Origin of the sequence: Mycobacterium sp. PO1, assembly GCF_017312405.1 — a bacterium.
In the GTDB taxonomy this organism is placed as follows: Bacteria; Actinomycetota; Actinomycetes; order Mycobacteriales; family Mycobacteriaceae; genus Mycobacterium.
The window spans coordinates 1-48,980 of record NZ_BLTG01000075.1; the positions used below are offsets into that span (position 1 = coordinate 1).

At 68.2% G+C, this 48,980-nt stretch carries 43 protein-coding genes; 24 read left to right on the forward strand and 19 right to left on the reverse strand.

Annotated elements, in window-relative coordinates; all coding sequences use genetic code 11:
- On the reverse strand, window positions 1-653 hold a 653-nt coding region (locus J3476_RS22015; RefSeq protein ID WP_207068478.1), incomplete at its 3' end, for a DUF222 domain-containing protein.
- A gap of 330 nt (window positions 654-983) precedes the next feature.
- On the opposite strand from J3476_RS22015, the gene J3476_RS22020 reads away from it, so the two are divergent.
- The 3 genes from J3476_RS22020 (at window position 984) to groL (ending at window position 3,667) form a co-directional block, all read left to right on the forward strand.
- Window positions 984-1,286, forward strand: a complete 303-nt coding sequence (locus tag J3476_RS22020) for a hypothetical protein (protein WP_207068479.1) — start codon at window positions 984-986, stop codon at window positions 1,284-1,286.
- 360 nt (window positions 1,287-1,646) lie between these two features.
- Entirely contained in the window at window positions 1,647-1,949 is a 303-nt protein-coding gene (groES, locus tag J3476_RS22025) for a co-chaperone GroES (protein WP_152515832.1), read from the forward strand.
- Between the two features lie 89 nt (window positions 1,950-2,038).
- Window positions 2,039-3,667: a chaperonin GroEL gene (groL, locus tag J3476_RS22030; protein ID WP_207068480.1), complete on the forward strand. Its 1,629-nt coding sequence runs from the start codon at window positions 2,039-2,041 to the stop codon at window positions 3,665-3,667.
- A gap of 62 nt (window positions 3,668-3,729) precedes the next feature.
- Here the strand turns inward: groL and J3476_RS22035 are convergent, their stop codons facing one another.
- Window positions 3,730-4,227, reverse strand: a complete 498-nt coding sequence (locus J3476_RS22035) for a MarR family winged helix-turn-helix transcriptional regulator (protein ID WP_207068481.1) — start codon at window positions 4,225-4,227, stop codon at window positions 3,730-3,732.
- A 133-nt stretch (window positions 4,228-4,360) separates the two neighbouring features.
- Between J3476_RS22035 and J3476_RS22040 the strand changes: the two genes are divergently transcribed.
- Both J3476_RS22040 and J3476_RS22045 read left to right on the forward strand, forming a co-directional pair.
- Entirely contained in the window at window positions 4,361-5,305 is a 945-nt protein-coding gene (locus tag J3476_RS22040; RefSeq protein WP_207068482.1) for an NADP-dependent oxidoreductase, read from the forward strand.
- 47 nt (window positions 5,306-5,352) lie between these two features.
- A complete protein-coding gene (locus tag J3476_RS22045) occupies window positions 5,353-5,733 on the forward strand; it encodes a hypothetical protein (RefSeq protein WP_207068483.1) in 381 nt (126 codons plus the stop codon).
- A 5-nt stretch (window positions 5,734-5,738) separates the two neighbouring features.
- Here the strand turns inward: J3476_RS22045 and J3476_RS22050 are convergent, their stop codons facing one another.
- Genes J3476_RS22050 through J3476_RS22060 form a run of 3 tightly spaced genes read right to left on the reverse strand, consistent with a single transcriptional unit; the run spans window position 5,739 to window position 11,471 of the window.
- On the reverse strand, window positions 5,739-8,942 hold the full coding sequence (locus J3476_RS22050; protein ID WP_207068484.1) for a hypothetical protein: 3,204 nt from the start codon (window positions 8,940-8,942) through the stop codon (window positions 5,739-5,741).
- On the reverse strand, window positions 8,939-10,192 hold the full coding sequence (locus J3476_RS22055) for a polysaccharide pyruvyl transferase family protein (RefSeq protein WP_207068485.1): 1,254 nt from the start codon (window positions 10,190-10,192) through the stop codon (window positions 8,939-8,941). The genes J3476_RS22050 and J3476_RS22055 overlap by 4 nt, the downstream gene beginning before the upstream one ends.
- 1 nt (window position 10,193) lies before the next feature.
- Window positions 10,194-11,471, reverse strand: a complete 1,278-nt coding sequence (locus tag J3476_RS22060) for an oligosaccharide flippase family protein (protein WP_207068486.1) — start codon at window positions 11,469-11,471, stop codon at window positions 10,194-10,196.
- Between the two features lie 174 nt (window positions 11,472-11,645).
- Between J3476_RS22060 and J3476_RS22065 the strand changes: the two genes are divergently transcribed.
- The 5 genes from J3476_RS22065 (at window position 11,646) to J3476_RS22085 (ending at window position 15,363) form a co-directional block, all read left to right on the forward strand.
- Window positions 11,646-12,431, forward strand: coding sequence for a dolichyl-phosphate beta-glucosyltransferase (locus tag J3476_RS22065; protein ID WP_207068487.1), 786 nt, complete (start codon window positions 11,646-11,648; stop codon window positions 12,429-12,431).
- A gap of 41 nt (window positions 12,432-12,472) precedes the next feature.
- The gene (locus J3476_RS22070) at window positions 12,473-13,672 is read left to right on the forward strand and encodes a glycosyltransferase (RefSeq protein WP_207068488.1); all 1,200 of its coding nucleotides are present in this window, start codon (window positions 12,473-12,475) and stop codon (window positions 13,670-13,672) included.
- Window positions 13,673-13,779: 107 nt separating this feature from the next.
- Window positions 13,780-14,121, forward strand: coding sequence for an STAS domain-containing protein (locus tag J3476_RS22075; RefSeq protein WP_207068489.1), 342 nt, complete (start codon window positions 13,780-13,782; stop codon window positions 14,119-14,121).
- Complete coding sequence (locus J3476_RS22080; RefSeq protein WP_207068490.1) at window positions 14,118-14,498, forward strand: STAS domain-containing protein; 381 nt, start codon at window positions 14,118-14,120, stop codon at window positions 14,496-14,498. The genes J3476_RS22075 and J3476_RS22080 overlap by 4 nt, the downstream gene beginning before the upstream one ends.
- 184 nt (window positions 14,499-14,682) lie before the next feature.
- Entirely contained in the window at window positions 14,683-15,363 is a 681-nt protein-coding gene (locus tag J3476_RS22085; protein WP_207068491.1) for a response regulator transcription factor, read from the forward strand.
- A 7-nt stretch (window positions 15,364-15,370) separates the two neighbouring features.
- Here J3476_RS22085 and J3476_RS22090 read toward each other — a convergent pair whose 3' ends face one another.
- From J3476_RS22090 to J3476_RS22100, 3 genes are read right to left on the reverse strand one after another with little or no spacing between them, the layout of a single operon-like run.
- Window positions 15,371-16,012, reverse strand: a complete 642-nt coding sequence (locus J3476_RS22090; protein ID WP_207068492.1) for a histidine kinase dimerization/phospho-acceptor domain-containing protein — start codon at window positions 16,010-16,012, stop codon at window positions 15,371-15,373.
- Complete coding sequence (locus tag J3476_RS22095; RefSeq protein WP_207068493.1) at window positions 16,009-16,545, reverse strand: heme NO-binding domain-containing protein; 537 nt, start codon at window positions 16,543-16,545, stop codon at window positions 16,009-16,011. Before J3476_RS22095 ends, J3476_RS22090 begins: the two co-directional genes overlap by 4 nt.
- On the reverse strand, window positions 16,545-19,328 hold the full coding sequence (locus J3476_RS22100; protein WP_207068494.1) for a response regulator: 2,784 nt from the start codon (window positions 19,326-19,328) through the stop codon (window positions 16,545-16,547). Before J3476_RS22100 ends, J3476_RS22095 begins: the two co-directional genes overlap by 1 nt.
- A gap of 103 nt (window positions 19,329-19,431) precedes the next feature.
- Here J3476_RS22100 and J3476_RS22105 point away from each other — a divergent pair, with 103 nt between their 5' ends.
- Both J3476_RS22105 and J3476_RS22110 read left to right on the forward strand, forming a co-directional pair.
- A complete protein-coding gene (locus J3476_RS22105) occupies window positions 19,432-20,007 on the forward strand; it encodes a hypothetical protein (RefSeq protein WP_286183533.1) in 576 nt (191 codons plus the stop codon).
- A gap of 32 nt (window positions 20,008-20,039) precedes the next feature.
- Window positions 20,040-20,531: a hypothetical protein gene (locus J3476_RS22110; protein ID WP_207068496.1), complete on the forward strand. Its 492-nt coding sequence runs from the start codon at window positions 20,040-20,042 to the stop codon at window positions 20,529-20,531.
- Between the two features lie 75 nt (window positions 20,532-20,606).
- Here the strand turns inward: J3476_RS22110 and J3476_RS22115 are convergent, their stop codons facing one another.
- Complete coding sequence (locus J3476_RS22115; RefSeq protein ID WP_152515838.1) at window positions 20,607-20,897, reverse strand: WhiB family transcriptional regulator; 291 nt, start codon at window positions 20,895-20,897, stop codon at window positions 20,607-20,609.
- A gap of 394 nt (window positions 20,898-21,291) precedes the next feature.
- Between J3476_RS22115 and J3476_RS22120 the strand changes: the two genes are divergently transcribed.
- The 3 genes from J3476_RS22120 (at window position 21,292) to J3476_RS22130 (ending at window position 24,020) form a co-directional block, all read left to right on the forward strand.
- Complete coding sequence (locus tag J3476_RS22120; protein WP_207068497.1) at window positions 21,292-22,095, forward strand: hypothetical protein; 804 nt, start codon at window positions 21,292-21,294, stop codon at window positions 22,093-22,095.
- Window positions 22,096-22,225: 130 nt separating this feature from the next.
- Window positions 22,226-22,804, forward strand: coding sequence for a sigma-70 family RNA polymerase sigma factor (locus tag J3476_RS22125; protein WP_152515840.1), 579 nt, complete (start codon window positions 22,226-22,228; stop codon window positions 22,802-22,804).
- On the forward strand, window positions 22,797-24,020 hold the full coding sequence (locus tag J3476_RS22130; protein WP_207068498.1) for an anti-sigma-D factor RsdA: 1,224 nt from the start codon (window positions 22,797-22,799) through the stop codon (window positions 24,018-24,020). Before J3476_RS22125 ends, J3476_RS22130 begins: the two co-directional genes overlap by 8 nt.
- Before the next feature lie 31 nt (window positions 24,021-24,051).
- Here the strand turns inward: J3476_RS22130 and J3476_RS22135 are convergent, their stop codons facing one another.
- Window positions 24,052-24,456 (reverse strand): DUF5319 domain-containing protein, encoded by a 405-nt coding sequence (locus tag J3476_RS22135; RefSeq protein ID WP_152515842.1) that lies wholly within the window; start codon window positions 24,454-24,456, stop codon window positions 24,052-24,054.
- A 164-nt stretch (window positions 24,457-24,620) separates the two neighbouring features.
- On the opposite strand from J3476_RS22135, the gene guaB reads away from it, so the two are divergent.
- The 3 genes from guaB (at window position 24,621) to J3476_RS22150 (ending at window position 29,143) form a co-directional block, all read left to right on the forward strand.
- Window positions 24,621-26,177, forward strand: a complete 1,557-nt coding sequence (gene guaB / locus J3476_RS22140; RefSeq protein ID WP_207068499.1) for an IMP dehydrogenase — start codon at window positions 24,621-24,623, stop codon at window positions 26,175-26,177.
- Window positions 26,178-26,197: 20 nt separating this feature from the next.
- A complete protein-coding gene (locus tag J3476_RS22145; protein WP_207068516.1) occupies window positions 26,198-27,325 on the forward strand; it encodes a GuaB3 family IMP dehydrogenase-related protein in 1,128 nt (375 codons plus the stop codon).
- A gap of 81 nt (window positions 27,326-27,406) precedes the next feature.
- Window positions 27,407-29,143 (forward strand): GMC oxidoreductase, encoded by a 1,737-nt coding sequence (locus J3476_RS22150; protein WP_207068500.1) that lies wholly within the window; start codon window positions 27,407-27,409, stop codon window positions 29,141-29,143.
- A gap of 713 nt (window positions 29,144-29,856) precedes the next feature.
- Here J3476_RS22150 and J3476_RS22160 read toward each other — a convergent pair.
- The gene (locus J3476_RS22160) at window positions 29,857-32,082 is read right to left on the reverse strand and encodes a sensor histidine kinase (RefSeq protein ID WP_286183537.1); all 2,226 of its coding nucleotides are present in this window, start codon (window positions 32,080-32,082) and stop codon (window positions 29,857-29,859) included.
- A gap of 205 nt (window positions 32,083-32,287) precedes the next feature.
- On the opposite strand from J3476_RS22160, the gene J3476_RS22165 reads away from it, so the two are divergent.
- Both J3476_RS22165 and guaA read left to right on the forward strand, forming a co-directional pair.
- Window positions 32,288-32,965 carry a response regulator gene (locus J3476_RS22165; protein ID WP_207068501.1) on the forward strand — a complete coding sequence of 226 codons (678 nt, stop codon included), beginning with the start codon at window positions 32,288-32,290 and terminating at the stop codon, window positions 32,963-32,965.
- A gap of 161 nt (window positions 32,966-33,126) precedes the next feature.
- Entirely contained in the window at window positions 33,127-34,686 is a 1,560-nt protein-coding gene (gene guaA / locus J3476_RS22170) for a glutamine-hydrolyzing GMP synthase (RefSeq protein WP_207068502.1), read from the forward strand.
- A 3-nt stretch (window positions 34,687-34,689) separates the two neighbouring features.
- On the opposite strand, the gene J3476_RS22175 is transcribed toward guaA, so the two are convergent.
- Genes J3476_RS22175 through J3476_RS22195 form a run of 5 tightly spaced genes read right to left on the reverse strand, consistent with a single transcriptional unit; the run spans window position 34,690 to window position 39,846 of the window.
- On the reverse strand, window positions 34,690-35,577 hold the full coding sequence (locus tag J3476_RS22175) for a MerR family transcriptional regulator (RefSeq protein WP_207068504.1): 888 nt from the start codon (window positions 35,575-35,577) through the stop codon (window positions 34,690-34,692).
- 11 nt (window positions 35,578-35,588) lie between these two features.
- On the reverse strand, window positions 35,589-37,085 hold the full coding sequence (locus J3476_RS22180; protein WP_207068505.1) for an NAD(P)/FAD-dependent oxidoreductase: 1,497 nt from the start codon (window positions 37,083-37,085) through the stop codon (window positions 35,589-35,591).
- A 3-nt stretch (window positions 37,086-37,088) separates the two neighbouring features.
- A complete protein-coding gene (locus tag J3476_RS22185) occupies window positions 37,089-38,024 on the reverse strand; it encodes a ferritin-like domain-containing protein (RefSeq protein ID WP_207068507.1) in 936 nt (311 codons plus the stop codon).
- Between the two features lie 14 nt (window positions 38,025-38,038).
- Window positions 38,039-38,869: an SDR family oxidoreductase gene (locus J3476_RS22190; protein WP_207068508.1), complete on the reverse strand. Its 831-nt coding sequence runs from the start codon at window positions 38,867-38,869 to the stop codon at window positions 38,039-38,041.
- Window positions 38,870-38,871: 2 nt separating this feature from the next.
- Window positions 38,872-39,846, reverse strand: coding sequence for an alpha/beta hydrolase (locus J3476_RS22195; RefSeq protein WP_373889106.1), 975 nt, complete (start codon window positions 39,844-39,846; stop codon window positions 38,872-38,874).
- Window positions 39,847-40,022: 176 nt separating this feature from the next.
- On the opposite strand from J3476_RS22195, the gene J3476_RS22200 reads away from it, so the two are divergent.
- Together J3476_RS22200 and J3476_RS22205 are read left to right on the forward strand one after the other, a co-directional pair.
- Window positions 40,023-40,730 carry a hypothetical protein gene (locus J3476_RS22200; RefSeq protein WP_207068510.1) on the forward strand — a complete coding sequence of 236 codons (708 nt, stop codon included), beginning with the start codon at window positions 40,023-40,025 and terminating at the stop codon, window positions 40,728-40,730.
- Window position 40,731: 1 nt separating this feature from the next.
- Entirely contained in the window at window positions 40,732-42,306 is a 1,575-nt protein-coding gene (locus J3476_RS22205; RefSeq protein WP_207068511.1) for a DNA polymerase Y family protein, read from the forward strand.
- Here the strand turns inward: J3476_RS22205 and J3476_RS22210 are convergent.
- Both J3476_RS22210 and J3476_RS22215 read right to left on the reverse strand, forming a co-directional pair.
- Window positions 42,297-43,325, reverse strand: a complete 1,029-nt coding sequence (locus tag J3476_RS22210) for a nucleoside hydrolase (RefSeq protein ID WP_286183542.1) — start codon at window positions 43,323-43,325, stop codon at window positions 42,297-42,299. The genes J3476_RS22205 and J3476_RS22210 overlap by 10 nt on opposite strands.
- On the reverse strand, window positions 43,322-45,337 hold the full coding sequence (locus tag J3476_RS22215; RefSeq protein ID WP_207068512.1) for an SDR family oxidoreductase: 2,016 nt from the start codon (window positions 45,335-45,337) through the stop codon (window positions 43,322-43,324). Before J3476_RS22215 ends, J3476_RS22210 begins: the two co-directional genes overlap by 4 nt.
- Window positions 45,338-45,769: 432 nt before the next feature.
- Here J3476_RS22215 and J3476_RS22220 point away from each other — a divergent pair, with 432 nt between their 5' ends.
- On the forward strand, window positions 45,770-46,246 hold the full coding sequence (locus J3476_RS22220; RefSeq protein WP_207068513.1) for a hypothetical protein: 477 nt from the start codon (window positions 45,770-45,772) through the stop codon (window positions 46,244-46,246).
- A gap of 57 nt (window positions 46,247-46,303) precedes the next feature.
- Here the strand turns inward: J3476_RS22220 and J3476_RS22225 are convergent, their stop codons facing one another.
- A complete protein-coding gene (locus tag J3476_RS22225) occupies window positions 46,304-47,128 on the reverse strand; it encodes a hypothetical protein (protein WP_207068514.1) in 825 nt (274 codons plus the stop codon).
- A 159-nt stretch (window positions 47,129-47,287) separates the two neighbouring features.
- Between J3476_RS22225 and J3476_RS22230 the strand changes: the two genes are divergently transcribed.
- Entirely contained in the window at window positions 47,288-48,811 is a 1,524-nt protein-coding gene (locus J3476_RS22230) for a helix-turn-helix domain-containing protein (protein ID WP_207068515.1), read from the forward strand.
- The last annotated feature ends 169 nt before the right edge of the window (window positions 48,812-48,980 follow it).

The following is a 48,980-nucleotide window of genomic DNA, read 5'->3' on the forward strand; positions in this document are numbered from 1 at the left end:
CTGTTGACCATGGCTTTGAGCCGGGCCGCGGCGATCGCGGCGTCGAGGGAGTTGATGCGGCCCCACACGCTGGTGGTGCCCGCGGCTTGATCGCGGCCGCCGATGCGGACATCGCGGCTGCGGTGGGCGGTGGCCGCGCGCCGGACGGCGTCGGGGTCGAGGGTGTGGATCCACACGGTGATCGCGGTGTCGAGTTTGTCGCCGGACAGCGTCCCCCAGGTGCTGGCCGCGGTGGCGAACTGTTCGTCGAGTTGGGCCCATACCTGTTCGTCGACGACCAGGGCGCACAGCCACACGATGCGCGCGACCACGCGCTCGCTGACGTGGCCGGCCAGGAAGCGGGCGTTGAGGCGGGGCAGGTGGTCACGCAGGGTGACCGCGGTGTCCATCAGCGCCAGGGCGCGGCCGTGGGAGACGGTCAGTGCGCACCCGATCTGGGCGGCGGCCTCATCAACGGGGTCACAGGCCCACCGGGTGCGCGCCGGATCAGTGTCGGCGGTGGTCTCGGCGCGGCGGCGCCGTTCGGCGACCGCGGCCAACAGTCGGGCCTGGGCTGCGGCCGCGGTGCTCGCCCAGCCGGTGATCGCTTCGATCAACTCGCCATCCGAGATGTCGGCCAGAGCGGCCGGACCAGGAAGCGAACCATCGAACATGTGTGCGATTTTATCGACGCAGAGCGACCGCACACCCGCGGATCGACCGTCCGCCGTCCACGCTGGGGATAAAAACGCGATTGGGGATAACCCCAAGCAGGGCTCGACTCGCGACTCGGAACAACCCCAAGGCGGAGCGGGGTCCGTGGATCGGGATAACGCCAAGCAGGGCTCGACTCGCGACTCGGAACAACGCCAAGCAGGGCTCGACTCGCGACTGCGGATAACCGCTTTCTGCCACCCGCCGCTCAATTTCTGCCAACGGAAATCAACCGCCTGACCTGCGGGTTACACCGGGCAGACCTCAAGATCAGAAAAGGGGAAGTCGACATGAACAAGATCACTTTTGCTACCGTCGCCGCCGCCGGCCTGTCCGCCGCCATCCTCGGTCTGGCCGCTCCGGCCGCCGCTGCACCCAGTGGCTCGGACGCCCAGGCGACCATCAGTCAACTGGAAGCCGACGGCAATCGCGTCATCGTCAACCGGCTGTCGAGTGCGCCGTTGTCACAGGCGGAGGTTGTCGCGGTACGGCCCGGACCGGCGCTGCGCGGCACCGTGCCCAACGCGGGCTACAACGACGACAACCGCCAGGGTGTCGTGACCGGCCAGGTCTACTACGTCGACGTCCGCTGAGCGGACGGTCAGGCAGGGGTCCGCTGAGCGGACGGTCAGGCAGGGGTCCGCTGAGCGGACGGTCAGGCAGGGGTTCGCTGAGCGGACGGTCAGGCAGACGTCCGCTTAGCGGACGGTCGGGCAGGGGTCCGCTGAGCGGATTGTCGACGACGAGGGGCGCCCAACCGGGCGCCCCTCGTGCGTCTGTTGCCCCTGGAATCGAGATGTACAGACCCAAGCCTTGAGTGCTAGCACTCGCGTGTATAGAGTGCTAGGTGGCAGTCGGACCGCCACGTGTCGACACCCGCGACGACGGCGCGAGGAGGACCACCGACCGCCACGTACACACACCTACATCAGTAACAGTGAAGGGGCTCCATCGTGGCGAGCGTGAACATCAAGCCACTCGAGGACAAGATCCTCGTACAGGCCAATGAGGCCGAGACCACGACCGCTTCCGGTCTGGTCATCCCCGACACCGCCAAGGAGAAGCCGCAAGAAGGCACCGTCGTCGCAGTTGGCCCCGGCCGCTGGGATGAGGATGGCGAGAAGCGGATCCCTCTGGACGTGTCGGAGGGCGACGTGGTGATCTACAGCAAGTACGGCGGCACCGAGATCAAGTACAACAACGAGGAGTACCTGATCCTCTCGGCCCGCGACATTCTGGCTGTCGTCAACAAGTAAGCGATCGTGTTCCGCCCCGGACGTTCCCGCACGCGCGGGTGATGTCCGGGGCGGCACGCGTTTTACCCCTCGACTAGGGAAAGACATCTATGAGCAAACAGATTGAATTCAACGAAACCGCGCGCCGCGCGATGGAGGCCGGTGTCGACAAGCTGGCCGACGCCGTCAAGGTGACGCTCGGCCCGCGTGGTCGGCACGTGGTGCTGGCCAAGGCTTTCGGTGGACCGACCGTCACCAACGACGGTGTGACCATCGCCCGCGACATCGATCTCGAGGACCCGTTCGAGAATCTCGGCGCGCAGCTGGTCAAGTCGGTCGCCACCAAGACCAACGACGTTGCCGGTGACGGCACCACCACCGCGACCGTGCTCGCACAGGCCATGGTCAAGGCCGGGCTGCGCAACGTTGCCGCGGGCGCCAACCCGATCGCGTTGGGGTCGGGCATCAACAAGGCCGCCGATGCCGTGTCGGAGGCGTTGCTGGCAGCGGCCACCCCGGTCAACGACAGCAAGGCCATCGGCCAGGTCGCCGCCGTGTCCTCGCGCGACCAGCAGGTCGGCGAGTTGGTGGGCGAGGCGATGACCAAGGTCGGCACCGACGGTGTCGTGACGGTCGAGGAGTCCTCGTCGCTGAGCACCGAGCTGGAGATCACCGAGGGCGTGGGCTTCGACAAGGGATTCCTGTCGGCCTACTTCGTCACCGATTTCGACTCACAGGAAGCCGTCCTGGAGGACGCGCTGGTGCTGCTGCACCGCGAGAAGATCAGCTCGCTGCCCGATCTGCTCCCGCTGCTGGAGAAGGTCGCCGAGGCCGGTAAGCCGCTGCTGATCGTGGCCGAAGATGTTGACGGCGAAGCGCTCTCGACTCTGGTGGTCAACTCGATCCGCAAGACGCTCAAGGCCGTCGCGGTCAAGGCACCGTTCTTCGGCGACCGCCGCAAGGCGTTCCTGGACGACCTCGCCGTCGTCACCGGCGGACAGGTGGTCAACCCTGACGTCGGCCTGATCCTGCGCGAGGTGGGCCTGGAGGTGCTGGGCACCGCCCGCCGCGTCGTCGTCGACAAGGACAGCACCGTCATCGTCGACGGTGGCGGCACGCAGGAAGCCATCGACGGCCGAAAGGCGCAGCTGCGCGCGGAGATCGAGAACAGCGACTCCGACTGGGACCGCGAGAAGCTCGAAGAGCGGTTGGCCAAACTGGCCGGCGGCGTCGCCGTCATCCGCGTCGGTGCTGCGACCGAGACCGACCTCAAGAAGCGCAAGGAGGCGGTCGAGGACGCCGTCGCCGCGGCCAAGGCCGCCGTGGAAGAGGGCATCGTCGTCGGCGGCGGTGCGGCCCTGGTGCAGGCCCGGGCCAGCCTCGACGACCTGCGCAAATCGCTGAGCGGTGACGAGGCGCTGGGTGTCGAGCTGTTCGCCGGCGCGCTGGCGTCCCCGCTGTACTGGATCGCCACCAACGCCGGCCTGGACGGTTCGGTCGTCGTCAACAAGGTCGCTGACCTGCCTGCGGGACATGGCTTCAACGCCGCCACGCTGACCTACGGCGACCTGGCCGCCGACGGTGTGGTGGACCCGGTGAAGGTCACCCGCTCGGCGGTGCTGAACGCGGCGTCGGTGGCGCGCATGGTGCTGACCACCGAGACCGCGGTCGTCGAGAAGCCCGAAGAGGCGGAGGACGACGGCCACGGCCACGGCCACGGCCATCACCACCACCACTGAGTGCACAACGAGAAGCGCCCCCGATCCGACAGGGTCGGGGGCGCTTTCGTGTGTCGGGTCTGTCATCGCTGTCCGGAACTTTCGCGCCGCCGTGGAGCGGCGGAACGGGGTGGCAGCGCGCGCATCTGCTGCAGGGCCCGGCTCATGATGTCGCCGAGCGTGGACACGTCCTGGTCGGACAGCGGGTCGAACAGCAGCCGGCGGACCACCTGGATGTGACCGGGAAGCACCCGGGCGACCCGGTCCCGCCCCTCCGTGGTGATCTCGACCAGGGTGGCGCGCTGGTCCTGCGGATCGCTGTGGCGACTGATGAGCCCCGATCTCTGCAGCAGCGCAGCCTGATGGGTCAGCCCGCTGCGGCTGTACACGACGCCGTCGGCGAGTTCAGTCATGCTCAATGCACGCCCGGCGTCGACGAGCTTGGCGAGGATCTCGAACTGGACATAGCTGAGCCCACCTTCGGCCTGCAGCTGTTGCTGCACTGCGTGCTGCAGCAGGCTCACCGCCTCGGTCAATGCGAAGTAGGTGCGCATCTGGGCCGGTTCCAGGGGATCCACCACGGCTCGAGCATAATGCTTCGATATCGAAGTAGTGAGACGCCTATCACTTCTCGTCCGGAAATGCTTCGACATCGAAGCGGGTTACTCCTGAGGTAACCGCTTCGACATCGAAGCAAATAACGGAGGAGAGATCATGAAGGCAGCTCTGTACCGCCGCTACGGCGACGCGGACGTCGTGGAGTACGCAGACATCGCCCGCCCGGCCCCGGGTGCGGGGGAAGTACTGGTGAAAGTGGCCGGGACCTCGTTCAACCCGGTCGACTCGGGTATCCGCGGCGGGTACCTGACCGAGGCGTTCCCCATCAACTTTCCGCACGTGCCGGGTATCGACGTCGCGGGCACGGTCGCCGAGGTCGGCGACGACGCGACCGAGTGGAAGGTCGGAGACGCCGTCGTGGGACTGCTTCCGATGACCGCCCCGGGAGCGGCCGCGGAGTACGTCATCGCTCCAGCCGATGTGCTGGCGCCTGCTCCGACGACAGGCGTGCTGGCCGACGCTGCGGCGTTGCCGACCGTGGGTTTGACCGCGTGGCAGGCGTTGTTCGAGGTGGCGCACCTGCACGACGGACAGGCGGTCTTCATCAACGGGGCCGGGGGCGCGGTCGGAGGCTATGCCGTTCAGTTGGCGAAGGCGGCCGGCGCCGTGGTGACCGCGACCGCGAAACCCACTGACGCCCAACGCCTGCGTGACCGAGGCGCCGACCGGGTCGTCGACTATCTCGACTATCGGACGACGCCATTGGCCGTCGACGGACAGCCGTTCGACGTGGTGCTCAACCTCGTCAGCACCGATCCGGAGCAGACGGCGGCGCTCATCGACATCATCACCGACGGAGGGGTCTTCGCGGGAACCATGACGTCTGGACCTGACGCACCCCCGCGCGGTGTGCGGGCGCAACGAGTCTTCGTGCGCAGCGATGCGGCCCAGTTGCGCGATCTGGTTCAGCGCGTCGAGACGGGACAACTCGTGATCGACGTCGCCGACCGCCGCCCCTTGAGCGCGATCGCGGCCGTGCACGCCGACGCCGACGCGGGACGGCTTCCCGGGAAGACGATCGTCACGCCCGCCACGGACTGACGCGAAACGGGATACGCTGCTCGTGGACTCGGGTCACTGGAGGATTCATGTCCGATACGCGTCGGCGTCGCGCGGCGGCCGGGCTTCTCGCCCCGGCCGCCGCGCTGACCGCGATCACGACGGCGGCGCCACCGGCAGCCGCCCAACCGATGGACCCCATCCCGGGCAACGGTTTCTTTCTCGTCGGGCCCGACATCTCGCCCGGCCTCTACCGCACCGCAGGGACGGCGTCGGTGTTCGGGGTGTGGATCAACGATGTCCCGACACAGGACTCGATGTGCCTGTGGTTCACCTACAGCACCCCCGATGCGAACAAGGACAACGTGGTGTCGACCAACATCTCCATGGGCCCGATGTTCGCCAACATCAACTCCACCGTCATGGCATTCGAGTCGCGCAACTGCCAGCCCTGGACCCGGGTGAGCTGAGCCGGTCACCGCTCGTCATCCGGGTCGCGCCGGATGTGACGGCGGATGAACGCAAGGGCGGCGAGGACGAGCAGGACCGTCGCCGCGAGGTGCAACCACCGCCCGCCGATACCGCCCGGATCGGCCGTCTTGAGGTCGTCCATGCCGCCGAGCAGTTCGAGAAGCTGTTCGAGGGTGGGGCCTTCGTTCACCTCACCACCGACGGCGTCCGACGACTCCAGGATTCCGGAGCGGACATCCGAGCGCTGCGCGCAGTCGAGGTCGTTCACGTTCTGAACCACATTCACCGACGGCGGCAGGGCAACCTGCTGGTATTCCTGCTCCGGGATCATCAGCAGTCCCTCGAGCAGCATCGGGTTGTCGTCGAGTTTGTCGATCACCACGGAGTGCGCGCCGCCCTCCGCGGTCACCACACCGAGATCGAAGTACGCGTAACGAAGGTTCACCGGAATGAGCTCATTGGGAATCAGTTGTGCCAGTTGATCTGCCGAGAGTCCCGAAACCGGCGTGGCGGTGCGGTTGGGGTCGTAGACGACCTGCTTGCCGAAGAACTGGAGCGAATCGGGCGGAGAACGCAGCTCCAGCTGGTTGTCGAGACCGAGGGACTTCGATCTCACGTCGAGATCATTGGCGGTCGCGGCGGCGCGCATCAAGACCCGGTATCGACCTGTCTCCGGAACGCGAACCGGCACTTTCACTTCCGTGGCCCGTGGCAGTCCGGTGAACGACCCCGCGAGGGTGCCGAAGATGCCGGGGGTGACCATCTCGGTGCGATTGAACTTGGTGAACGAGAACATCAGGAACAACCGGAACATCGGTGACAGATAGTAGGCCGAGGTGATGACGTCGGAGTTGAAGGCGTTGCCGGTCGGGGTGGGCGGGAAGAAGCTCGGTGGGTGGTCTACCGACCAGATGTCCAGGGCAGCCTCCCGCGGATCGGCGGCGATGAGGTTGACGGGCTTCCCGTCCTCGGTGCCCTCGAAGTCCGAGATGTAGGCGAAGTCGTAACACCGGCTGAGGTCCAGCCGGTCGAAGACTGTGTTGAGGAAGCCATTCCACGAGGTGTCGAACAATAGGACCGGTCTGTCCGGCGGGGCCGGGTCGTCAAGTCGGTACAGCACGAAGCTGTCGTTCTCGTAGAGCTGCTGCACGTGGTTCGGAACCGATTCGATGCCTTCTCGCAGATAGGTTTCGATGTCCGGCAGATACTCGGCACCGACGCCGCGGTTGTTCTCGATCTGCTTGTTCAGCACCAGGTACTCCAGGCCCATGTCGCGTGCGATGTCGACCCACCAGTCCTGCTTGTAGTACAGCGCGCGCAGCAGCAGGAAGAACTCGAATTTGTTCTTCTTGTCCCCCGTCAAGCCGTAGTAGAAGCTCGGCTGGTCCAGGTAGTAGATGTAGAACTTGTCGATGAATTTGTGCGGCACTCCATCTGGGCCGACGACGAGCTTGGCGGTCTCCGTGGGTGGAAGGACGACGGTCTTGCCCTTGGGCAGTTCGACCAGCTGTTCCTTCAGGGCCCGCAGATCTTCCAACGGATAGGCTGAGAAGAAGTCGTCGAAGTCACCGGTGGTGTAGGCCGACCGGTAGCTCTCGTTGGACAACAGCGGTGTGAAGAGTCCGACGCCCAGTGCGATCGTCAGCGCGACCGGGATCGCGGCGGTGCCCCGCACCCGCGGTCCGGCACGCGCGGACATCCGCCGGCCGAGCACTCCCAACGCCCACGCCACGGCCAAGCCCAGCAGCAGCGGGCCCAGCATGAACAGGATCAGCTGGAATCGATGCGGAAACCGCAGCACCTGAACGACCGTCGAGGCGATTCCGAGTGTGGCGTCGCCTGCGGTCGCGTTGATCTCGGCGACCGACCGGGTGAGCGCGGCGACGGAGCGGTGGAAGGTCGGGAACCAGGTCGGGTCGCCGTATCCGACGGTGGCCCAGATCGCGAAGGCCACGTTGACGTAGATGACCCCGAAGAGCTGGCGTTGCGGTCGTCCGGTCAACAGGGTGCGTCGCACCGCCGGCACCATCACCGGCACCAGGATCAGGATCGTGTAGACGATGTTGGAGACACGGGGAACCTTGGCGAGGTAGTCGCCGAAGTTGACCTTGTCCATGATCCCGGCGAGATCCCAGGACAGGATGTGCACCAGCGACACCGACGCGTCGCGGATGAAGTAGTAGTCGCCGGGCACGGTTTCGGAGAGGTCCGGTACACCACGCAGTGCAACGAATTTCACGAACAACGCATAGGGCACCAGCGCGAAGACTCCCAAGGACGCAAGCGCCCAAACGCATTTCATCGTCGTCGTGGCATTCACCCGCGCGAGTGCTGCCCGCAGCTTCGCCATGCGTCCCGCGGATCGCCGGAAGTTGCGCAGTTGGGCTCGTCGGGTTCGAACCGGAACCCGGACCGCCGCCCAGAATCGGCTGAGCCCACCGGAGCGCACGGCCTTGGCCGTCTCGCCGATGACGAGTGTCATCACCGCCAGTCCGAGGAACAGGGCGAACAGCACCAGGTAATGCACCGCGGGATTCAACAGCGTCACCAGGCACGCGGCGATCATCCGTCGACCCCACCGTTTCGCCCGGAACAGCAACGCGTCCATCATCATGTAGGCGCTGATCGTCATCAGGCACATGCCCAGGACCAGCGTGTAGAAGTGGGTCACCTTCGCATAGATCATGATCATGTAGATCAGGGCCGTCGGCGCGGCGGTCGCGAGGTAGACATTCGTGGCGGGCAGAGCGGGAAAGCTCCGGCGCATGAACCACGAGGTGGTGAGGTAGGCGGCGCTGACGATGGCGGGCAGCACGAGCAACACCGCGAACGGGAGCACCATGTAGTGCCGCAACCAGGTGGTCAGAAACGAATATCGGACCCTGAACTCGTATCCGTTGGTCAGTTCGTTGAATTCACCCGCCGCCTGTTCGAAAAGCTGGCTGTCGGGGTTGAAGAACGGGACCAGTTCGTCGCCGACCAGGACCCGCTTCCCGGACAGGATGTCGGGTATCGCCAGCGCCACGTCGCGGAAGACCACGAAGCTCGCGACGAAATACACTGCGCAGACCACCGCCGCGATGCGGTGGTGCGCGCAATTGTCCGCGGTGAAACGGGATCGGTGTCGACCGGTACCGGCGGCGCCGTCATGCGCAGGCCGCGACCCGCGGGGACGGGTGTCGTCGGTCTGCTCGGCGGCGATCGTCACGCGGCGGGCAACTCCCATGTTCGCGACGGGGCCGCGACCCAGGCACGCAGCGATGCGAATGCCGACGCGGCGTCGCGCCGCTTGACAGCTGCCATGGCGGCGATTCGGTCGCGTTCAGCGCCTCCCGAATCGGCCGCGCGCAGGATCGACTCCGCGAGAGCGGCGGAGTCCAGATCGGCGGAGACGTCGAAGGACCGGCTTTCGATGCCCAGCTGGGCGACGAGCTCGCGCACCTTCACGTCGTAGGGCAGCGCGACGACCGGACGGCCCACGACCACTGCGAGAACGATGGCGTGCAGTCGCTCGCTGACGACGACGTCGCAGTCGGCGATGAGGGAGGCCACCTCGTGATGGTCGGCGGGGGCGTGGACGTACACGCGGGCTTCCGCGCGGCCACTGACCCGCTCGAGGACCCGCTCGAGCACCTCGAGATCGGTGCCGGCCTTGAAACCGCACTGCATCGGCAGCGCGTGGAACTCGACACGACGCGCGTGGGCCACCTCATCTAGCGCGGCGACGAGTCGATCGAGGAACTCGTCCCATTCGTCGGCGGCGTCGACGTCTTTGTTCAGATTGACGGCGATCCGGAGCGGACGGTCGGGGCCGGGCCCGGGACGATCGGCCTGTTGGCCGAGTGAGACGGCGTCGCGCGCCCACACCGCGTCGGGCACCAGCCGCACCTTGCGCCGCGGGCAGCCGACGGACAGCGCGAATCGGTATGACCCCTCGTCCCGCACGGAAATGAGCCAGACGAGACGCAGGATGGCCTTGACCAACAACCTGCCCGGCGCGGACGCCACGGGACCGATGCCGACGTTGGCCATCATGACGGGCTTGCGGGCCAGTCTGGCCAGCAGCACCACGGCGAGCACCATGGTCAGCGTGGCGTACCGCCATCTGCCGACCGAGCGGTACAACTCCTTGAGAATGTTCCCGCCGCCGAAGATGACGACGTCGCAGCGCCACAGGTGCGTGAGCAGTCCTCGCCGGTCCGAGGCGGTGTCGAAGACCGTGACGTCGAACCGCTGGGCAAGCTGGGCGGTGGTCGCGGCGGGCGCGTACGAGTTGACCGCGTAGGCGTTGTCGGGCCCCAGCTCGGTGAGGAACGTGTCGAGCAGAAGCTCGTCGCCGACGTTGGCCTGACCGTGGGTGCCGAGGAACAGGACCCGGCGGCCGTGGGGTTGCGGCGACACGGACGACAGGCGGGGGGACACGGTCGCCCCGCGGGCGCTGTGCGTGGTGGCGGTCATGTCATCGGCCTCCGTGCTCGTCGGATCGATTGTCGCAGAGGTGTGCGCCGCCCACGAGCAAACCGGTGACGGCCATCGCAGCGACCTGGGAGAGCGCCATCGCCATCGGTGTGGTGCCGAAGGTGATCAGCAGAAGTGTCTGCAGCGCAGCGCCCAGCAGAAGGGCAACCGGTGCCCGCCAGCGGCCGGCGGCCAGGTCGAGGCTGGCGATCAGATTGGCCACAGCGAACAGGGTGGTCGCGATGGCGTACGGAACGAGGATGTCGACCGTGTCGGTGTAAGCCTCTCCGAGCAGGAGCGGTGCGAGCGTCTCGCCGACCAGCGCGAGTCCGAGAATGCCTATCGTGCAGGTGGATACCACCATGGCGAGAGCTCGGGACGAGGCCGCCCGCCGCTCCGCGGTGTTCTCGGCGCGGGCGATGACGGGAAACGTGCTGTGCACCACGGCCCACGAGAGGAAGAACAGTCCCCTTCCGATGACGGCGGCCGCGGCGTAGCCGCCGGCGGCCTCTGGTGACATCAGGGCCTTGGCCAGCACGACGTCCCCGTTGGCGATGACGACCTGTCCGACGAGCAGGACGGTCGCTGCCACCGAGACGGCGGCGGTTGCAGGGGGCGCGGCGGATGTGGTGTCCCGTTCGCCGTGGGTCGCGGTCGCCACACGGTGGCGGACGACGAGCGCAGAGGCCACGAACGACACCGAGATCGCCACTGCCGCCCCGATCACCCCGAACCCGAGGGCGAGCATGACCAGCGCGATCCCGACTCGGGTCACCGCCTCCACGGCGTAGCTGATGGCCAGCCGGCCCAGCCGCAGATCGCCCTGCAGCGCCCCGCGCATCACCGCCTGCGCCAGGTAGACCGGGAGACCGATCCCGATCACGACGAACAGCAGCGGTGTCGAGGCGCTGAAGGTGTGCGCGAGCACCGACGAGCCCAGCACCAGCGCGGCCGCCGCAGCGCCGCCGAGTCCCCAGGCCCAGCGTGTCAGCCTGCGGCGCACCGCAATGGCCACCGGATCGTCGATCGCCCCGCTGCGGGCCGACAGCAGCTGCAGCGTCGCCGCGGCCGCGGCCGCGATCAAGACCACGTTGACCGCGAGGTTCGCGTCACCGAACTCCGCCGGCGACAGGAACCGGGCGAGCACCAAATTGAGTGCGTAGTTGGCGGCGCTGACCCCGAGCATCGTGACGGTCAGGATCGCTGCGCCGTCGAGATGCCTGCGGGCCGCGCTCGGCGGCGTCGGTTTCACCGCGTTGGGCGGTTCGGTGGTGAGCACACGTGTCATCGTCGGCGGTGGTTCTCAAGCGGGTACGCGGTGAAGTCTCAAGAAATCGTCAAGATTGTCGAGCGTCGGTGGGATAGCTGGAAACTTGTCTATCCCTTGAGATTTCGTAGCACGTCTTCTTGAGGCGCCGTCCTTACGTTCGATCGCAGAGCGAAAGGACCCCCCATGACCTACCCCGATTACGCCCACTGGCGCGACACCCGACTCGCCGGCACGCCGGATGTGACGGTGGTGATCCCGGCCTACAACGAATGCGACCGGATCGTCCCGACCATCGGAGCCATCTCGGCGCATCTGTGTGCATCGGGGTTGTCCTGGGAGTTGGTCGTCTCCGACGACGGCAGCACCGACGGCACCGCCGACCTCGTCAGGTCGCTGCGATTGGCCAACGTCACGGTGCTCGAACCGGGGGTCAACCGCGGCAAGGGTGCAGCTGTCCGAGACGGTGTGATGGCGGCACGAGGCCGGTTCGTTCTGTTCAGTGACGCCGACATGTCCACGCCGATCGAGGAATTCGACCGCCTGCTGACCGCCGTCCGACGCGGAGTCGGTGTCGCGATCGCCTCCCGGGCAGCCGAGGGAGCCCAGGAGTGCGGTCGCGGACGCCTGCGCAGCTTCATCAGCGCGGCGTTGCGCGGTGGCGTGCGCGCAGCCACCGGGGTGCGCGTCAAGGACACGCAGTGCGGCTTCAAGCTCTTCACCCGCGAGTCGGCCCGGATGCTGTTTGCCGCGTCGCGCGTCGACGGCTTCTCATTCGACCTGGAGGTCCTCTGGTTGGCCCAACGCTGGGGTCTGGACATCGAAGAAATCCCCGTGCAGTGGATCGAGGCCCCGGGCTCCAAAGTCAATCCCGGCCGGGAATCGCTGCGCTTCCTCCGCGACGTTGCCGCGCTGCGCTACCGCGATCTGCGCGGCCAGTACACCTCCAGCGCGGTCGCCGCCGCCGCGTGATGCGACCCGTCCACCCTTCACTGCCCGAGACGAGGAAGAACATGACAGTCACCGAACGCCTGCGGGTCGGCCTGGTCACCGCGTATCCGCCGAGTCAGACCACCCTCAACGAATACGGATACCACCTGGCCCGTCACCTGGCTGCCAAGCCGGAAGTCGACGAGCTGGTCCTGTTCCACGACGACGTGGCCGACGGTGTCGGCGATGTGCCCGACGGGGCGCGGGCGGTGCCGGCCTGGCGGTACGGCTCGCTACGAAACCCGGTGCGCATCGCGCGTGCGGTCCGGGCGGCTGACGTCGACGTCGTTCTCGTCAACGCCCACTTCACCAGCTTCGGCGCCACCAAGGTCGCGGCGGCACTGGGACTGTTCCTGCCGGTGCTCCTTCGCGCGCTCGGGATTCCGAGCATCGTGTTGCTGCACAACCTGGTCGACACCGTCGACCTCGAAAAGGCCGGATACTCGTCGAGTCCGCTGCTGACCAGGATTCTGTCACTGGCGGGCAGCCTGGTCACCAGAATGGTGCTCGCCGCCGACAAGGTCTGCGTGACCATGCCCCAATACGTGGACGTCTTGCGGACGAAGTACGGCGCACGGCACGTGTACCTGGCACCACACGGGAGCTTCGAGGAGCCGGACGCCGTCGAACGTGACCTCCTGGCGACGCCGTCACTGCTGGCATTCGGCAAGTGGGGGACCTACAAGAAGGTCGAGGTTCTTCTCGACGCGCACGCGCTGCTGCGTTCGCAAGGGGTGGACGTCGAGGTCGTCATCGCCGGCACCGACAGCCACAACGCGGTGGGCTACCTCGACGCGATCAAGCGCACCTACCGTGATCTGCCGGGCGTGCACTTCACCGGCTACGTCCCCGAGGAGGACGTCCCGAGCGTGTTCGGCTCGGCGACGATCGCGGTCTTCCCCTACACGAGTACGACGGGATCTTCGGGCGTCCTGCACCAGGCCGGCTCCTACGGCTGTCCGGTGGTCCTGCCCGACATCGGCGACCTGGCCGAATGTGTGCGTGAAGAGGGCTTCGAAGCGCTCACCTTCGATCCCGGTGATGCGCACTCTCTTGCCGGGGCCGTGCGCGCGCTGCTCGTCGACGCCGACCGCAGGAACGCCATGGGGGAGGCCAACCGGGCTGCGGCATGCGGCATTCCGCTCGCCGACGTGGCCGACTGGCACCTGGCCCATCTCCAGGAGATCCGTGTGCTGCCGCACCTCACCGGCGCCGAATCTTGACCCGATCCTGACAATTGCGCCCCCTCCGCCTTGCAGATGGCTCCCTAACGTCAGAAGTGGCCGGACCGCGGCCCTGAACCAACCCGACAACTCACACGAGGTGAACCATGATCGCAACGACGACGGCGATGGCCGCCGACATCCCCGTGACATCAGCGCACACCACCGCGGAGGCGATCGTCCTGCCGCGACGCTTCGACGTCCACGAGGTCACGCGCTTCGACGCGGCGGTCAACCGGGTGTCGATGCCAGGGACGCTGGTGGTGATCGACGGGTCCGCGGTGCGCTACCTGGACCGGGCGGCGATGGACGCGCTGATCCAGGCCCGGTTGCGGTGCATCGACCACGGCGGAGACCTCGCACTGTCCGATCTCAGCGTGGCCGCCCGCGTCATCCTCGAGCTGACCGGACGGTACGACGCGCTCAACCCGCGCAGGGATGCGGCATGAGCGTCACCATCCTTCGGCCCCGGACCGAGTGCGATCCGGTCGAGGCAATGCGGCTCCGGACGAGCTTCACGACGGCTGTCGGCAACGGAGCCACCGGCGTCATCGTCGACCTCACCGGTGTGCGTGAGCTCTCGGGAGCGGGCCTGGCGGCGGTCACCCATCTGGTCACCCAAGGCGCGCGGACCGGCATCGCGGTCCGGGTGTTGTTGCCAGAGCAAGGATCCCGGGCCGCGCGCATCATCGAGCAGGCCGATCTCGCACGGTTCCTCCGCCCTGGCGGGGTGTGGAACCCGACACCAGCCGGTCGAAACCGAACAGCAGCCGGTCGCGGCGTGACGATCGCGAGCCGCCGCGCTGCGTCATTGCAGCGGTCGTGACACCCGACAAGGAGTGACTTCCCATGGACCCGGACATACTGTGCGCATTCCGCAACAACCGGCGCCTGCGCCGGTCCGCGTGGGGGTGCAAGGATCCTTTGCCGCACCGGCTGAGCGAACGACCCCCCAACGCGAGGTTTCGGCCCGCGGCCGCCGGTGATGAAGGCACACTGGGGGAGTGCGCGTGTTGATCGTCGATGACTCCCCCGAGGTGGTCGAGTTGCTGCGGCCGGTGCTCATCCAGGACGGCCACGAGGTCGCTGTCGCCGACAACGGCCGCGACGGTCTCGACCTCGTCGGCAGCTTCCGACCCGAGATCATCCTGCTCGACGTGGTGCTGCCCGAGATCGACGGTCTCGAGGTGTGCAGACGTCTGCGAGGATCCTCGGACGCCCACGTCATCATGCTCACCTCGAAAGACCACGAAGTGGACCGGGTCGTCGGGTTGTCGATCGGCGCAGACGACTACGTCACCAAGCCGTTCTACCCACGGGAGGTGTCTGCCCGGATCAGCGCAGTGGGCAGGCGGTCCCGAGCCACGACAATCGAATCGCCCTCCGAACCGCAGGAGCGGGTGTTCGGTGACCTGCGCATCGATCCGGCAGCGCGCCGGGTGTCGGTCTCCGGCCGGGAGGTGGTGCTGACGAAGAAGGAGTTCGACCTGCTCGACGCGATCACCTCCCGCCCGAAAGTCGTGCACACCCGGGAGATGTTGCGCGACGGCATCTGGGGTCCGGACTGGTTCGGCGACGACCACGTCGTCGACGTGCACATCGGCAACCTCCGCAAGAAAATCGACAGTGCCGGCGACAAGAGCCGCATCGAAACCGTGCGGGGTGTCGGCTTCCGTCTCGCCGGCAGCTGACTTTCCGTCACCGTAGTTCGAGGCCGGCCGGTCCGACGGCGAGATGCACGTCGATGACCGGGTCGTCTCCGTTCAGCCGCTCACGGATCAGAAGGAGAACCTGGCGATCGAACTCGTCTGGGCTGCCGGGGTACACCTGCCCGGGTGGGGCGTCGCTGTGCAGGATCAACAACTTGCCCGACCGCGCCGCCAGCTGATGCCAGCCACCCTCGCACGCCGCCACGAGATCGGCCAGCGGTACGCGCTCTCGCGCCCCGTCGGTTCCGGCGGCGGCTGCGGCGACATCGAGGGCCCCGCGCATCTGCGCGAGGAGGTTTCGCAGTTCGGCGAGCTGCTGCGCACTCAGAGATGTTTCCTCGGAAAGTGATTCGGCCATGAAGAAGAGCGCTGTCAGCGGTGTGCGCAGATCATGGGTCAGTGCGGCCAGGCGCCGCTCGCTGTCAGTCACCGCCTCGGATGCCGCTCGGCGCGCCGCCTCCAACTCCGAGGTCCGCAGGGCGAGCTTCTCTTCCAGCTGCTGGCGCAGCTCCCAGCGCTCAGACGCGACTCGCTCGGCGATCGCCTCGGCCTGATGTCGGGCCGACTTCTCGCGGGCCAGCCGGCGCTCGAGGCGCGCGACGGTCGCGGCGTGATCCTCGGGTTCGCTCAACCGGCGGCCTTGATGCGGATGGTGCAGCGGGAATCCCCACGCTGACGGCAGCTGGGCTGGTCGACCACCACCGCTTCACCGTAGAAGTCCGCGACCCCCATCACCAGCCCCTCGGCGAGCATGCACATGTCGCGTACCGACAGGTAGTCCAATTCGAGTTCGTCACCGTTGTCGCGCAGCGCGAAGCGGGGCACGCTCGCTCCGGGATAGAGCTTGAGGACCTCGGGGTGGATCACGGCGTTGACCTTCGGCAGAAACTCACGCAGCGAGGTCGGCGCCTCGGGAAAACCGGCGTAGCGGGCCATCAGCGGCTTGAAGGTGAGCCGCCCGAGCGTGCGTTGGACGTCGTCGACCGAACACCCGAGCCGGTCCGCCGCGGCATGCGCCAGAGCAACCAGCTCGGCGTCGGGGTAGTTTCCCAGAGCCGTGTAGGCCCCTTCCAGGTCACACGCGGTCAGCAGCTCATCCCACATCTGCTCACCCCAGCGCGCCGACACCGCCTCCTCGACCGCGTTGAGCAGGACACCCTTCATCACGATCCTCCTTGGTTGACAAGCCGCCCGAGTCGCGCCTGCAGGCACGCGATCGAGGCATCCACCAGGTCCTCGAGCCCGGTCTCCGACATCTCAGCGACCGGGTCGGCTGAATCCTCGACGGCTCTGAGCCGTTCGGCCAGCGCCACTGCACCGAGCATCACGCTCGGGGATCGGATGGCATGGGCACTGCGCCGCACCGCATCCGCGTCGCGGTCGGCGGCAACGTGACGCAGCTCCGCGAGCCGGCGCGGCATTTCGGCCACGAAGGCCGCGACGACCTTCTGCAGTGGCTCGGTGCCGAGCTCCTCGATCATGCGGTCGATCCGCGCCTCGTCGAGGATCTTCGCGTCCGTTGTGTTCTCCAGCTGACCGTTGGTGTCCGGCCTGCCCGTCGCGTCCTGTGGGCGACCCGCACCGACGAAGCGGCTGATCTCCGCGGCAAGGGTGGACGACAGAAGCGGCTTGCCCAGGAAACCGTCCATTCCCGCCCGTTCGCACGCGTCCCGGTTGGAACCGACCGTCGATGCCGTCAGCGCCAGGATCGGGATGTGCGCGCCGGTGCTGCGCTCGGCGGCCCGGATACGGCGGGTCGTCTCGTATCCGTCCATGACCGGCATGTTGCAGTCCATCAGCACCACGTCGAAGCGTTGCGTATCGAGTCGTTGCAGCGCCTCGTGTCCGTCGGCGGCGGACACACAGTCGTAGCCGAGCTTCTGCAGCTGCGTCTCGACCAGCAGCCGGTTCGTCGGATTGTCGTCGACGACCAGAATCAGCTTGCGCGTGGTGTTTTCGCCGGCGGCCGGCGCCGAGACCGACCTCGGCTCCGGCGGTTTCGCCTCCGGCAGCGGCAGGGTGAAGTGAAAGGTCGAGCCGTGGCCTTCGAGGCTGGCGACCTGAAGACCGTCACCGCCCATGGCTTTGACGAGCCTGTCGGAGATGGCCAGCCCCAGCCCGCTGCCGCGCTCGGCGTCGGAGCCCCGCACCTGGGCGAAGGGCTCCATGATTCGCGCGATGTCCTCGCCCGGGATCCCGGGGCCGGTGTCGGTGACGGCGAACCGGATCAGATCTGTGCTCGTCTCGTCGACACCGGAGACCTCGAGATCGACCCGGCCTTCGCGGGTGAATTTCTTGGCGTTCGACACCAGGTTGCGCAGCACCTGGTGCAGTCTGTCCGCATCTCCGGTCCGCCAGTTCGAGATGGTGGGGTCGACGGAGACGCCGAGTTGCAGGCCCTTCGCTTCGGCCTTGAGCCGCGACATCTCGATGACCTCGTCGACCATCTCGCGGAGCGGAAACGGCTCGGCCGCGATCGTGGTGCGCCCGGCGTCCAGGCGTGACAAATCGAGCAGATCCGCGACCAGGCGGGTGAGACGTTCGGCTTCCATCCGGATCCGGCGCGACCACTCGGCGGCTTCGTTGCGGCCCTCAGCGCTGAGCTGATGCTCCAGCAGTTCGGCGAAGCCGAGGATGGCGTGGATCGGGGAGCGGATCTCGTGGCTCACCGTCGCCACGTAGTCAGATTTCTGACCGGCCAACCCGATCGCATAGTCGAGAGCCCGTTGCAGCTCCAGTTCCACCTCCACCTGAGTGTCGATGACCCGAAGCGAGACGATGACGCCGTCCACACCGCCTTCGACATCGGTGTAGGGCTTGCCGTGTCCTTCGACCCACCGGTATCCGCCGTCGGCGGTCGCGATCCGGAATCGTTCCACCGCTGCCTTGCCGTCGGCGATCCTGCCCAGCGCGGCGAACACGTCCTCGAGATCGTCCGGGTGAATCCGGGGCACGAAGTCCGCGCCCGTCCAGACCTCCGCGGGCCAGCCGAACGCCGCCTCGATGGACGGGGAGACCCAGGTGGGAACGGTGCCCCGCAGGTGAGCGACGATGTCGACGGCGTTGTCGGCGAGTATCCGATACCGCTCCACTGCTTGAGCCCGGTGCCGCTCGGCCTCCTCACGGGCACGGCTCTGGGCCAACTGGTCGCCCATCATCCGGTGGACCCGGCGGCTGATGAGGAAGAAGGGGATACCGAGAATGAGGGTGGCCATCGTGACCGACAGAACCCACACTTCGTTGCCGCGAAGGCCGAACTGCAGCAGGATCAGGCGCCAGATGGCGACCCAGATCGGTACCAGCGCGAACGTCAGCACCAGCCGCACCAGCATCCTGCGGTCGGGCCGGGCCACCAGCCAGGCCACCGGCTGGCGGTCCGGACGTGAAGCCATGGTCGCGTCGACGAGAAGCGCGAGCGCGACCGCCGTGGTGGCGTTCATACCGACCACCGGCGATCCACTGAGCATCTGCGCGGCATCGAGCAGGTAGGTCACCAGCGCAACGAGCGGCAATGCCCCGGCCGCCACAACGCTCACCGACCAGGCCCGGGCGACCCAACGCCCGTCCTGTTCCAGCAGCGCCACCGCCGCGGCGAGTGCGGCAACGGACAACGCGGTCTGCGCGGCCGGGCTCGCGGGGCCCGTCTGCTGCAGCAGATCCCGCCCGAGCAAGACGACCGCGAGCGCGCCGGCCACCACCGCCAGGCCGCGCCCGACCCGCACTGTGCGCGGGGTCGGCCGTCCCGACTGCAGCCACACGGCTGTGCCGAGCGCGGCCAGCAGCCCGGAACTCCACGGAGCCATCGCCGGCCAGTCGGGGTGAATCTGCGCCAGCAGTTCGATGCCGGTGGTCCGGTCGAGGAGGTCGAGCAGTATCAGAGCGAACACCAGCGCGACGGCGCCGCGAATCCACCACACCAAAGGCACGTCAGCGTCGGTTTCAGCCACCCGAATCACCCACCCCTCAGCGATTGGAGCGTACTCGGCACTGGTCGCTCGCGGGCCCAAAGTCCCTAGTGAAGCCCGGCATCTGACGGCACACTCGATGGTCATGGCCACCCCGATCACGCGTCGCGTTGCGCTCACCGCCCTGGGCGCCCTCGCGGCGGGAAGTGCGGTGGGCATCGGCTGTGCGCGACGGATCGTCGGCGGGCCGGGCCTGGACGGGATCCGCCTGACCCAGGGGCCCGGCGGGGGCATGGGTGTCGGCCCGGTCGACATGCGGGCCTACATGGACATGTTCCGGCGGCACACTCAGATCAACCGGTCCGTCGACGCGATCCCCGGCGGTGTGCGCACCACCACCGAGTCGGACGTCCCTGAACTCGCTGCGCAGCTGCAGGCGCACGTCTCATCCATGTACTCCCGCCTGGCTGAGGGCCGCGAGGTGTCGTGCCTGAGCTCGAGCCTGCCCACGCTGTTCCGTCATGCCGCGGACTACCAACGCACGCTGACGTTCACCTCTACCGGGGTGATCGTCGAGGAGACCGCCGGGGACCCGGTGTTGGTGCAGGCTATTCGGGACCATGCGGCGGAGGTCAGTGGGTTCGTGCGAGACGGGATGCCCGCGATGATGCAGGACCTGATGGGGCCGGGCGGGATGATGCCGGGGCCACATCACCGGTGATCCGGAGCGGCGGCCTGACATGATCTCCAACCATGGCATGGGAGTGGGTGCCCCACGTCGCGACGGCCACCGTCGGCGTGGCGGGCATCGTCGGGACGTGGCTCACCGCCAACAGAGGACTGGCGCACGAACGCCGGCTGGCTACCGAAGCGCGCCAGCAGCAGCGGCTGGAGAACGCCTACGTCGGCCTCCTCGATGTCGCCGAGCGGGTGGGGCACTGGGCGCAGCTGGCCTGGCCGGTACTCGACAGCGACCCGCCTCGGCCGGTCCCTGAGCTGCCCCCGCTGGCCGAGCAGGCCCACACCGAGGCCCTGGTGCGCGCGTTCGGTTCGGACAAGGTGCTCGAGCGGATGAAGACCTGGCGCGACATCGTGCGCACGATGCGCGCGCTGGACATCCAGATCCGGGCAGCGGACGGCGGTCAGCCGGACGCCAGGAGAGACTTCGAGGGCTTACGCGCTCAGGAGATGGTCGCCCGCGAAGCGCTCGGCGACCAGGTCGCCGTCGATCTCGGGCACCGCTAGACACATCTGGACGCGACGACACCCCGGCGGCAAAGACCGGCCGGGGTGTCGCGACACTTCGGGTGAAGGGACGGTTCAGGCGGTACGGCGGATGCCGCGCTTGAGGAGCAGTTCGCGCTCGGACTCCGACAGGCCGCCCCAGATGCCGTACGGCTCGCCGACTGCCAGCGCATGAGTGCGGCACTGGGTGATGACCGGGCAACGCCGGCACATCTCCTTGGCGCGCATCTCACGCTGAGCGCGGGCCCGGCCGCGCTCTCCGTCGGGATGGAAGAACATCGCGGAATCGACGCCCCGGCAAAGCCCTTGCATCTGCCAATCCCAGATGTCGGCGTTCGGACCGGGTAACTGCTGCGGCTGTGGCATTTCGAATACCCCTCTCTACACACCCATTTCGCTGCTCACTGGATGCGTGAGTCGTGGAACAGATCCGAGCACAGTCGCCGATGACCACTCGTGCACACAACGTAGAAGGGCTTCGGAATTCGCGTCAATACTCTGGGTATGTGCGGAACCGCATATCGGCGGGCGCAGAATTTACATTCCGTTCATCGTCGTGACCCGTGCGCAGCGAGTTCGGTGCTAGTCGCGCGTGAACCGGGTATGGCTGTCGCACCGTTTGTGCTGATCAGTCGGCGCCGTACCGCTCGGGTATTCAAGGCGGCCGAGTAGGCAGTTGACATATCGGTAACACGCGATCAATCAACTGTTAACTGACGCAATTCTCAAAAACCATCCGAATCGGTAGCCTCGCCTTTCGATGAGTATCGGCACCGGGTCGAATGTTGCCGTTCTGACCGACGTCGCGTTCGGCAGCAACCCCGGGATGTGGCCGCTGCCTCGAGCGGTGACGGCATCCGAGTTGTGGCTCCGCGCCGTCGCCTCGGCCGGGCAGGGTCGCTACAGCTGCGCGCTGGCCGACCTCGAGCAGCTCGACCGCCTCGCCGACGCCGGCACGCTTCGTGCGCTGGGGCTCAGCACCAGAGCGTCCTTTCACCGCCAACTCGGCTGGCATGATCGGGCGCGCCCGCTGGACGGTCAGGCACTGGCCCTCGCGGGTGAGGACGCCCAGAGCGGCGCCGACGCGTTCATCGGACTGGCCGCCGACGCACTGGGGGTCGGCCGGTTCGCGGCCTCGGCGTGTGCGCTGGCCCGCGCATCCCGGCTGGTGGACGACGCCGGCGCGCCGCGGCTTCCGGTTCGGCACGCCTGGGTGTCGGCGGAGCTGGCCATGGTGCGGGGTGAAGGTCCGGACGCGGTCGCCCACGCCGACACCGCGCTGGCCCTCGCCGACGACCTCGGCTCGGTCCGGCACCGCGTCAAGTCGACGGTCGTCCTGGCTGCCGCCCTGTGCTGTCGGGGCGAGACGGCCGCCGCGAGCCGCCGGGCCGACGAAGCGCTCGCCGGTGCCGGGCAGGCCGGTCTGATTCCGCTGCGATGGGCGGTGGCCGGCTTGCTCGCCGACATCGGGAGTCAGACGCACTCACCAGCTCAGATCCGGGGCATTCGGGACGACTGCGTCGCAATCGTGACCAGATGGGGCGGCGTGTGGCGTCCACGGTAAGCGGGTTGGGCCCACGTCAATAGTTATTGTTTAGCTGAGCCACGCCCCGAGGCGGGCTTCTGCCGCCAGGCAGCATCACCTCCCACCAACGGGATGTGTCCCGCACGTAACGCTGGAGATATCGGCCACGATGACATTTTCGGGAGAACGTCTCGATGCTGTCGTTGCCAAGGCCGTGGCAGGCGATCGAGATGCCCTTCAGGAAGTGCTGGCGACCATCCGCCCCATCGTTGTCCGGTATTGCCGGGCTCGGGTGGGGACCACGGAACGCAGCGGTCTGTCAGCTGATGACGTTGCACAGGAGGTGTGCTTGGCCGCCATCACGGCGCTGCCGCGCTACAAGGATCAGGGACGACCCTTCCTGGCCTTCGTCTACGGCATCGCTGCACACAAGGTCGCTGACGCGCATCGTGCCGCCGGACGCAATCGGGCTGACCCGATGGACGTCGTTCCGGAACGGTCCTCGAACGACGCCAGCCCCGAGCAGCTGGCGATCGACTCCGAATCGTCGGCCCGGATGGCCGTCCTGTTGCAGACCTTGCCCGAGAAGCAGCGCGAGATCCTGATCCTGCGCGTCGTCGTCGGGATGAGCGCAGAAGAGACCGCGGAAACGGTCGGCAGCACTCCGGGCGCCGTGCGCGTCGCCCAGCATCGCGCGTTGGCGAAACTGAAGGCCGAGCTGACGGCGGCGGGGCGTGACCATGCCTGACTTCGGACGCTGGAACGCCAACGGCGGTGATCCGTCCCTGAGCGACATCAACCGCAGCGATCAGTTCCTCGACGCGCTGGCGTCGGGGGGCCCGGTGTACGCCGCCGATCAGGGCGAGGCGGAGCTGGCCGATCTGCTGGCCGGCTGGCGCGACGACATCCGCGAGACTCCGACCTCGGTCAGGGTGACGCCGCAGCAGGCGGCGCAGGCGCTGGAGCGCGCCGGTTCGTCGAGCAGACGCCGGCGCCTGTCGCTCGCGGTGGTCGGTTCGGCCGCCGCCGCGGTGCTGTGCCTGGGCGGGTTCGGCGCCGTCATCGCCGGCGCAGGCCCCGGTGACGCGCTGTACGGGCTGCGCACCATGCTGTTCGGTGAGCAGGCTGCCCCGCGCGACGACGCGGTGATCCTGGCCGCCCAGACTGAGATGCAAGAGGTCCAGCAGCTCATCGACCAGGGTGACTGGCAGGCTGCGCAGGCCAAGCTGGAGGCGGTCACCACCACGGTCGCGACCGTCGGGGACGTCGAGCGCAAAGAGGAACTGGTGAGTCAGTGGCAGGAGCTCACCGTCAAGGTGGAGGCACAGGACGCCGCCGCGACGGTCCCGCCGGGCGCGCCGCTGCCGACCTTCCCGGAGTTGCCCGCCGTGGTGCTCGACCCGTTGACGCCGGCCTCAGAAACCTCGGGAACCTCGGGAACCTCGGGAACCTCGGGAACCTCCGAAACCTCGGGAACCTCGGGGACAGAGACGACTGCTCCGACCTCGGAGACGACGGCACCGTCGGGAACGACGAGTTCCCCGACCTCCGGGACGACGGCGCCGAGCACTTCGGAACAGGAGGAGGCGACTTCTCCGTCGGCGACGACGTCGAGCGCTCCGTCGACGTCGACATCGACCTCCACGTCGGGGACGCCGCGGGCCACCACCACGGCGCCGTCGGCGACAACGACCACCCCGTCGGCCGCCCCCTCCTCTGCGGGACAGTCCACGTCGACGTCGGTCGTCACGCGGGCCTCGTCGTCGGTGGCCGCCACAGCATCGTCGGCCGCGCCGAGTGGGACACCGTCGGTGACGCCGAGTGGCACGGCGACGACGACGGCCGCGGCACCGTCTGCGGCGGAGGAAGAGGTCGAAGAGCCTGCATCGACGCCCGCAGTGCCCCCGGTGACCACGACGACAGTGCTTCCGGTGGCGCCGATCGTGCCCGACGAGCCGAACTAGCCGCAGGCGGCCCCGCCGAGGAGTTCAGCTCTCAGCGATAGCCGTCGGACTCCGACGCGGCTTCGTTGAGCGAGGCGTCGGCGTAACCACGGCAGTAGTCCCACGTGACATAGGCGTCGGGCTCGGGATCGTAGGCGGGTTCGTGGGGCCGGACCGTGCCGTCGACGAGCAGCTGCAGCAGGTTCGCCCGCAGCATGTCCCAGTCGTGGTAGTGGTCCTGCTGGCATTCGTCACAGCAGACCACGAGACCGCGAATTCCCTTGTGCGCGAGCAATGCTTCATACACGGCCAGATCGGCCAGATCGGCCTCGACCGCGATCCGCTCCTGCGGATCGAGCGGTTGTCCCGGCTCCAGGGCGTCCAGCGCTGCCGACGGGTCGCTCGGGTCGTCGGCGAACGGGTCGGGAGGCAGTCCTGGGGGCAGGTGGTCTCGCACGTTTCCAGACTACGCAGCACCCCTGGGATCGCGCCAGCGCTCCGGCGGCACGTCGCGGAGGGACTCGCGCAGCAACTTCGGGTGTGACACACGATGCCGATAGGATGTGGTCTTCAGGGCGGGTCTCTCGCCTAGCTGCATCTTTGTCACTGGAGGCTTCATCTATGTCGATCGCCGAAAGCAGCGTCCCGATCGCCGTGCCCGTGCCGACCGGGGGCGACGATCCCACGAAGGTCGCGATGCTCGGGCTGACGTTCGACGACGTGCTGCTGTTGCCGGCGGCATCCGATGTGATTCCGGCCACGGCCGACACGTCGAGTCAGCTCACCCGCAGGATCCGGCTGAAGGTGCCGCTGGTGAGCTCGGCGATGGACACCGTCACCGAGGCGCGGATGGCGATCGCGATGGCCCGCGCCGGCGGGATGGGCGTGCTGCACCGCAACCTGCCGGTCGCCGAGCAGGCCGGTGCGGTCGAGACCGTCAAGCGGTCCGAGGCGGGAATGGTCACCGATCCGGTGACGTGTTCGCCCGACAACACGCTCGCCGAGGTCGACGCCATGTGCGCGCGGTTCCGCATCTCGGGGCTGCCGGTCGTGGACGACCGCGGCGCGCTGGTGGGCATCATCACCAACCGTGACATGCGCTTCGAGGTCGACCAGTCCAAGCCGGTCTCGGAGGTGATGACGAAGGCTCCGCTGATCACCGCCCAGGAGGGGGTGTCGGCCGAAGCCGCGCTGGGGTTGTTGCGCCGCAACAAGATCGAGAAGCTGCCGATCGTCGACGGGCACGGCAGGCTGACCGGGCTGATCACCGTCAAGGACTTCGTCAAGACCGAGCAGTTCCCGCTGGCCACCAAGGACAGTGACGGCCGGCTGCTGGTCGGTGCCGCGGTCGGCGTCGGTGAGGATGCCTGGACCCGCGCGATGACGCTGGCCGACGCCGGGGTCGACGTCCTCGTGGTGGACACCGCGCATGCCCACAACCGGGGTGTGCTCGACATGGTGCGCCGCCTCAAGACCGTGGTCGGCGACCGGGTCGAGGTGGTCGGCGGCAATGTCGCCACCCGTGCCGCGGCCGCCGCGCTGGTCGACGCCGGCGCCGACGCGGTCAAGGTGGGCGTCGGGCCCGGCTCCATCTGCACCACCCGCGTCGTCGCCGGAGTGGGTGCACCGCAGATCACCGCGATTCTGGAGGCGGTCGCGGCGTGCGCCCCGCACGGCGTGCCGGTCATCGCCGACGGCGGTCTGCAGTATTCGGGTGACATTGCCAAGGCGCTGGCGGCGGGGGCCTCGACCGCGATGCTGGGGTCGCTGCTGGCGGGCACCGCCGAGTCGCCGGGTGACCTGATCCTGGTGAACGGCAAGCAGTTCAAGAGCTACCGCGGCATGGGTTCGCTGGGCGCGATGCAGGGCCGGTCGGGCGGAGGAGGCGGGGCCAGGGTGTCCTACTCCAAGGACCGCTATTTCCAGGACGACGTGCTCTCCGAGGACAAGCTGGTGCCCGAGGGCATCGAGGGCCGGGTACCGTACCGGGGGCCGCTCTCGACGGTCATCCACCAGCTGACCGGCGGACTGCGCGCCGCGATGGGTTACACCGGTGCGGCGACCATCGAGCAGCTGCAACAGGCTCAGTTCGTGCAGATCACCGCGGCCGGGCTGAAAGAGAGCCACCCCCACGACATCACGATGACCGTGGAAGCCCCCAACTACACCACCCGCTAGAGGACCTCCGCATGCGCGACATGGTCGAGATCGGCATGGGCCGCAACGCCCGCCGGACCTACGAGCTCCACGACATCAACATCGTGCCGTCCCGGCGCACCCGGTCGTCGAAGGACGTGTCGACGGCGTGGCAGCTCGACGCGTACCGATTCGACATCCCGGTGGTCGCGCACCCCACCGATGCGTTGGTCAGCGTCGAGTTCGCGATCGAACTGGGCCGTCTCGGCGGGCTGGGGGTGCTCAACGGCGAGGGGCTGATCGGCCGGCACGCCGACGTCGACGCCCGCATCGCCCAGGTCGTCGAGGCCGCCGAGAAGGAGCCCGACCCGGCCGTCTCGATCCGGCTTTTGCAGCAATTGCACTCGGCGCCTTTGGATCCCGATCTGCTCGGGGCGGCGGTCGCCCGCATCCGCGAGGCCGGGATCACCACCGCGGTGCGGGTCAGCCCGCAGAACGCGCGGGCGCTGACCCCAGCGCTGGCCAGCGCAGGGCTGGACCTGCTCGTCATCCAGGGCACGATCATCTCCGCCGAGCGCGTGGCCCAGGACGGCGAGCCGCTGAACCTGAAGACGTTCATCTCCGAACTCGACATGCCGGTGGTGGCCGGCGGGGTGCTCGACCACCGCACCGCCCTGCATCTGATGCGCACCGGGGCGGCCGGCGTCATCGTCGGCTACGGCTCGACGATGGGGGTGACGACCTCCGACGAGGTGCTGGGCATCAGCGTGCCCATGGCGACCGCGATCGCCGATGCCGCCGCTGCGCGCCGCGAGTACCTCGACGAGACGGGTGGGCGCTACGTGCACGTGCTCGCCGACGGGGACATCCACACCTCCGGCGATCTGGCCAAGGCCATCGCCTGCGGCGCCGACGCCGTGCTACTCGGGACACCGCTGGCCTCGGCGGCCGAGGCGCAGGGCGGGGGATGGTTCTGGCCCGCCGCGGCCGCGCACCCGTCGCTGCCGCGCGGAGCGCTGCTTCAGGTCGCCGCGGGCGAGCGCCCGTCTCTCGAGCAGGTGCTCACCGGCCCGTCGGATGATCCGTTCGGGGCGTTGAACCTGGTCGGCGGCTTGCGCCGGTCGATGGCCAAGGCGGGCTACTGCGACCTCAAGGAGTTCCAGAAGGTGGGGCTGGCGGTCGGCAGCTGAATGCGGGCTCGAACGACCCTGCTTTACAAATTAGGCTTCCCTGTCTAGAAATCTACCCGTTGGTAGGTCCATACTGGGCGGATGCAGCCTGACTACGACGTCGTGATCATCGGTTCCGGATTCGGTGGCAGCGTGACCGCGTTGCGGCTCACCGAGAAGGGCTACCGGGTGCTGGTGATCGAGGCCGGACGGCGCTACGAGGACGACGACTTCGCCAAGACGTCGTGGAATCTGCGCAAGTTCCTGTGGGCGCCGGCGCTGGGTTGCTTCGGCATCCAGCGCATCCACCTGCTGCGCAACGTCATGATCCTGGCCGGCGCCGGCGTCGGCGGCGGGTCGCTGAACTATGCCAACACGCTGTACGTGCCACCGGAGCCGTTCTTCAACGACCCGCAGTGGAAAGACATCACCGACTGGCGCGGCGAGCTGATGCCCCACTACGACCAGGCCCAGCGGATGCTCGGCGTGGTCACCAACCCGACGGTCACCGACGCCGACAAGATCATGCAGCAGGTCGCCGACGACATGGGCGTCGGCGACACCTGGGTGCCGACCCCGGTGGGCGTGTTCTTCGGCAACGACGGAGAGAAGACGCCCGGCAAGACCGTGCCCGACCCGTACTTCGGCGGGGCAGGTCCGGCGCGCACCGGCTGCATCGAATGCGGATCCTGCATGACGGGGTGCCGCTACGGAGCGAAGAACACGCTGCTGAAGAACTACCTCGGCCTGGCCGAGAAAGCCGGCGCCCACGTCCGGGCGATGAGCACCGTCACCGACTTCCGCCAGCGCCCCGACGACCTGTGGGAGGTGCGCACCGTGCGCACCGGCAGCAAGCTGCGACGCGGCAAGCGCACCGTGACCGCGACGCACGTGGTGCTGGCGGCGGGCACCTACGGCACCCAGCGGCTGCTGTTCAAGATGCGCGACACCGGCCGGTTGCCGCAGCTGTCGGACCGTCTCGGGGTGCTGACGCGGACCAACTCGGAGTCGATCGTCGGCGCCGGACGCCTCGAGGTCTCCCCGGACATGGATCTGACCCACGGCGTGGCGATCACGTCGTCCATCCATCCCACCGCCGACACCCATGTCGAACCGTGCCGCTACGGCAAGGGCTCCAATGCGATGGGCCTGCTGCAGACGCTGATGACCGACGGCGCCGGCCCGCTGGGCACCGACGTGCCGCGGTGGCGGCAGCTGCTGCAGCTCGCGGCCGCGGATCCGCGGGGAATGCTGCGGATGCTCAACCCGCGCCGGTGGAGCGAGCGCACCGTCATCGCGCTGGTGATGCAGCATCTCGACAACTCGATCACCACCTTCACCAAGCGCAACCGGTTCGGCATCCGCCGCTACTCGAGCAGACAGGGCCACGGCGAACCCAACCCGTCCTGGATCCCGGTCGGCAACGAGGTGACCCGCCGCATCGCCGAGAAGATCGACGGGGTCGCGGGCGGCACGTGGGGGGAGTTGTTCAACATCCCGCTCACCGCGCACTTCCTCGGGGGCGCGGCGATCGGTGACAATGCCGACCACGGCGTGATCGACCCGTATCACCGGGTGTACCACTACCCGACGCTGTCAGTCGTCGACGGTGCGGCCATCTCGGCGAATCTCGGTGTCAACCCGTCACTGTCGATCACCGCCCAGGCCGAACGGGCGGCAGCGTTGTGGCCGAACAAGGGCGAGCAGGACCTACGGCCCGCGCAGGGGGAGGCGTACCGGCGGCTGACGCCGATCGCCCCCGCGCATCCGGTGGTGCCGGCCGAGGCTCCCGCGGCGCTGCGCAACCTGCCGATCGAGCCGGTCAGCTCGGCGGGGTAGCGTCCGGCTGGCTGGCGAGGTAAACCGTTGCGCCGGAGCGGCCTCCGGTGAGTGGATTGGGGAACCAGATCCGCCACGCGTCCACGTCGGCGAACACCTCTTCGAGCATCGAGCAGAATTCGTCGTCCGGGCGTCGTCGGACCACATGGCGAAAGTCGCGTTGGCAGCCATGAGGGTCAATGCGGCCCGCAGACCGTCGGGCGAGTAGAACCAGCCGTGGGAGTCGTCGAGCAGGTGGCGGGGCGAATGGTCGATGTCCAGCAGGATCGCGTCATAGCGGCGTCCCGGGGCGGCGGGGTCGAAGCCCGACCCGTCGGCCAGGACGGAGAAGAAGTTCGCGCACCGCATGCCCACCCGGCCATCGGTGCGCAACGCCGAAGTGTCCGGCAGCAGGCCCCGTTCGTGCCATTCGATGACCGACTGCGAGTACTCGACCACCGTGAGAGATCGAATGCGATCGCATTGCAACGCTTCCCAAGCGGTATAGCCGAGGCCTAGCCCGCCTACCAGGACGTCGAGTTCCGCGCCCGGCGTTCGTGCGAGTCCGAGCCGAGCCAACTCGCGCTCGGCGACAGTGAACAGGCTCGACATCAAGTACTCGTCGTCGAGCTTCACCTCGTAGACGTCCGAGCGCACAGTCAGGTCGAAGCGGCGGCGCAGGCTGAGCACACCCATCGGCGTCTGCTGCCAACCCAGTTCCTCGAACCGCGCGCTCATCGGCTCGACGATAGCCGGATCAGGCACCAGAGTGCGCCGGCGGATGCCACCACATCGGCACAGCTCAGCTCCTCTGGCAGCGAACGCAGTTCCGCAGCGGTGTCGACGACGATGCTGATCTCCACGTTGTCCTCAACGGCGGTGACCACCAGTCGGGCATCGCTCACTGCGTGTGACAACACCTGCGCGACCGGTGTGAGCAGGGCATCGAGGTGGGCGCCGTCGAGTTCCGGCAACACACCGGTGACGTCGGTGACCACGTCGACTCCGCGGACCTCGGCTGTGTCGATCACCAGCCTGATCCGCTGCATCAGAACATGGTCGAAGGTTGCGGCCTGATCGAACAGCGCGCGTAGGCGCCGGCATTCCGCCCGCGCTCGGGATTGGATGTCGGTATCCACGCCCGCGCCGCGGGCCAGCGTGCTCAACAGCGGCACCACGTTGTCGACGATCGTGGCGTAGCGGCGGTGGTATTCGTCCCGCAGCGCGGTGGTGACGCGGTCGCGGGTGACGAGTCGCTGGTGTTCCTGTGTCTCTCCGGCGATGTCGAGAGCGGCATCGCGCATCAGCCCGTTGAAGATCAGGGCGAACAACTGCACCGCGAGGATGCTGGCCGTGCCCAGTCCGATGTTGACCAGCGTCTCCGCGGTGGGGGCCCGCGTCAGCGTGACCGCGCTGCCCACGAGCCAGTAGCCGGCGAGGACGGCGACTCCGGCCCGGGTGGGCAATGTCAGCGCCAGCGGCAGAAGGCACCAGCCGATCGCATTCTGCGCCCAGTGTGCGTAGCCCAGCAGCAGCTCCGGCGGAAGCAGCATCGGCTGCGCCACCGCGACGAACAGCAAGCACGCCGCAGCCGGCCGTGCGTAACCCCAGCGATTTCCCAGGATTCCCGGTAGCGCGGCGAGTCCGGCGCAGGCGGCGAGGATCCCCAGCGCCGTCTGCAGATCGGGGTGGGTCGCGACCGCGACCGCGGGCGGCACCGAGATCGCGAGGTTCGCCAGCGCGTACCCGATGAGCGCCAGCGCATACCTGGTCCGGGTGCGATCGACCAGACCGTCGGGATCCGGTGCTGTCACGGGTGATTCCGCTGGGGCCCAACGTAACTCGATCCTGGTTCCGGCCCCGGGGGTGGATTCGATGCGGGCGTGACCGCCCGCGCGGCGCATCCGGCCCACGATGGAGTCGTCCAGTCCGTGTCCCCGGCGGGGCTGGGCGGGGTCGAACCCCACCCCGTCGTCGGTGAGCAGCACGGCGTGGTCGGTGACGGTGACATCGAGCGCGTCGGCGCGCGCGTGGCGGTCGGCATTGGTCATCACCTCTCGCGCGGCGGCGATGACGGGCTGGGCTGACTCGCCCGGCATCCACAGGTCCTCCCGACCGGCGAAGCGCACGGGCGTGCGCAGGTGGGCGGCGCACTGCCGCAGCGCCGACACCAGGTCGATTCGCGGCGGAGGGGCGACCCAGGCCCCGTTGTGCAAGAGGTCGAGGTCGCGGCGCGCCTGGGCGGCCAGGCGTTCGGCGTCGACGGCGGTGCCCTGACCGACGACGAGCAGTGTCGACGCCGCGGTGTCGTGCAGCAGGGCAAGCTGTTCGTGCTCGTAGTGGCGCAGCGCGTCGCTGACGCGCCGGGTGACTTCGGCGTCGTGGCGTTGGCGGCGGGCCCGGTCGACGGCGTCGGCCACGCGCAGCAGCATCAGCCGGATGACCGACGCGGTGGTGCATTGGACGGCGAAGTAGTAGATCGCGGTGACCGACGCGACGTTCTCCCAACCGACCGCTCCGGAGGCGCCGAAAGCGTAGGCAGCCGCGATGCCGAGGGTCATCGGGATGCTGGCCCGCATCGGCACCGAGACCGAGATGCTGACCACCGCCGTGCCGGCAATCGCCTGGGGTGCGGTGTTGCCGACGAAGAAGTCCGGCTCGGGCACCAGCGCGGGGATGGCCAGGCAGACCGCGAGGACGAGCAGGTAGTCCACCGCCAGCAGGGCGGGCCGATGCGAGCGGGTACCCAGCCGGTACACCGACCAGGCGGCGAGGAGCACGAGTAGGGCCTTGCCGGCGGGGTGCGCGAGGGATGCCGGGTCGGCGAGGGCGACGAGCACCGCGATCGAGTTGACGGTGTGACGCATGAGCAGGCCGACGGTGGCAGCGCGCGTCATGAGTTCACGGCGGGACGCCTCGCCCATGCGGTCGCCACCGTGTCCGGCCATGCGATCCCCCATGCGTTCACCCATTGTCGCCACGGCCCTCCCCAGCCAAGCCAGCAGGTCGGTCGAACGTATCAATTCGCTGCGTGGACTGTTCTCGAGCGGGTATCTCGCTAACTTCCGGCGCGTTCCTGTCGCGTCGCGTCGGTGGCCTGGGATTAAATACCGGGCAGGGGCAAACAGATTTTATTCTGTGTTCAGTCGGGGGGTGTGACGGGGGATGGCCCGCGAGGGGGACGCGCGGACGCCGGTGCGGATCGCGATCATCGATGATCACGACGTCGTGCACGCGGGGATACAGGCGTGGTGTGGGGAGGCGGAGCCGCCGATCGAACTCGCGGCGAGTTTTCTGCAGCCGGCCGAGTACTTCGCCGCCTACACCGAGCCGGCCCGCGACATCGACGTGGTGCTGCTGGACCTGCAGATCGAGGGCCACCGGCCCGACTTCGACACGCTGCGCCGACTCGCCGACGGTGAGCAGCGCGTCATCATCTACTCACACATCAACACCGACGAGGTGATCCTGCGCTGCCTGGAGTTGGGCGCGGTCACCTATCTGGTGAAGTCCGAGGGCAAACGCCACCTCATCGAGGCGATCCATTCCGCGCACACCGCGACGCCGTATGTCGGGCCGCGGATGGGCAAGGCGATGCTCAACGACGGCACCGTCGGCAGGATCAAGCTCTCCGAGCGGGAGAAGCAGGTGCTCATCGCCTGGTTTCAGACCGAGAGCAAGGATCTGGTCGCCAAGAGGTTGTTCATCGCCCCGACCACGGTTCGTACGCACCTGCAGCGGGCGCGGGCCAAGTACGCCGCGGCGGGCCGGCCGGCGTCGACGAAGTCGGCGTTGTTGGCGCGTGCGATCGAGGACGGCATCTTGAGCCTGAAGGATCTGTAGCGATTTCGGTCGTTCGGGTGACAGACCCGCCCAGCCCACGCGGGATAGCGTGGGCGTGCTCATGAGCGAGGGGGGATCGCCGGTGGCGCCGACTGCATCGGGGGGACGGTCGGCGCGCCGGCGATCGCCGTGGTGGACACCCTGCCCACTAAGCTGACCGGGTGGAGTCAGCAGCCCCCCGCCCCGTGTTGGTCGTCGACTTCGGCGCGCAGTACGCACAGCTGATCGCTCGTCGCGTCCGGGAGGCGCGGGTGTACTCGGAGGTCATCCCGCACACCGCCAGCGTCGAGGAGATCAAGGCCCGGGACCCGCGCGCCGTGGTGCTGTCCGGCGGACCGGCCAGTGTCTACGCCGAAGGTGCCCCGCAGCTGGACCCCAAGCTCTTCGACCTCGACGTGCCGGTGTTCGGCATCTGCTACGGCTTCCAGGCCATGGCCCAGGCCCTCGGTGGCACCGTGGCGCACACCGGCACCAGTGAGTACGGTCGCACCGACCTGAAAGTGACTGGCGGTCAACTGCATTCCGATCTGCCGGAAACCCAGCCGGTGTGGATGAGCCACGGTGACGCCGTCACCGCAGCACCGGCCGGGTTCGACGTGGTGGCCACCAGCGCTGGGGCACCCGTGGCGGCGTTCGAGGACCGGGCGCGGGGCTTCGCCGGTGTGCAGTACCACCCCGAGGTCATGCACAGCCCGCACGGTCAACAGGTGCTCAGCCGCTTCCTGCACGAGTTCGCCGGCATCGACGCGGTGTGGACACCGGCCAACATCGCCGACGCGTTGGTCGAGCAGGTGCGGGCACAGATCGGTGACGGTCGGGCGATCTGCGGCCTGTCCGGTGGCGTCGACTCCGCGGTGGCGGCCGCGCTCGTGCAGCGGGCCATCGGGGACCGGTTGACCTGTGTGTTCGTCGATCACGGCCTGCTTCGTTCGGGCGAGCGGGCGCAGGTGCAGCGTGACTTCGTCGCGGCGACGGGCGCCAACCTGGTGACCGTGGACGTCGCCGACCGCTTCCTCGAGGCGTTGACCGGCGTGCTGAACCCGGAGGGCAAGCGCAAGATCATCGGCCGCGAGTTCATCCGCGCGTTCGAGGGTGCGGTGCGTGATGCGCTGGGTGCCGCGGACGGTGAGATCGAGTTCCTCGTGCAGGGCACGTTGTATCCCGACGTGGTGGAGTCCGGCGGCGGATCGGGAACCGCGAACATCAAGAGCCACCACAACGTCGGTGGTCTGCCCGGTGACCTGAAGTTCACGTTGGTCGAACCGCTGCGGCTGTTGTTCAAGGACGAGGTGCGCGCCGTCGGCCGCGAGCTGGGGCTGCCCGAGGACATCGTTGCGCGGCAACCGTTCCCGGGTCCCGGCCTGGGCATCCGCATCGTCGGCGAGGTGACGGCCGAGCGCCTGGACACGTTGCGCCGCGCCGACGCCATCGCCCGCGAGGAGCTGACGTCGGCCGGCCTGGATCGCCAGATCTGGCAGTGCCCGGTGGTGCTGCTCGGCGATGTCCGCTCGGTCGGCGTGCAGGGTGACGGCCGCACCTACGGTCACCCGATCGTGCTGCGGCCGGTGTCCAGCGAGGACGCGATGACCGCGGACTGGACCCGGGTGCCCTACGAGGTGCTGGAGCGCATCTCGACCCGGATCACCAACGAGGTCCGCGAGGTCAACCGGGTGGTGCTCGACATCACCAGCAAGCCGCCGGGCACCATCGAGTGGGAGTAGCGCCTACGTGTCGGGGGTGTGCTCGACGGCCTGGGCGAGGATGCCCGCGATGACCGATTCGACGGCGGTCTCGATCGAATGAGCCAGCGTCGCCGTCACCGCTGACACCGCCTGCGTGCGGAACCGCACCAGCATCGTGATCATCTCGGCGACCTCGGTGTCGGGCGGCAGGGCGGTGCCAGGGTTGAGCCGGTCCCCGATGTGTTCGACACCCGCGGTCACCAGGATGGCGCTGATCTGGTCGACCAGCGGGGCGATCTGTTCGTGCAGGTCGATCAGTTTGTCGGTGCTGACGCCGTACTGGCGGATCTCGGTGAACGCCTCGATCAGCTTGGGTCGCACGATGGTGGCGTCGTGGCCGTCGTCCTCCAGCTTGATCACGCCCAGGCCGACCATCCGGTCGAAGCCGGCGTCGTCGTCGACCAGTCGCCTGGCCTCGGCGACGGATATGCGTTCGGGCTTCTCGGCGGCCCAGGTGCCCGCGATCGCCGATTCCAGCCCGAGCATGTCGCCCACGTCCTTGCCCTGCTCCCACGCCGAGAGCATTTCGTTGACGTGGGCGATGTTGTACCCGCGGTCGAGCAGCGAGGTGATCATCCGCAACCGGGTCAGGTGGGTGTCGTTGAACAGCGCGATGCGTCCGACTCGCAGCGGCGGATGCAGCAGACCCCGGTCGCGGTACACCCGGATGTTGCGGGTGGTGGTGCCGGCCAGCCGGGCGAGGTCGTCGATCCGGTACTCACCCGAGGCCGCCACCCCGTGGGGCTGCACCGCCGCGTCGAACAGCTGCGACACCGCGGATTCGATCACGTCCCGGGAGCCGCGCCGGATCCGGCGCAGGATGCTCGGGATCGGCCCGGTGGGGCGGGGGGAATCGGGTGCCGACGACATGTCAGGCGATGTCAGGCCGACGACGTGAGGGCCCGCGGACGTGCGTCCACGGCCTCGTAGTCGGAGAATCGGAAGGCTCGCATCTGTCGACGATACTGCGTGGCCAGTCCGGGGTACATCGAGGCGTTGAACCCGTCGGGGGTCAGGTACCAGCTCGTGCATCCCGACATCCACGTGGTCTTGGCCAGCCGGCGCTGCAACCGGTCGTTGTAGCGCCGCTGCACGTCGGCACGCACGTCCAGGTAACGCAGGTTCTGCCGCAGGATCGTGGTGATCCCGGTGACCGCGTACTCGATCTGCCCTTCGACGTAGACGAGCAGCGAGTTGTGCCCCGGCCCGGAGTTCGGCCCGGTCATGAAGAACAGGTTCGGGTAGCCGTGTGCGCTGGCACTCTTGTAGGCCTCGGCGTGGTCGCGCCATTCCTGCTGTAGTGACCGGCCGCCGAGCCCGGTCACCGGAAACGGCGGGCCGGACAGGTGCACGTCGTAACCCGTGGCGAACACGATGGCGTCCAGGTGGTGTTCGACGCCGTCGCTGGTGCGGATCCCGGGCGGGCTGAGTGTCGCGATGGGCCAGTCGATCAGCTTGCAGTTGTCGCGCTGCAAAGCCGGGTAGTAATCGCTGGAGACCAACATCCGTTTGCAGCCAGGGGTGAAGTCGGGGGTGAGCTGGCGCCGCAGCCAGGGGTCGTCGACGGCGCGGCGCAGATGCGCCTTGCCCAGTCGCGCGACGAGACCGCTGAGCGGGGTGTTCCACACCAGGGCGGCGGCGCTGGCCTCGTGTCCCCAGTAGAGCGCCTGCCGGGCGAGTTCCTGCGCCGCGGGCACCTTGGCGAACAGGGTCTGGACGGCGGCCGGCATCGGGGGATCCACCCGCGGCAGCACCCAGCCCGGGGTGCGCTGGAACACCTTGACGAATCCCGCGGTTTCGACGAGCTCGGGCACGATCTGCACGGCGCTGGCCCCGGTCCCGATCACGCCGACGCGCTTGCCGCTGAAGTCGTAATCGTGGTCCCACGCCGCGCTGTGGATCTTCGTGCCCCGGTAGGTGTCCAGGCCGCGGATGTCGGGGAACTTGTGATCGGCCAACGGGCCGGATGCCATGACGACGGTCCGGGCGTGGAACGTGGTGCGGGTCCCGGTTTTCGCCGTCCACACGCCGGCCGCCTCGTCGAAGCTCAGGCCGGTGATCTCGGTGCCGAACCGGATCAGCGGCCGCAGCCCGAACTGGTCGGTCAGCTCTTCGATGTGGGCGCAGATCTCGGCCCCCGACGGGTAGGCCCGGGACCAGGCGGGGTTCTTGACGAACGACAGCGAGTACAGCAGCGACGGGATGTCGCAGGCGATGCCGGGGTAGGTGTTGTCCCGCCACGTGCCGCCGACACGGTCGCTGCGCTCGACGATGACGATGTCATCGACGCCGGCCTCGCGCAGCTTGATGGCGGTGCCCAGCCCGGTGAACCCGGCGCCGATGATCAGGGTGTCGTGAATGTGCTTGGCAGAAGGCATCGGTCAGGCCGCCGGCTCGTGGGTCAGCTCCTTGAACCAGCTGGGTATTGGTCGCAGCAGCGCCTTCGGGTAGCGGTCGGAGGCCCACACCATCGAGTTGGCCAGCAGGTGGTAGGGGTGGCGCGGGTTGACGACCATCGAGGCGTGCTTGCGCAGCACCCGATAGGTGGGCACCCGATGGGTGTGCTCACCGCGTTCGCCGAGGGTGCGGAACCGCTTGACCGCGTTGTAGAGCCGTTCGGGCTCCAGGCCCATGCCGACGATCTCGTTGCGGATCCGGTTGAGCAGCGGGATGTACATCACCGCGCCGATGATGAGCCCCGGGGTGGCGACGCTGCCGACGAATTCGATGGCCAGCCGTCGCACATCGGCGTGGCCGATCATGTTCAACACCTCGAAATCGACGGTGATGTGCCGGGATTCGTCGTTGTTGATCTTCTCGAACACCCGGTGACAGACGGGGTCGTCGACCTCTTCGAGCAGGAATTTCAGCAGTGCACCGTCCAGGGCCACCTCGAGCATCGGAATCACCGTGCCCAGGATCGACAGCGACATGTCGTCGGCGTAGGTGTCCAGCCAGTCCATCGCGAGGCGGATGTTGACATTTGGCTCTGGGGGCTCTCCGTCACATCCGTCGTCGAGCATGCCCCACCGTTTCATCAGCGCCAGTTCGGCATTGGCGTGGCGTTGCTCTTCGGCGTGGAAGTAGCGGTAGATCTCGGCGATGGTGGGGGTGGGTGCCTTCTTGGCCAGCGCGGCGAAACCGCGCGCACCGATGTTCTCGATCCAGCACAGGTCGGCCATGAACGCCTTGAGCTTGGGCCGCTGCTCGTCGGTGATCAGCTCGGCGCCGGGTGCGTCCCAGTCGATGTCGGCCAGTGCCCACTGGCGGTCCTTGATCTTGGCCAGCATGGCATCCATGTCGATTCTTGATTTCATGGCCACGGCCCTCTCTAGGTGGTGATGCGGGTGGTGACGCCGACGGCGCGGGTGTACACCGTCGGGGTGAATCGTTTGACGCCCCAGAAGATCCGGGAGTCGGGTTGGGGCATGCAGTACAGGCCGCCGCGGTCGTTGGTGTCCAGACACATGCGGGCGACCCGGTCGGCGGAGAAACCAGTCCACCGCATCAGCTGGTCGGCGAGTTGGGTCGAGCGATCCGAGATCCGTCCTGCCCCGACGATGTTGGTCTTGACGAAGGTCGGACACAGTGCCGTGACGTGGATACCGGTGCCGGCGAGTTCGGCGGCCAGTGTCTCCGACAGCGACAACGTGCCGGCCTTGCTGACGTTGTAGGCGGCCATGCCCGGCAGGGCACCGAACGCTGCGGCGGAGGCGACGTTGATGATGCCGCCGTATCCGGCCTCCCGCAGCAGCGGCGTGAACACGTGACAGCCGTGGATCGGCCCCCACAGGTTGATGTTCAGCACCCAGGTCCAGTCCCGCAGGTCGGTCTCACCGATGGGGCTACCGCCGGCGCCGACACCGGCATTGTTGATCACGAGCGTCGGCGGACCGTCGAACCATGACTGCGCCTGCTGAGCCAGCCGGTACACCGCGTCGACATCGGTGACATCGCACTGCTGCGCGATCGCCTGCCCGCCCCGGTCGGTGATGGCGGCCGCGGTGCGTTGCGCGGCGTCGAGATCGATGTCGCTGCACACCACTCGGCCGTCGCGACGCGCCAGTTCGGTGGCGAAGGCCGCTCCGATCCCGCTTCCGGCGCCGGTGATCACCGCGTCGGCGCGGTGGCTGCGGCGGCGGGACGACCCGAAGAAGAGCATGGTCAGCCCACCTGTCCGATGCGGTCGCCGGCCAGGGCCCCGGTGACGAACGCGGCGATCTCCCGCATCGCCGGTGCCGCCTCGGGGGACAAGCGGGGCAGCGCCTGGAAGACGTGGACCTGGTCGGGCCAGATCTGCAGATCGCACCGACCGCCTGCGGCCCTCAGGTCGTCGGCGAGTGCGACGGCGTCGGCCGAGAGCATCTCGGCGCCACCGGCCTGGATCAGGGTGGGCGGCAGAACGCGGCCACCGGCGACGTCGAGCATCAACCGCGGGTGGGCGGGATCGATTCCGGTGCAGTACAACTCGACGAGCCGGGCGGCGTCGCGGGCGCGGATGGCCGGGTCGCGACGGTGCTGTTCGGCGGTGCGTGCCAGTGCGAACGTCAGATCCACCAGCGGGGAGAGCAGGACCAGTGCGGCGGGATGGGCGACGTCGGATTGCAGGAGCAGATCGACCGACAGGTGTCCGCCGGCGGAGTCACCGGCGACCACGACCTGCTCGGGCGCCACCCCGTGCTGGGTGGTCATCCAGTGCCAGCCGCGGTGGACATCCTCTGCGGCAGTGGGGAACCGGTGCCGGGGGGCCAGTCGGTAGTCGATGCTGAAGACAGGAAGTCCGGTCAGCCTTGACAGCCAGGCGGTGAGTCGGCGGTGGGTGCGCGGTGAGCACAGGGCGTAACCGCTGCCGTGCACGAAGTAGATGGCGCCGCGGTCGAATGTGTCGGCCTGCCATACCCCGGCGCCGTACACCCATTCACCGACGACGCGGCCGCCGTGGGCGTCGACGGTGTCGACCGGGGTCACCGTGGTGCCGGTCAGGCCGGGTCCGCAGGTGTCCATGATGCGGGCGACGATCTGGCGGGAGGTCCACAGTCCCCAGGCTTGCTCGGCTGGGAGCACCCTGCTGATCTCCCGCAGGGTCATGCTGCTGACCGCCGCCGCGGTGCGGGAGCGCAGGGAACCTCGAGTCGGCATGGGGGGATACAACTCCGAATGATGACAGTTGTCAATGTCACTATTTTTGGATGGCACTGATCGCATCCCGCTTTGGTTGACGGTTGTCGGTGGGCCGGTGTTTACTGGCGATATCGAACAAACTTTCGAACAACACGCCTGAGTCGGATGATCCGGATGAGGAGGAAGGTGCTGCTGTGACAACGGCAAGAAGCCTGGACCGATCTCCGGAAAGCCGTGCTGAACAGGTAGAACAGCTGCGACGCCGGATCGCCTCGATGTCGGCCAAGGGTGCGGGGAAGGTCGGTGGCAACCGGCGTGCCGTGGCGGCCGAAACCGGTCTCCCGATCGACCATGATTCTTTGCTGCCGATGCCGGAATCGCTGGCCGAACTACTCCCCGGTTCGTTGCCCCGCGGGACGGTGGCGGTGGTGTCGGGCGCCAGATCGCTGGAAGTGAGCCTCGTGGCGGCCGTGACGGCCGAGGGTGGACACGTCGCTGTCGTCGGGCGGCCCGATCTCGGGCTGCTGGCCGCGGTGGAGATGGGTGCGGACCTGAGCCGGATCGCGATGGTCCCGCATCCGGGCAGCGACCCGGTGGAGGTGGCCGCGGTCCTGCTGGACGGGATGGATCTGGTGGTCCTCGGCCTGGGCGGGCGGTCGGTGCCGGCGAGCCGGGCGCGTGCGCTGGTCGCGCGGGCCCGCCAACGCGGTTGCACCCTGTTGGTGGCCGACGGGGACTGGCAGGGCGCCTCGACCCGGCTGGAGGCCCGGGTCAGCGGCTACGAGATCGCCGGCGGACGAGACGGGGTCCCCACCCCCGGATGTGGCCGGATCAGCCGGGTGCGGCTGGCCATGCGCGCTCGCGGCCGCTCCGTGCGTCCGGTCCAGGCGGTCGGCGGATGAGATGAGTTCCAGGGTCTTGGCGCTCTGGTGCATGGACTGGCCGGCCGTCGCCGCCGCCGCCACGATCGGCGTGGCGCCGACCATGCCGATCGCGGTCACACTGGCCAACCGGGTTGTCGCGTGCTCGGCGGCGGCGCGGGCGGTCGGCGTCCGGCGAGGTCTGCGGCGCCGCGAAGCGCAGGCGCGCTGTCCCGAGTTGCATGTCGTCGCCGCCGATCCCGCCCGCGACGCCCGCCATTTCGAACGCGTCACGGCCGCGGTCGACGAGTTGGTCCCGCGTGCCGAGGTGCTGCGGCCGGGACTGTCGGTCCTGCCGGTGCGCGGAGCCGCCCGTTACTTCGGGTCCGAGCAGGCCGCCGCCGAGAAACTGGTCGACGCCGTGGCCGCCGCCGGAGCCGAATGCCAGGTCGGGATCGCCGACCAGTTGCCGACGGCGGTCTTCGCGGCCCGTCCCGGCCGGATCGTCGAACCGGGTCAGGACGCGGTGTTCCTGTCCGGACTGTCCATCCGGCAGCTGGCCGCCGAGCCCAGCCTGGCTCCCGCCGACCGGGAGAACCTGACAGATCTGCTGTGGCGAATGGGCATCCGCACGGTCGGACAGTTCGCCGAGCTGCCACGCGGTGACGTGGCGTCGCGGTTCGGCGCCGACGCGGTCACCGCGCACCGCATCGCCTGTGGCGAGCCGGGCCGGCCGCCGTCGGGGCGGGACGCCGAGGACGAACTCGACGCGGTGATGAACTGCGACCCGCCGATCGACCGGGTGGACGCGGCCGCGTTCGCGGGCCGGTCCCTGGCCAGCGTGCTGCACCGCAGCCTGCTCGCCGCCGGGGTCGGATGCACCCGGTTGGCCATCCACGCCGAGACCACCAACGGTCAAGAGCTGGAACGTGTCTGGCGATGCGCCGAGCCGTTGACCGAGGATGCCACCGCCGACCGGGTGCGCTGGCAACTGGACGGGTGGCTCAACCGCAGGCATCAGCAGGACCGGCCCTGCGCACCGATCAGTGTGCTGCGGTTGCGGCCGGTCGAGGTGGTATCGGCCGAGGCGTTGCAGTTGCCGTTGTGGGGCGGGCTCGGGGAGGAGGACCGGCTGCGGGCGCGGCGGGCCCTGGTCCGGGTGCAGGGATTGCTGGGCCCTGACGCCGTCAAGGTTCCGATACTCAGCGGCGGGCGCAGCCCCATGGAACGGATCACCTTCATCGCGCTCGGGGACGAACCGGTCCCCGCGGCGAACCCCGACCAGCCGTGGCCGGGCCAACTGCCCGAACCGTCGCCGACCGTGCTTCTCGACGATCCGGTCGAGGTGCTCGATGTCGACGGCAATCCGGTGCGGGTCACCGCGCGGGGGCTGTTCACCGCCGACCCGGTCCGGTTGGAGGCCCCCGGGTGCACCGGAAGGCTGTCCTGGTGGGCGGGCCCGTGGCCGGTCGACGAACGATGGTGGGATGCCGCCGCGGAGGCGCGCAGCGGACGAGCGGCGCGGGCTCAGGTCCTGGTGGGTAGCGGCGGAACCGCTCGCGCGCTGCTGCTGTGCTACCGGCAGCGGCGGTGGTACCTCGAGGGGGCCTATGAATGAACTGACGGACCGGGGTGGCCCAGTTGCCTGGCGAACGCGGCCACCCGGGCGATGAACCGGTCGAAGAACGCGGCAGGGTCGACGTCGACTCCGATGAGCGCGTGGGGTTCTCGACCCCAGTGACCACTCCAGTCGGCGATGGTCATCCCCCGGGTCAGGGTGCCGGTCAGCTCGACGTCCACTGCCGCCGGGCGGCAGGTCACCAGCTCGGGGTCCAGCGCCACGGCGGCGGCCACCGGGTCGTGCAGGTGGGCCAGATAGCCCTCGCCCTGGCTCTCGTGGAACTCGAAGTAGAACCGCATCGCGTCCGACAGCACCCGGATCAGCGGGTTCGGTCGCTGTCGGATGTCGGCGGCTTCGGCCTCCCGCGCGAGCCGATCCAGCAGCGCGGGCGTCATGACGACGTTCTCGGTCAGGTTGAGCCCCAACACGACCGGCGGTTGTCCTTCCCGCCAGGCCGCATAGACCTGCTGTGTCGCCTCGGGGTCGACGCTGGTGTTCCACTCCGCCACCGGGGTGGTGTTGCCGCGGTAGTCGAAGGACCCGCCCATGATCACCAGCCGGCGCAGTAGCTGCGGCAGAGCCGGCTCGGCGCGCAGGGCCAGCGCCAGGTTGGTCAACGGGCCGGTGGCGATCCCGATCAGTTCGCCGGGATGGGCGTGGGCCGCGCGCACCCACGCCTCGGCGGCATCGTAGGACGTGGGGGTAGCGGTCGGCTCGGGTAACTCGGCATAACCGAGCCCCTGCGGTCCGTGCGTGTCCTCCGCGGTGCGCAGCGGCGCCGACAACGGGATCTCGGATCCCGTGGACACCGGGACCCCGGTGATCCCACACAATTGCAGCAGCGCCAGGTTGTTGCGGCACACCTCGTGCACGCCGACGTTTCCCGCCGTGGAGGCGATACCGACCAGGTCGGCCTCCGGGCTGGCGAACAGGTAGGCCAGGGCCATGGCGTCGTCGACGCCGGTGTCCACGTCGACGAAGACAGGATGGGTCGGCCCGACCGGCACGGCACTCACCAGTGGACGCCGGGCACCAGCCGTACCGCCTGCTTGACCGGACGCGGTACCCGCACCGCGGGCACCGGGCTCACCCGCCGGCGGGGCCGGCGGGAAGCGGGCCGTTGCGCCGGGGCGGGACGGTTCTCGACCACGCCGCGCGCTGCCGCGGAATCGGGGTAACCCAGATAGAGCTGATGCAGCACGCGACGCGACAGCCTCGGGGTGAAGTACATGCCGACATCGGCCAGCGTGCCGACCGGGGTGTCGATGCGCGCCGGCTTGTCCACCAACCCTCGGACCACCATCGCGGCGGCGTGTTCGGCGGAGATCGGGGGCATCGGCTTGAGCCTACGGGACGGCGCGATCATCGGCGTCTTCACCAGCGGCATGTGGATGGTGGTGAAGGTGATGTGGTCCGAGAGGGTTTCGGTGCCAACGACTTCGGCGAACGCGTCGAGAGCGGCTTTGCTCGGGATGTAGGCGCTGTACTTCGGGCTGTTGGCCTGCACGCCGGCACTGGAGACGTTGACCACGTGGCCGAACCGCCGTTGCCGCCAGTGCGGCAGCAGAGCCAGCACCATGCGCACCGGCCCGAAGTAGTTGACCGCCATCACCCGCTCGTAGTCGTGCAGCCGGTCGGTCGACGCGATCACCGATCGGCGGATCGACCGCCCGGCGTTGTTGACCAGGTAGTCGACGTGGCCGAAGCGGTCGAGGATGTCGGTGACGGTGCGGTCGACGGCTGCCGAGTCGGTGACGTCGCAGCTGAACGCATACGCCTGCCCGCCGGTGGCGCGGATCTCGGCGATCAGTTCCTCGAGCGCCTCTCCGTTGCGCGCCAGCGCGAACACCGTCGCACCGCGCGCGGCGACCGCCACCGCCGAGGCGCGGCCGATGCCGCTGGAGGCACCGGTGATGATGACGTGCTTGCCGACCAACGGGCCGGCGGGATCATCGCGACGGGCCCGGCCCGGATCCAGGTGACGCGCCCAGTACCGCCACAGCGTTCCGGCATAGGAGCCGAACTCGGGCACCGTGATTCCGCTGCCCCGCAGCGCCTCTGCCGTGTGCTCGCTGCGGAAGGTCGGCATCAGGTCGACGACGTCGAGGATCTCGGCGGGGACCCCGAGCTGGGTCGCGGCCATGTTGCGCAGGATCTTGGCCCGACCACCGACCTGGAGCAGCGGTGCGGCGGCGGCCCGGGGCAGCGACCCGACCAAGGGCGGCAGCCCGGCCGCGGGGGCGATGCCGCGATAGATGCCGCGCAGGCCCGTCTTCGTCGGCGCGGTCAGGTGGAAGGTCTGGCCGTCCCGGCCGTCGAGGTGCATCAACGCCGTCATCGCCGACACCACGTAGTCGACCGGCACGATGTTGGTGCGCCCGCTGTCGGGCAGCATCATCGGGGTGAAGCGCGGCAGCCGCGCGAGCGCGGACAGCACACCGAAGAAGTAGTAGGGGCCGTCGACCTTGTCCATCTCCCCGGTGCGCGAATCGCCGACCACGACCCCGGGCCGGTAGATGCGGTACCGCAGCCCGTCGGCGGTGCGGACCAGGCGCTCGGCGTCGAACTTGGTCCGGTGGTAGGGCGTCGGCAGATCCTGGCCGAGGTCGAAGTCGTCCTCGGTGAACACGCCGCGATGCGTACCGGCCACTGCGATCGACGACACGTGATGCAGTGTCGCGTCCAGGCGCCTGGCCAGTTCGATCACCGCGCGGGTGCCCTCGACGTTGGCGATTCGCTGACGGTCCTCGGCGGCGGTGATGTCGTAGACCGCGGCGCAGTGCACCACGTGGTCGATGGCACCGAGTCCCTCGATGACGGCGTCGCTCAACCCGAGGTCCGGCGCGGTGAGGTCGCCGACCAACGGCTGCACCCGCTCGTCGGCCCACCCGACGGCCAGGCGGTCGAAGCGGCCGAGCGACTCGGCGCGCACCAGCACGTGCACGGCCTCCGTGCCCGGCAGCGAGAGGATTTCGGCGATCAGTCGGCGGCCAATGAACCCGGTACCGCCGGTAACGACATAGCGCATGCGAGTCATCGTCACGGGTCGCCGAACAAAGGTCAACTGTAGGTTCTCAACCCGCGTGTCATATTCTCAGCGGAGTTGTCATGCGGTTGTCATGTGTCTCACGAATTTGTCATGGCGAGCGCCGATTGGAACACGACGATTCACCGGTATTGACCGGCCTCCCCCGCAGCCGACAACCGCACCTGCGAACGCAGAACCCGCCGCCGTCCACGACGCCCTACCTGTCGCACCGCAGGCACGCGTTTCCTGCACTGCAACAGTGCACCGGGTATGCTCGACCCCGGTAGCAGCGCCTGCCTGATCCACGTGCTCGTCGCCCACGTCGACGCACGAAATGGACAAGGTTTCCCGGAAATCGCGCACGCTCGATCAACCCGTCGTCATGGAGAAGGCGCCGCGGGTGGACGTGGGACGCCGCGGTAGGAGCATCCGATGACCACAAACCGATCCCAGAAGCAGTTGATCCGCAGCATCGCCGACGAAACTGGCCGGTCCTACGTCGAAATCTCTCGTCTTGCAAGCACATTCGACAAGATCCTGGACGAATACCCCCGACTCACCAGCTTCGGGATGGGCACTTACTGGCGTCCCGACGACACCGCCGAACAACGAGCTGACGAGTTCGACAAGGAACGCACGCACCTCCGCAGCTCGTTGCCCATCGTGATTACCGTGGCCCTCTGGCTCACCGCTAACATCGGGATGATCAAGACACCCACCCGCGGCAGTTACGGACTCAAACATCTCGCCGAAAGCTCCATCGGCCACTATGTCACCAACGGCCAGCTCATCGCCGCCGCCCTCATCGCCGGCTACCCCATGCGCGAAGCCGGCGGCCCGAACCCGCTCTTCGGCATGCGCAAACGCGACCTCGACCGGGCAGAAGCCGCCGGCAAGGCCAAGCGCTGATCCCTGACGGCACCCCCATCCCGGCAACCGGACGGCCAGACCGCCCAGTCACCGTCGTCACAGCTGCGCAGACGCGCCGCCCTCCTCGACCTGCGGCCCCGGCGGATCGAGGAGGCGGACGTTCGCGTCACTGAGCCCCGCCGGGTCGACAACCCATTCGTGCTCGTCGTGGCCTTCCTCAATGAAGGCAAGCAGATGCTCGGGGTGCACGTGCGCGACGTAGACGACCCCGGGCGGGCGGCTCGACATGCCCTCGGTTGCGAAGGATCGTGCAACAGCCATCTCAATGCTCCACGACATCCCGAACCGGTGCTCGGGGGTGCAGCCACGGTAGACACTGACGGGTTCGGTCGGTCTCGAGGACGGCGCTCCGAGATAGGTGAATCCGTTGAGGCGGAACAACTTCTGCCATTCGCGGTAACCGATGCACGACTCGGAGCCGGGTTCTCCTGATGCCCACGCCGCAGCGACGATGCCGTTCATCGTCGGGTCCGCAAGGTCGAGTTGCCCGGAGTCGTTGAGATCGCACAGCAGCTTGGAGCAGTGGACGATGCCGACATCGCTAGCCAGCCTGTCGTAGCACTCTCGGCCGACCGTGCCGTTCATGAAGACGAAGGTGGTCACCTCGGAATCGGTGAAGAGCCCGTCGGTCCAGCCTGGTAAACGGGCCAGCAGGCCGTGCCCGGGCACCTCGGTCGCGTGTCCGTAGACCTTGAGTCGTGCGCGCAGAACACCGCGGTTCAGTTCGTCCTCCGAGATCTCACCGGAGGCGATGAGGGCGTCAATTTTCGCTCGGATCTCGGCGTCGTGCGCCCTCTGGACCGGTGTGCGGAGGCTGGCCCGGCGAAGGTCGGCCATCAGATTCTCGGTGCGATCATCCACGCTGCATTTCGTACCAGAGGCGCGGCCCGGTGGTCGTGTCGATGGCGCCGACCGCGGCTCCGGCACCCACCGGTGCTCACCCCCGGGGGCCGACCACATGCGGCCAGGATCTGTCGCGGTCCCCCCGTACGCTCGTCACCAACGGACGAGACGGGCACGATGATCGTTCCCGATGGGCGCACCAATCTGGAGAAGCTCAAGGAGCTGCTGGGCAACCCTGAGCAGACCCATCTTGACTTGAAGGCGTCGGTGGACCTGACCAACGCCGCCGACAAGCTCAAGTTCGTCAAGGACGCCGTGACCATGGCCAGCCGTCCCGAGGGCGGCTACATCCTGATAGGCGTCGACGACGCCGGCGCTCCGTGCCTGCCCGTGGGCACGATCGCCGATCGGGCGCGCTTCGACGGCTCACGCGTAGGTGCTCTGATCCGCAGCTTCGTCGAAGCCGCGGTACACGTCGTCGTCGAAATCCACGAACTGGCCAACCACGAGATCGTGGTCATCTACGTCCGCAACCCCGACGGGCTGCCAGTCCCGTTCAACAGGGACGGACAACACCCTGGCCGCTCGGCCGGCGACAAGGACGTGACCGTGTTCCGCAAGGGGGAGATCTTCGTCCGCGAAGGCGCTGAGAACGTCCCCATCCGTTACGCCCACTGGGCCGATCTGTTGGCCACCTACACCCGCGGGATCCGTGACCAGTCCACCGAAGCCGCGCTCTCGATGCTGCGTGAGGTCCTCACCGGGCGCGACGGCGCCGCCGGCGACGCAGGTGTTCCGCTGCTCGCGGGCATGGACGAAACCACGTTTGCCGCCACCGCAGCTCGACTACTCGAAATCGGCAACGACGTCCGACTACGGCAGTATCTGCGGACCGTATCGCGGTCCACCGGAGCCTCAGTCGACCTCGCCACATACGCCGACGCCCTCAACAGGTGGGCGATCTTCTGCGCCCAGACACTGTACTTCGAACGCCCCGACCTCACCGACGAGGCGATCGGAAAGCTGGTGGAGTCCTACCAAGGGCTAGGCATCAGCACCGACGACAACCAACGGCGGCTGATGATCGTCGAACGCATCTACGTCGTGGGCAGCTTGGCCGTACGACTCGGCGAGTGGGAGACCGTACGCTCCCTGGCGCTGCGCCCCGTGCCGGGCAACTCCTACGAAACCGACTACATCTACTCGTCGTGGATCCGCGCCGCACAGGTCTACGCCTCACGGGCCGGTCTGACCGAAGACCCCCGCGGCGATTACCTACTGTCGGCCGCCCGCGAGCTGATGGTCGAGCACCCCGCAATGCGCCCCGACCTCACCGACACCGCGGTCCCTCCAGAGGAGGCAACGTCATCCGACCCAGCCCTGAACTCGTTGTGCGAGTTCGACTTGGCCTACTGCATCGTCGTGGCAGCCCTGGGCACCGACCGTGGCGCCGGATACCCATCATCGGCAGCCTTCGACGAGGACCGCGCCAAACCCGTCGCCCAAAAGATCGTGAAGGACCCCGAAATGCGGCATCGCCTGCTGCCCGACGTCGACGACCCCGCGGTCGCCGATGCACTCTTCCGCACCTACGAACAAGCCATCCGCCAGTCCGCCACGTCGAGCTACGGGACTCGCTGGTGGGCCATGCCCCCCAGCGTGGACGCGTTCGTCGGCCGCCACCGTCGGCCGGCGGTCTAATCACCAAAGACCATGGCCGGAGGCATCCGTCGATGGAATGGTACGCAGACCACCATGCGGAACTGGGTCTCGTAGACGGCAACAGTTGTACAGACCCCAACATCACTCGAACACCAACACAAACCAAGCAACAGCTGTGACAGCGCCGCTCGGGACTGTCGCGATAAGG

Excerpts from the sequence above, each read along its gene's own strand:
- J3476_RS22055 (WP_207068485.1), bottom strand. The coding sequence starts at position 10,192 with ATGACCGCCACCACGCACAGCGCCCGCGGGGCGACCGTGTCCCCCCGC.
- J3476_RS22080 (WP_207068490.1), top strand. The coding sequence starts at position 14,118 with ATGAGCGTCACCATCCTTCGGCCCCGGACCGAGTGCGATCCGGTCGAG.
- J3476_RS22075 (WP_207068489.1), top strand. The coding sequence starts at position 13,780 with ATGATCGCAACGACGACGGCGATGGCCGCCGACATCCCCGTGACATCA.
- J3476_RS22040 (WP_207068482.1), top strand. The coding sequence starts at position 4,361 with ATGAAGGCAGCTCTGTACCGCCGCTACGGCGACGCGGACGTCGTGGAG.
- J3476_RS22215 (WP_207068512.1), bottom strand. The coding sequence starts at position 45,337 with ATGCGCTATGTCGTTACCGGCGGTACCGGGTTCATTGGCCGCCGACTG.
- J3476_RS22120 (WP_207068497.1), top strand. The coding sequence starts at position 21,292 with ATGAGTATCGGCACCGGGTCGAATGTTGCCGTTCTGACCGACGTCGCG.
- J3476_RS22065 (WP_207068487.1), top strand. The coding sequence starts at position 11,646 with ATGACCTACCCCGATTACGCCCACTGGCGCGACACCCGACTCGCCGGC.
- J3476_RS22160 (WP_286183537.1), bottom strand. The coding sequence starts at position 32,082 with ATGGGGGATCGCATGGCCGGACACGGTGGCGACCGCATGGGCGAGGCG.
- J3476_RS22220 (WP_207068513.1), top strand. The coding sequence starts at position 45,770 with ATGACCACAAACCGATCCCAGAAGCAGTTGATCCGCAGCATCGCCGAC.
- J3476_RS22110 (WP_207068496.1), top strand. The coding sequence starts at position 20,040 with ATGGCATGGGAGTGGGTGCCCCACGTCGCGACGGCCACCGTCGGCGTG.
- J3476_RS22130 (WP_207068498.1), top strand. The coding sequence starts at position 22,797 with ATGCCTGACTTCGGACGCTGGAACGCCAACGGCGGTGATCCGTCCCTG.
- J3476_RS22145 (WP_207068516.1), top strand. The coding sequence starts at position 26,198 with ATGGTCGAGATCGGCATGGGCCGCAACGCCCGCCGGACCTACGAGCTC.
- J3476_RS22150 (WP_207068500.1), top strand. The coding sequence starts at position 27,407 with ATGCAGCCTGACTACGACGTCGTGATCATCGGTTCCGGATTCGGTGGC.
- J3476_RS22175 (WP_207068504.1), bottom strand. The coding sequence starts at position 35,577 with ATGTCGTCGGCACCCGATTCCCCCCGCCCCACCGGGCCGATCCCGAGC.
- J3476_RS22095 (WP_207068493.1), bottom strand. The coding sequence starts at position 16,545 with ATGAAGGGTGTCCTGCTCAACGCGGTCGAGGAGGCGGTGTCGGCGCGC.
- J3476_RS22180 (WP_207068505.1), bottom strand. The coding sequence starts at position 37,085 with ATGCCTTCTGCCAAGCACATTCACGACACCCTGATCATCGGCGCCGGG.
- J3476_RS22230 (WP_207068515.1), top strand. The coding sequence starts at position 47,288 with ATGATCGTTCCCGATGGGCGCACCAATCTGGAGAAGCTCAAGGAGCTG.
- J3476_RS22125 (WP_152515840.1), top strand. The coding sequence starts at position 22,226 with ATGACATTTTCGGGAGAACGTCTCGATGCTGTCGTTGCCAAGGCCGTG.
- J3476_RS22105 (WP_286183533.1), top strand. The coding sequence starts at position 19,432 with ATGGCCACCCCGATCACGCGTCGCGTTGCGCTCACCGCCCTGGGCGCC.
- J3476_RS22070 (WP_207068488.1), top strand. The coding sequence starts at position 12,473 with ATGACAGTCACCGAACGCCTGCGGGTCGGCCTGGTCACCGCGTATCCG.
- J3476_RS22190 (WP_207068508.1), bottom strand. The coding sequence starts at position 38,869 with ATGCTCTTCTTCGGGTCGTCCCGCCGCCGCAGCCACCGCGCCGACGCG.
- J3476_RS22205 (WP_207068511.1), top strand. The coding sequence starts at position 40,732 with ATGAGTTCCAGGGTCTTGGCGCTCTGGTGCATGGACTGGCCGGCCGTC.
- guaB (WP_207068499.1), top strand. The coding sequence starts at position 24,621 with ATGTCGATCGCCGAAAGCAGCGTCCCGATCGCCGTGCCCGTGCCGACC.
- J3476_RS22045 (WP_207068483.1), top strand. The coding sequence starts at position 5,353 with ATGTCCGATACGCGTCGGCGTCGCGCGGCGGCCGGGCTTCTCGCCCCG.
- J3476_RS22115 (WP_152515838.1), bottom strand. The coding sequence starts at position 20,897 with ATGCCACAGCCGCAGCAGTTACCCGGTCCGAACGCCGACATCTGGGAT.
- J3476_RS22020 (WP_207068479.1), top strand. The coding sequence starts at position 984 with ATGAACAAGATCACTTTTGCTACCGTCGCCGCCGCCGGCCTGTCCGCC.
- J3476_RS22185 (WP_207068507.1), bottom strand. The coding sequence starts at position 38,024 with ATGAAATCAAGAATCGACATGGATGCCATGCTGGCCAAGATCAAGGAC.
- J3476_RS22165 (WP_207068501.1), top strand. The coding sequence starts at position 32,288 with ATGGCCCGCGAGGGGGACGCGCGGACGCCGGTGCGGATCGCGATCATC.
- J3476_RS22195 (WP_373889106.1), bottom strand. The coding sequence starts at position 39,846 with ATGCCGACTCGAGGTTCCCTGCGCTCCCGCACCGCGGCGGCGGTCAGC.
- groL (WP_207068480.1), top strand. The coding sequence starts at position 2,039 with ATGAGCAAACAGATTGAATTCAACGAAACCGCGCGCCGCGCGATGGAG.